The 55,917-nt window shown below is 60.6% G+C and carries 53 protein-coding genes and 1 pseudogene (2 of these 54 cut by a window edge); 29 read left to right on the top strand and 25 right to left on the bottom strand.

Going from position 1 to position 55,917, the window contains the following annotated elements; all coding sequences use genetic code 11:
* Together KJF94_RS25665 and rep are read right to left on the bottom strand one after the other, a co-directional pair.
* Nucleotides 1–260, bottom strand: partial view of a xanthine phosphoribosyltransferase gene (locus tag KJF94_RS25665; RefSeq protein ID WP_109626693.1) — the 5' end (the start) only. It extends 313 nt beyond the left edge of the window; only the first 260 of its 573 coding nucleotides appear in the window; its start codon is at nucleotides 258–260; the stop codon falls past the left edge of the window.
* A 69-nt stretch (nucleotides 261–329) separates the two neighbouring features.
* Nucleotides 330–2,339: a DNA helicase Rep gene (gene rep / locus KJF94_RS25660; RefSeq protein ID WP_017341457.1), complete on the bottom strand. Its 2,010-nt coding sequence runs from the start codon at nucleotides 2,337–2,339 to the stop codon at nucleotides 330–332.
* 265 nt (nucleotides 2,340–2,604) lie between these two features.
* On the opposite strand from rep, the gene KJF94_RS25655 reads away from it, so the two are divergent.
* Nucleotides 2,605–4,278 (top strand): putative bifunctional diguanylate cyclase/phosphodiesterase, encoded by a 1,674-nt coding sequence (locus KJF94_RS25655; RefSeq protein WP_214379782.1) that lies wholly within the window; start codon nucleotides 2,605–2,607, stop codon nucleotides 4,276–4,278.
* A 126-nt stretch (nucleotides 4,279–4,404) separates the two neighbouring features.
* Here KJF94_RS25655 and KJF94_RS25650 read toward each other — a convergent pair whose 3' ends face one another.
* Nucleotides 4,405–5,802, bottom strand: a complete 1,398-nt coding sequence (locus tag KJF94_RS25650; protein WP_214379780.1) for a NorM family multidrug efflux MATE transporter — start codon at nucleotides 5,800–5,802, stop codon at nucleotides 4,405–4,407.
* Between the two features lie 158 nt (nucleotides 5,803–5,960).
* On the opposite strand from KJF94_RS25650, the gene KJF94_RS25645 reads away from it, so the two are divergent.
* The 3 genes from KJF94_RS25645 to KJF94_RS25635 all read left to right on the top strand — a co-directional run bounded on the left by KJF94_RS25645 (nucleotide 5,961) and on the right by KJF94_RS25635 (nucleotide 10,509).
* Entirely contained in the window at nucleotides 5,961–6,881 is a 921-nt protein-coding gene (locus KJF94_RS25645; protein WP_214379778.1) for a LysR substrate-binding domain-containing protein, read from the top strand.
* A gap of 181 nt (nucleotides 6,882–7,062) precedes the next feature.
* Entirely contained in the window at nucleotides 7,063–9,039 is a 1,977-nt protein-coding gene (locus tag KJF94_RS25640) for a methyl-accepting chemotaxis protein (RefSeq protein ID WP_214379776.1), read from the top strand.
* 255 nt (nucleotides 9,040–9,294) lie between these two features.
* Nucleotides 9,295–10,509: an aldose 1-epimerase family protein gene (locus KJF94_RS25635; RefSeq protein ID WP_214379775.1), complete on the top strand. Its 1,215-nt coding sequence runs from the start codon at nucleotides 9,295–9,297 to the stop codon at nucleotides 10,507–10,509.
* A gap of 6 nt (nucleotides 10,510–10,515) precedes the next feature.
* Here KJF94_RS25635 and KJF94_RS25630 read toward each other — a convergent pair whose 3' ends face one another.
* Together KJF94_RS25630 and KJF94_RS25625 are read right to left on the bottom strand one after the other, a co-directional pair.
* Entirely contained in the window at nucleotides 10,516–12,009 is a 1,494-nt protein-coding gene (locus tag KJF94_RS25630) for a YifB family Mg chelatase-like AAA ATPase (protein WP_214379773.1), read from the bottom strand.
* A 262-nt stretch (nucleotides 12,010–12,271) separates the two neighbouring features.
* Entirely contained in the window at nucleotides 12,272–12,532 is a 261-nt protein-coding gene (locus tag KJF94_RS25625) for an accessory factor UbiK family protein (protein WP_008030504.1), read from the bottom strand.
* A gap of 418 nt (nucleotides 12,533–12,950) precedes the next feature.
* Here KJF94_RS25625 and glnK point away from each other — a divergent pair, with 418 nt between their 5' ends.
* From glnK to sutA, 4 genes are all read left to right on the top strand, one after another.
* A complete protein-coding gene (gene glnK / locus KJF94_RS25620) occupies nucleotides 12,951–13,289 on the top strand; it encodes a P-II family nitrogen regulator (protein WP_002555808.1) in 339 nt (112 codons plus the stop codon).
* 35 nt (nucleotides 13,290–13,324) lie between these two features.
* Nucleotides 13,325–14,662 (top strand): ammonium transporter, encoded by a 1,338-nt coding sequence (locus tag KJF94_RS25615; RefSeq protein WP_214379771.1) that lies wholly within the window; start codon nucleotides 13,325–13,327, stop codon nucleotides 14,660–14,662.
* 213 nt (nucleotides 14,663–14,875) lie between these two features.
* On the top strand, nucleotides 14,876–15,301 hold the full coding sequence (locus KJF94_RS25610) for a secondary thiamine-phosphate synthase enzyme YjbQ (RefSeq protein WP_214379769.1): 426 nt from the start codon (nucleotides 14,876–14,878) through the stop codon (nucleotides 15,299–15,301).
* 101 nt (nucleotides 15,302–15,402) lie between these two features.
* On the top strand, nucleotides 15,403–15,726 hold the full coding sequence (gene sutA, locus KJF94_RS25605) for a transcriptional regulator SutA (RefSeq protein WP_214379767.1): 324 nt from the start codon (nucleotides 15,403–15,405) through the stop codon (nucleotides 15,724–15,726).
* Between the two features lie 105 nt (nucleotides 15,727–15,831).
* Here the strand turns inward: sutA and KJF94_RS25600 are convergent, their stop codons facing one another.
* Genes KJF94_RS25600 through lptM form a run of 6 tightly spaced genes read right to left on the bottom strand, consistent with a single transcriptional unit; the run spans nucleotide 15,832 to nucleotide 20,445 of the window.
* Nucleotides 15,832–16,542, bottom strand: coding sequence for an HAD family hydrolase (locus KJF94_RS25600; RefSeq protein ID WP_214379765.1), 711 nt, complete (start codon nucleotides 16,540–16,542; stop codon nucleotides 15,832–15,834).
* Complete coding sequence (xerC, locus tag KJF94_RS25595; RefSeq protein ID WP_007942372.1) at nucleotides 16,539–17,438, bottom strand: tyrosine recombinase XerC; 900 nt, start codon at nucleotides 17,436–17,438, stop codon at nucleotides 16,539–16,541. The genes KJF94_RS25600 and xerC overlap by 4 nt, the downstream gene beginning before the upstream one ends.
* Before the next feature lie 2 nt (nucleotides 17,439–17,440).
* Nucleotides 17,441–18,166, bottom strand: coding sequence for a DUF484 family protein (locus KJF94_RS25590; protein WP_214379763.1), 726 nt, complete (start codon nucleotides 18,164–18,166; stop codon nucleotides 17,441–17,443).
* Nucleotides 18,167–18,179: 13 nt separating this feature from the next.
* Nucleotides 18,180–19,010 carry a diaminopimelate epimerase gene (dapF, locus tag KJF94_RS25585; RefSeq protein ID WP_017341442.1) on the bottom strand — a complete coding sequence of 277 codons (831 nt, stop codon included), beginning with the start codon at nucleotides 19,008–19,010 and terminating at the stop codon, nucleotides 18,180–18,182.
* Between the two features lie 4 nt (nucleotides 19,011–19,014).
* On the bottom strand, nucleotides 19,015–20,262 hold the full coding sequence (lysA, locus tag KJF94_RS25580; RefSeq protein ID WP_214379761.1) for a diaminopimelate decarboxylase: 1,248 nt from the start codon (nucleotides 20,260–20,262) through the stop codon (nucleotides 19,015–19,017).
* A gap of 9 nt (nucleotides 20,263–20,271) precedes the next feature.
* Nucleotides 20,272–20,445 carry an LPS translocon maturation chaperone LptM gene (lptM, locus tag KJF94_RS25575; RefSeq protein ID WP_214379759.1) on the bottom strand — a complete coding sequence of 58 codons (174 nt, stop codon included), beginning with the start codon at nucleotides 20,443–20,445 and terminating at the stop codon, nucleotides 20,272–20,274.
* Between the two features lie 369 nt (nucleotides 20,446–20,814).
* Here lptM and cyaY point away from each other — a divergent pair, with 369 nt between their 5' ends.
* The 3 genes from cyaY (at nucleotide 20,815) to rnk (ending at nucleotide 22,049) form a co-directional block, all read left to right on the top strand.
* Complete coding sequence (cyaY, locus tag KJF94_RS25570; RefSeq protein WP_017341439.1) at nucleotides 20,815–21,147, top strand: iron donor protein CyaY; 333 nt, start codon at nucleotides 20,815–20,817, stop codon at nucleotides 21,145–21,147.
* 4 nt (nucleotides 21,148–21,151) lie between these two features.
* The gene (locus tag KJF94_RS25565; RefSeq protein WP_010465092.1) at nucleotides 21,152–21,370 is read left to right on the top strand and encodes a DUF1289 domain-containing protein; all 219 of its coding nucleotides are present in this window, start codon (nucleotides 21,152–21,154) and stop codon (nucleotides 21,368–21,370) included.
* Between the two features lie 268 nt (nucleotides 21,371–21,638).
* Nucleotides 21,639–22,049 carry a nucleoside diphosphate kinase regulator gene (gene rnk / locus KJF94_RS25560; protein WP_214379757.1) on the top strand — a complete coding sequence of 137 codons (411 nt, stop codon included), beginning with the start codon at nucleotides 21,639–21,641 and terminating at the stop codon, nucleotides 22,047–22,049.
* A gap of 7 nt (nucleotides 22,050–22,056) precedes the next feature.
* Here rnk and KJF94_RS25555 read toward each other — a convergent pair whose 3' ends face one another.
* The 3 genes from KJF94_RS25555 to KJF94_RS25545 form a co-directional block, all read right to left on the bottom strand.
* Complete coding sequence (locus KJF94_RS25555; protein WP_214379756.1) at nucleotides 22,057–24,903, bottom strand: class I adenylate cyclase; 2,847 nt, start codon at nucleotides 24,901–24,903, stop codon at nucleotides 22,057–22,059.
* A gap of 195 nt (nucleotides 24,904–25,098) precedes the next feature.
* A complete protein-coding gene (locus KJF94_RS25550) occupies nucleotides 25,099–25,344 on the bottom strand; it encodes a TIGR02647 family protein (protein WP_210641984.1) in 246 nt (81 codons plus the stop codon).
* A gap of 343 nt (nucleotides 25,345–25,687) precedes the next feature.
* A complete protein-coding gene (locus KJF94_RS25545; protein WP_017341434.1) occupies nucleotides 25,688–25,984 on the bottom strand; it encodes a hypothetical protein in 297 nt (98 codons plus the stop codon).
* 125 nt (nucleotides 25,985–26,109) lie between these two features.
* Between KJF94_RS25545 and KJF94_RS25540 the strand changes: the two genes are divergently transcribed.
* A complete protein-coding gene (locus KJF94_RS25540; protein ID WP_214379754.1) occupies nucleotides 26,110–26,769 on the top strand; it encodes a glutathione S-transferase family protein in 660 nt (219 codons plus the stop codon).
* A 111-nt stretch (nucleotides 26,770–26,880) separates the two neighbouring features.
* Here KJF94_RS25540 and argH read toward each other — a convergent pair whose 3' ends face one another.
* A complete protein-coding gene (gene argH / locus KJF94_RS25535) occupies nucleotides 26,881–28,275 on the bottom strand; it encodes an argininosuccinate lyase (RefSeq protein WP_017341432.1) in 1,395 nt (464 codons plus the stop codon).
* A 242-nt stretch (nucleotides 28,276–28,517) separates the two neighbouring features.
* Between argH and KJF94_RS30700 the strand changes: the two are divergent.
* The 8 genes and pseudogenes from KJF94_RS30700 to KJF94_RS25500 all read left to right on the top strand — a co-directional run.
* Nucleotides 28,518–28,727, top strand: a pseudogene (locus KJF94_RS30700) (sensor histidine kinase); the annotation flags it as partial.
* A complete protein-coding gene (locus tag KJF94_RS25530) occupies nucleotides 28,724–29,470 on the top strand; it encodes a LytR/AlgR family response regulator transcription factor (protein WP_214379752.1) in 747 nt (248 codons plus the stop codon). The pseudogene KJF94_RS30700 and the gene KJF94_RS25530, both read left to right, overlap by 4 nt.
* Before the next feature lie 138 nt (nucleotides 29,471–29,608).
* Nucleotides 29,609–30,550, top strand: coding sequence for a hydroxymethylbilane synthase (gene hemC, locus KJF94_RS25525; protein ID WP_214379750.1), 942 nt, complete (start codon nucleotides 29,609–29,611; stop codon nucleotides 30,548–30,550).
* The gene (locus KJF94_RS25520) at nucleotides 30,547–31,314 is read left to right on the top strand and encodes a uroporphyrinogen-III synthase (protein WP_214379748.1); all 768 of its coding nucleotides are present in this window, start codon (nucleotides 30,547–30,549) and stop codon (nucleotides 31,312–31,314) included. Before hemC ends, KJF94_RS25520 begins: the two co-directional genes overlap by 4 nt.
* A gap of 16 nt (nucleotides 31,315–31,330) precedes the next feature.
* Nucleotides 31,331–32,485, top strand: a complete 1,155-nt coding sequence (locus KJF94_RS25515; protein WP_214379746.1) for a uroporphyrinogen-III C-methyltransferase — start codon at nucleotides 31,331–31,333, stop codon at nucleotides 32,483–32,485.
* Nucleotides 32,482–33,720 carry a heme biosynthesis protein HemY gene (locus KJF94_RS25510; RefSeq protein ID WP_214379744.1) on the top strand — a complete coding sequence of 413 codons (1,239 nt, stop codon included), beginning with the start codon at nucleotides 32,482–32,484 and terminating at the stop codon, nucleotides 33,718–33,720. Before KJF94_RS25515 ends, KJF94_RS25510 begins: the two co-directional genes overlap by 4 nt.
* 298 nt (nucleotides 33,721–34,018) lie before the next feature.
* A complete protein-coding gene (locus KJF94_RS25505; RefSeq protein ID WP_214379742.1) occupies nucleotides 34,019–34,570 on the top strand; it encodes a disulfide bond formation protein B in 552 nt (183 codons plus the stop codon).
* A gap of 178 nt (nucleotides 34,571–34,748) precedes the next feature.
* Entirely contained in the window at nucleotides 34,749–35,207 is a 459-nt protein-coding gene (locus tag KJF94_RS25500) for an Rsd/AlgQ family anti-sigma factor (protein ID WP_007899333.1), read from the top strand.
* A gap of 65 nt (nucleotides 35,208–35,272) precedes the next feature.
* Here KJF94_RS25500 and KJF94_RS25495 read toward each other — a convergent pair whose 3' ends face one another.
* Entirely contained in the window at nucleotides 35,273–35,938 is a 666-nt protein-coding gene (locus tag KJF94_RS25495) for an FKBP-type peptidyl-prolyl cis-trans isomerase (protein ID WP_214379740.1), read from the bottom strand.
* Nucleotides 35,939–36,130: 192 nt separating this feature from the next.
* On the opposite strand from KJF94_RS25495, the gene KJF94_RS25490 reads away from it, so the two are divergent.
* Nucleotides 36,131–37,261, top strand: a complete 1,131-nt coding sequence (locus tag KJF94_RS25490; protein WP_214379738.1) for an AlgP family protein — start codon at nucleotides 36,131–36,133, stop codon at nucleotides 37,259–37,261.
* Here the strand turns inward: KJF94_RS25490 and KJF94_RS25485 are convergent.
* Nucleotides 37,258–37,722, bottom strand: coding sequence for a TIGR02444 family protein (locus tag KJF94_RS25485; RefSeq protein ID WP_214379736.1), 465 nt, complete (start codon nucleotides 37,720–37,722; stop codon nucleotides 37,258–37,260). The genes KJF94_RS25490 and KJF94_RS25485 overlap by 4 nt on opposite strands.
* Nucleotides 37,723–37,772: 50 nt before the next feature.
* Between KJF94_RS25485 and KJF94_RS25480 the strand changes: the two genes are divergently transcribed.
* From KJF94_RS25480 to rhtB, 3 genes are all read left to right on the top strand, one after another.
* On the top strand, nucleotides 37,773–39,683 hold the full coding sequence (locus tag KJF94_RS25480) for an ATP-binding cassette domain-containing protein (RefSeq protein ID WP_214379734.1): 1,911 nt from the start codon (nucleotides 37,773–37,775) through the stop codon (nucleotides 39,681–39,683).
* Complete coding sequence (locus KJF94_RS25475) at nucleotides 39,683–40,264, top strand: mechanosensitive ion channel family protein (protein WP_214379732.1); 582 nt, start codon at nucleotides 39,683–39,685, stop codon at nucleotides 40,262–40,264. Before KJF94_RS25480 ends, KJF94_RS25475 begins: the two co-directional genes overlap by 1 nt.
* A gap of 95 nt (nucleotides 40,265–40,359) precedes the next feature.
* Nucleotides 40,360–40,992, top strand: a complete 633-nt coding sequence (rhtB, locus tag KJF94_RS25470; RefSeq protein ID WP_214379730.1) for a homoserine/homoserine lactone efflux protein — start codon at nucleotides 40,360–40,362, stop codon at nucleotides 40,990–40,992.
* Nucleotides 40,993–41,163: 171 nt separating this feature from the next.
* Here the strand turns inward: rhtB and KJF94_RS25465 are convergent, their stop codons facing one another.
* Genes KJF94_RS25465 through KJF94_RS25450 form a run of 4 tightly spaced genes read right to left on the bottom strand, consistent with a single transcriptional unit; the run spans nucleotide 41,164 to nucleotide 44,316 of the window.
* Nucleotides 41,164–41,907 (bottom strand): penicillin-binding protein activator LpoB, encoded by a 744-nt coding sequence (locus KJF94_RS25465; protein ID WP_214379728.1) that lies wholly within the window; start codon nucleotides 41,905–41,907, stop codon nucleotides 41,164–41,166.
* A 3-nt stretch (nucleotides 41,908–41,910) separates the two neighbouring features.
* The gene (gene lpoB / locus KJF94_RS25460) at nucleotides 41,911–42,498 is read right to left on the bottom strand and encodes a penicillin-binding protein activator LpoB (protein WP_214379726.1); all 588 of its coding nucleotides are present in this window, start codon (nucleotides 42,496–42,498) and stop codon (nucleotides 41,911–41,913) included.
* A 33-nt stretch (nucleotides 42,499–42,531) separates the two neighbouring features.
* Nucleotides 42,532–42,903: a YcfL family putative periplasmic lipoprotein gene (locus tag KJF94_RS25455; protein ID WP_214379724.1), complete on the bottom strand. Its 372-nt coding sequence runs from the start codon at nucleotides 42,901–42,903 to the stop codon at nucleotides 42,532–42,534.
* A gap of 15 nt (nucleotides 42,904–42,918) precedes the next feature.
* Entirely contained in the window at nucleotides 42,919–44,316 is a 1,398-nt protein-coding gene (locus tag KJF94_RS25450) for a COG3014 family protein (protein ID WP_214379722.1), read from the bottom strand.
* A 313-nt stretch (nucleotides 44,317–44,629) separates the two neighbouring features.
* On the opposite strand from KJF94_RS25450, the gene KJF94_RS25445 reads away from it, so the two are divergent.
* Complete coding sequence (locus KJF94_RS25445; protein ID WP_214379720.1) at nucleotides 44,630–46,528, top strand: cytochrome c/FTR1 family iron permease; 1,899 nt, start codon at nucleotides 44,630–44,632, stop codon at nucleotides 46,526–46,528.
* A 127-nt stretch (nucleotides 46,529–46,655) separates the two neighbouring features.
* Nucleotides 46,656–47,111, top strand: a complete 456-nt coding sequence (locus KJF94_RS25440; RefSeq protein ID WP_192227491.1) for a YaiI/YqxD family protein — start codon at nucleotides 46,656–46,658, stop codon at nucleotides 47,109–47,111.
* Nucleotides 47,112–47,292: 181 nt separating this feature from the next.
* Here KJF94_RS25440 and elbB read toward each other — a convergent pair whose 3' ends face one another.
* Nucleotides 47,293–47,961: an isoprenoid biosynthesis glyoxalase ElbB gene (elbB, locus tag KJF94_RS25435; RefSeq protein ID WP_214379718.1), complete on the bottom strand. Its 669-nt coding sequence runs from the start codon at nucleotides 47,959–47,961 to the stop codon at nucleotides 47,293–47,295.
* Between the two features lie 115 nt (nucleotides 47,962–48,076).
* Here elbB and KJF94_RS25430 point away from each other — a divergent pair, with 115 nt between their 5' ends.
* On the top strand, nucleotides 48,077–49,312 hold the full coding sequence (locus KJF94_RS25430) for a sterol desaturase family protein (RefSeq protein ID WP_214379716.1): 1,236 nt from the start codon (nucleotides 48,077–48,079) through the stop codon (nucleotides 49,310–49,312).
* Here KJF94_RS25430 and KJF94_RS25425 read toward each other — a convergent pair.
* Entirely contained in the window at nucleotides 49,293–49,925 is a 633-nt protein-coding gene (locus KJF94_RS25425; protein ID WP_214379714.1) for a DedA family protein, read from the bottom strand. The two genes, KJF94_RS25430 and KJF94_RS25425, sit on opposite strands and share 20 nt — an antisense overlap.
* A gap of 208 nt (nucleotides 49,926–50,133) precedes the next feature.
* On the opposite strand from KJF94_RS25425, the gene hemB reads away from it, so the two are divergent.
* Together hemB and ppk1 are read left to right on the top strand one after the other, a co-directional pair.
* A complete protein-coding gene (gene hemB, locus KJF94_RS25420; RefSeq protein ID WP_214379712.1) occupies nucleotides 50,134–51,147 on the top strand; it encodes a porphobilinogen synthase in 1,014 nt (337 codons plus the stop codon).
* Between the two features lie 18 nt (nucleotides 51,148–51,165).
* On the top strand, nucleotides 51,166–53,388 hold the full coding sequence (gene ppk1, locus KJF94_RS25415; RefSeq protein ID WP_214379710.1) for a polyphosphate kinase 1: 2,223 nt from the start codon (nucleotides 51,166–51,168) through the stop codon (nucleotides 53,386–53,388).
* Nucleotides 53,389–53,551: 163 nt separating this feature from the next.
* Here the strand turns inward: ppk1 and ppx are convergent, their stop codons facing one another.
* Together ppx and KJF94_RS25405 are read right to left on the bottom strand one after the other, a co-directional pair.
* Nucleotides 53,552–55,054, bottom strand: coding sequence for an exopolyphosphatase (gene ppx, locus KJF94_RS25410; RefSeq protein WP_214379708.1), 1,503 nt, complete (start codon nucleotides 55,052–55,054; stop codon nucleotides 53,552–53,554).
* Nucleotides 55,055–55,287: 233 nt separating this feature from the next.
* A protein-coding gene (locus KJF94_RS25405; RefSeq protein ID WP_214379706.1) for an amino acid ABC transporter ATP-binding protein crosses the window boundary here: on the bottom strand, nucleotides 55,288–55,917 show its 3' portion. It continues 108 nt past the right edge of the window; 630 of the gene's 738 nt are visible here — the last part of the coding sequence; the start codon falls outside the window, past its right edge; its stop codon occupies nucleotides 55,288–55,290.

Below are 55,917 nucleotides of genomic sequence, written 5' to 3'. Positions count from 1 at the left end.
AGGGTCAGGGACTGGTGCTTGCGGGCGAAAATCACCGGCACGCCCAGATTCAGGCCCGTCATGATCGCCGGAGCGATGCCCGAGGCTTCGATGGTGACGATCTTGGTGATGCCCGAGTCCTTGAACAGCGCAGCGAACTCGTCGCCGATCAGCTTCATCAGCGCCGGGTCGATCTGGTGGTTCAAAAAGGCGTCGACCTTCAGGACCTGATCGGAAAGCACGATGCCTTGTTCGCGAATTTTCTGGTGCAGTGCTTCCATGAAGCGTTCCTCTACTGGCGCCGTGTGCGCCTAGCTTGTCAAAAGTGTTCGGTTAAAAAGTGCTCAATTCTAGCGCTTTAACATCGCCCGTATATCCGCCAATGCGGTATTGCCGCGAACGGCTTTGACTTCAACGGGTGTGTCGTCGGTGCCTTCCCACGCCAGGTCGTCCGGCGGCAGCTCATCGAGGAAGCGGCTCGGCGCGCAGTCGATGATCTCGCCATATTGCTTACGCTTGGCCGCGAAGGTGAAGGCCAGTGTCTGACGCGCGCGGGTAATCCCGACGTAGGCCAGGCGGCGTTCTTCTTCGATGGTGTCGGCTTCGATGCTGGAGCGGTGCGGGAGGATTTCCTCTTCCATGCCCATGATGAACACGTAAGGAAATTCCAGACCCTTGGAGGCGTGCAAGGTCATCATCTGCACGCCTTCGGCGCCATCTTCCTCTTCCTGCTGACGTTCCAGCATGTCGCGCAGGACGAGTTTGCCGATGGCATCCTCGACGGTCATCTCTCCTTCTTCGTCTTTCTCCAGGGTGTTCTTCAATGCTTCGATCAGGAACCAGACGTTACCCATGCGGTAGTCGGCGGCCTTGTCGCTGGAGCTGTTGGTACGCAGCCAGTTCTCGTAGTCGATGTCCATGACCATGCTGCGCAGCGCCGAGATCGGGTCTTCGCCGGCGCACTGCTCGCGGACCTTGTCCATGAAACGCTTGAAGCGCGACAGGCGATCGGTGAAACGCGTGTCCAGATGTTCGCCCAGGCCGATCTCGTCGGTAGCGGCGTACATCGAGATTTTGCGTTCGGTGGCGTAGTTGCCGAGCTTTTCCAGCGTGGTCGAACCGATCTCCCGGCGTGGGACGTTGATCACTCGCAGGAAGGCGTTGTCGTCATCCGGGTTCACGATCAGGCGGAAGTAGGCCATCAGGTCTTTGACTTCCTGACGTCCGAAGAAGCTGTTGCCGCCGGACAGGCGATACGGAATCTGGTGGTGTTGCAGCTTCAGCTCGATCAGCTTGGCCTGGTAGTTACCGCGATACAGGATCGCGAAATCGCTGTACGGCCGGTCCGTGCGCAAGTGCAGCGTCAGCAGTTCCACGGCCACGCGTTCGGCTTCAGCGTCTTCGTTGCGGCAGCGGATCACGCGGATCTCGTCGCCGTGGCCCATCTCACTCCACAGCTGCTTTTCGAATTCGTGCGGGTTGTTTGAGATCAGCACGTTGGCGCAACGCAGGATGCGGCTGGTGGAGCGGTAGTTCTGCTCCAGCATGACGACTTTCAGGGACGGGTAATCGTCCTTGAGCAGCATCAGGTTTTCCGGGCGGGCGCCGCGCCAGGCGTAAATCGATTGGTCGTCGTCGCCCACCACGGTGAACTGGTTGCGCGTGCCGATCAGCAACTTCACCAGCAAATACTGGCTGGCGTTGGTGTCCTGGTATTCGTCCACCAGCAGGTAGCGGACTTTGTTCTGCCACTTTTCGAGGATGTCGGCGTGTTCCTGGAACAGTTTCACCGGCAGCAGGATCAGGTCGTCGAAGTCCACCGCGTTGAACGCCTTGAGCGTGCGCTGGTAGTGGGTGTAGACGATGGCGGCGGTCTGTTCCTTGGGATTGCGTGCGTTTTCCAGGGCTTCGGCCGGCAGGATCAGGTCGTTTTTCCACGAGCCGATCATGTTCTTGATCTCGTCGACGCCGTCGTCGCCCGCGTATTCCTTCTGCATGATGTCGGTCATCAGGGCTTTGACGTCGGTCTCGTCGAAAATCGAGAAGCCCGGTTTGTAGCCCAGCCGCACGTGCTCCTTGCGGATGATATTCAGGCCCAGGTTGTGGAAGGTGCACACGGTCAGGCCACGGCCTTCGCCGCCCTTGAGCAGGGTGCCGACCCGTTCCTTCATCTCGCGCGCCGCCTTGTTGGTAAAGGTCATGGCGACGATGTACTGGGCGCGGATGCCACAGTTCTGGATCAAGTGCGCAATCTTGCGCGTGATCACGCTGGTCTTGCCGGAGCCTGCGCCGGCGAGCACCAAAAGAGGGCCGCCGACGTAGCTCACGGCTTCTTGCTGCCGGGGATTGAGTCGGGACATACGTAGATTCAGGATTCAGTCACGAAATGGGCCGGCATTTTAACAGGCTCAGCGAATTGTGCTGCTCTCTCCGACTTGTGACGCAACACGCTATCTATATTTGCCGGTTTTGTTACTTTCACGCAGGATGCGCGGTGAGTTTGCGTCTAATGTTCGTAATTCCGGATACAAAAGCCTCGTTTGATAACTGATGTCATTTGGTCATTGGTTATCGGCACGGCATAATGCCCGCCGCCTACATCATTGCAGAGTCTAGGGAGCTAGCTTGTCTACGCCTGTCGAACCCTTGCGTTTGCTGCTACTGGCCGAAGAGCCAGCGTGGGCAGCGTTGTTGCGCGAGTGTCTGGCTCCGATGGGGAGCTCGGCCGTGCTCATCAGCGCTCCAAGCTGGGAGTCGGTCAGCACTCTGTTCGATGACAACCGCAGCGCGGTGTTGTTGACGATCCCGGCCCTTCAGCCGGCGCCGGGCCGTTGCAGTTTGCCGACGGTGTTGCTGCTCGAACACGAGCCGCTGTTGCCGCCCGATGGCGTGAGCGACTGGTTGGTGCGCGATCATCTCGATCCCGGCATGTTGCGCCGTTGCCTGCGTCATGTGCGTGAGCGCGGCGTGCTGGAGAACACCCTGCAGCGCCTGGCCGAGCAAGATCCGCTGACCGGCATCGCCAACCGTCAGGGCTTCCAGACTTTGCTGGCCGCGCGGCTGGCGGAAAACGATGGCCGGGGCCTGGCCCTCGGTCACCTCGACCTCGACAACTTCCGTCACGCCAACGACGCCCTCGGCCATCAGGCTGGCGATCGGTTGATTCTGCAAGTGGTCGCACGCCTGAAAAGCCAGCTCGAGGCGGGCGATCAACTGGCGCGGCTGGGCAGCGATGAGTTCGCGCTGCTGATCGACACCCGCCGCGCACCACAACGCGCCGAGTGGATGGCCGAAAGAATCACCGAGGCACTGGCCGAACCCTATTGGGTCGACGGCGAAAGCCTGTTGATCGGTTCCAGTCTGGGCATCGCCCATGCCCGCGCCCAGGCCGGCGCCGATCCGTTGATGTGGCACGCGCACATCGCCATGCAGCAGGCCAAGAGCACTCAAGGCTGCACCTTTCACATCTTCAACGAACGCATCAACCGCAATGCCCGCAGCATGGCAGACCTCGAAAGCGAACTGCGCCGGGCGTTGCGTCGCGATGAGCTGGAATTGCATTACCAGCCACGCCTGAATCTCGAAGACGGCCAGATTGTCGGCCTCGAAGCCCTGGTGCGCTGGCGGCACGCCGAACGTGGCTTGCTGCCGCCGAGCGAGTTTGTGCCACTGGCCGAGCAAAGCGGTTTGATCGTGCCGCTCGGTTACTGGGTGATTTCCCGCGCGTTGCGCGACATGCAGGCACTGCGTGAACGCGGTTTGCCGGCGCTGCACATGGCGATCAACCTGTCATTCCGGCAGTTTCAGGACAGCCAGTTGCTCTCGACCCTGAGCCGGCTGATTGCCGAGCGTGGCGTCGAGGCGCAATGGTTGGAGTTCGAGCTGACCGAAACCGCCGTCATGCGCCGCAGCGATCTGGTGAAGCAGACCATGGATGCCCTCGGGCGCCTGGGTGTGCGGTTCTCGCTCGACGACTTTGGCACCGGTTTCTCTTCGTTCGTGCACCTCAACAGCCTGCCGATTGCCTTGCTGAAGGTCGACAAGAGTTTTGTCGGCGGGATGGAAGGGCGCGAAGAGAATCGCAAACTGGTCCACGCGATGATCAATCTGGCGCACAACCTCAACCTTGAAGTGGTCGCCGAGGGCGTGGAAACGCCGGAGCAGCTGGATCTGTTGCGCGGGTTTGGCTGTGATCAGGTGCAAGGGTATCTGATCAGCAAGCCGTTGCCGTTGGTGGAGCTGATTGAGTATTTGAGCTTTGGCAGCAATCAGCAGCCGGCATTGGAAGTCGTGGTTTAAACACGGCGCTTTTGTGGCGAGGGAGCTTGCTCCCGCTCGGCTGCGAAGCAGTCGCAAAGCGTTTGGGGCCGCTTCGCGACCCAGCGGGAGCAAGCTCCCTCGCCACAAACGCACCCACAAGGGTTCTCAGTCTGGCTGAGCGATTTGGAAACTTGCCCCTGACGACGGCTCCCGCCGAATCATCCGCTTCATCTTCCACTCAAACGCCAGTGTCAGGCTCACCGCCGCGCACGCCAGTCCCAGCGCCAACCCCCACCAGACGCCCGTCGGTCCCCAGTTCAAATGGAAGGCCATCCACCATGCGGCAGGCGCGCCAATCAGCCAATAGCAACCCAGCCCGACCAGGAACGTGGTCTTGGCGTCCTTCAGCCCGCGAATGCAGCCCATGGCGATGGTTTGCGTACCGTCGAACAGCTCGAACCACGCCGCCACCGCCAGCAGGCTCACAGCCAGTTCGATGACGGGGCGGAAGGCCGGGTCGTTGTGGTCCAGGAACAGGCCGATCAACTGATTAGGTAGCAGCCAGAAGACCATCGCGAAGCCGAGCATTGCTGCCGCGCCGAACGCGATCCCGACCCGTCCGGCCAGTCGCGCGTCCAGCAACTGCCCGGCGCCGTAATGCTGGCCGATGCGCATGGTGATCGCATAGGAAAGCCCCGCCGGAATCATGAACGCCACCGAGACGATCTGCAGCGCAATCTGGTGCGCACCCAGTTGCGTACTGCCCATGGTGCCCATGCACAACGCGGCGAAGGCAAACAGCCCGACTTCCACCGCATAGGTGCCGCCAATCGGCAGGCCGAGGCGCCACAACTCTTTCAGATACTGCCGGTTAGGCCGCGACAAACCCTGGCGCAACGGATACGCGTCGTACGCCGGATGCCGCCGAATGTGCAGCGCCAACGCCACGGCCATCAGGTTGGCCACAATCGCCGTGACCAGACCGATGCCCACCAGACCCATTTTCGGCAGGCCGAACATCCCGGTGATCAACGCATAGTTGAGTACGAAGTTGGCCACCGTACCGCCAAGGCTGATGACCATCACCGGCGTCGCCCGGCCGATGGCGCTGGTGAAACCGCGCAGGGCCATGAAGCTCAGGTAACCGGGCAGGGCGAACGGCAGGATCAGCAGGAACTGTCCGGCCGCCTGGACGTTGGTTTCGGTCTGGCCAAACAACAGCAAGACCGGTTTGAGATTCCACAGCAGCAAGCCGGCGACCAAAGCCATCAACCACGCCAGCCACAAACCCGCCTGGGTCAGCCGCGCCGCGCCAACGATATCGCCCGCGCCCTGACGGATCGCCACCAGGGTGCCGACCGCCGCGATGACGCCGATGCAGAAGATCGACACAAACGAATAGGTCGCGGCGCCCAGACCGCCGCCCGCCAGTGCTTCGGGGCTCAGGCGCGCCATCATCAAGGTGTCGGTGAGGACCATCAGCATGTGCGCCAACTGCGAGGCAATCAACGGCCCCGCCAGCCGCAGGATGGCCCAGAGTTCAATACGCGCTGGATGCTGCATGGTCATCACGCTCGATGGTCAAAGAGAACAGGAAAGCGTCGATTCTCGGCGCTCTGCGGGGTTTGCACAAAGGGATAAAAAGGATGGGTGGCATGATTAAAACTCATCCTGGGGAGATTCTGATAAGTTGACGCAACTGCGCTATAGGAGCTTTTCGCATGTCTCGTCGTCTTCCTCCCTTGTATGCCCTTCGTGCATTCGAAGCGGCGGCGCGGCATAGCTCGTTTACCCGTGCGGCCGAAGAGTTGTCGATCACGCAGAGTGCGGTCAGTCGGCACATTCGTACGCTCGAAGAGCATTTCGCCTGTCGGCTGTTTCACCGCAGCGGGCGCAATCTGCAACTGACCGAGTCGGCGCGGCTTATCCTGCCCGGCATCCGCGAAGGCTTCACGGCACTCGAGCGCGCCTGCAATACCTTGCGCGCAGAAGATGACATCCTGCGCATGAAAGCCCCGTCCACCCTGACCATGCGCTGGTTGTTGGCGCGGCTCAGCCGTTTCCGCCACCTGCAACCGGGCAACGAGGTGCAACTGACCAGCGCCTGGATGGACGTCGATTCGGTGGACTTCAACCATGAGCCGTTCGACTGCGCCGTGATCCTCAGTAATGGGCATTTTCCACCGGACTGGGAGGCGAGTTTCCTGTTCCCCGAAGAGCTGATTCCGGTGGGCGCGCCGAATCTTCTGAAGGATCAACCGTGGGATGTCGCACGCCTGGCCAATGCCGAACTGCTGCACCCCACGCCGGACCGGCGTGACTGGCGCAACTGGCTGGAGCGCATGGGGCTGACCGATCAAGTGTCGCTCAAGGGCGGACAGGTGTTCGATACGCTTGAACTGGGGATGATTGCTGCCGCTCGGGGTTATGGCGTGTCGATGGGCGATCTGTTGATGGTGGCCGAGGATGTGGCGCAGGGGCGTCTGAGTTTGCCGTGGCCGACTGCCGTCGCCAGCGGTGAGCATTATTACCTCGTCTGGCCGAAAACACGCCCGGGAGGTGATCGTTTGCGCCGTCTCAGCGATTTTCTCCAAGGCGAAGCCCTTGCAATGAAGCTGCCGGATGTCGAGCACTTGAGCTGAATCGTTAGAGCCGTCGAGATAGAGGCGTTGAGCCATATCCCGGCTGATTACTCAAGTATTCAGGTTTGCCGCCGAAAATCTGCAGATGGAACCTTCGTGCAGGTTCGACGCAATTCCCATTATTAGAAAATTTGCTGAGCAGCCGATCAATGAAGATCCGGTCACTTGGCCAGGAGCTGTCATGTCTCAACCTCGTGCCCGGATTGCCTCACAGCTTGGACTTGCGCTCGCCGTTATTCTGGCGATTGTCATCAGCGGCAGCACCGTGTTCGCCTTGCGTTCGCTGGACACGGCCAACCTTGCTACCCGCGAAGAGCACCTGGCCAGCGAAGCCCGCTTGCTGTCCGACCAGTTGAGTACATTTCACGGCACGTTGCGTGAAAGCACCCAGCGCCTGGCCGGCCTGTTCGAGAAGCGCTTCAGCGCGGGTCTGAGCGTGCACCCGGACGAACCGGTGGCCGTGGCGGGCACGCAGACCCCGGGCCTGCACCTGGGCAGTGAAGTGCTGAACAACAACTTCAAGGAAGTGGACGAGTTCAAGCAAATGACCGCGGGCGTTGCGACGGTGTTCGTGCGCAGCGGTGATGAGTTCATTCGAGTCAGTACGAACGTCACTAAACAGGACGGCAGCCGCGCCATCGGCACATTGCTCGATCACGCGAACCCGGCTTACGCGCGCCTGTTGGCGGGGCAAAATTACGTGGGCCGAGCCTTGCTGTTCGAACGCTTCTACATGTCGCAGTACACCCCCGTGCGCGACAGCAGCGGTAAGGTCATTGCCGTGTTGTACGTAGGATTCGATTACACCGACGCTCAGAACGCGCAATTTGCCAACCTCGCACGCTTCCGCATCGGGCAGACCGGTTCTTTGGCCTTGCTCGATGAGCAGAACAAATGGCTGGTGCCAATTGCGGGTGTGCAAGCACCGGATCAAGCGGTCAAGACGATCAACAGCCTGGCCAAGACGCCGGGTAAAGGTGAGTTCTGGAGCGACAAGTCCGAAGACTTCTACAGCATTGCCGTGCCATTTGAAGGCGGGCCGTGGTCGGTCGTGGCGAGCATGCCGAAAAGCGAAATCCGTGCTGTCACCTGGGCTGTCGGCATTCAATTGGCCATTGGCAGCCTGCTGGCGATGTTGATCGCCGTGGGCTCCGCTGTCTGGTTGCTGCGCAGTAAGCTCGCACCGCTGGGTGACCTCGTTCGGCAGGCCGAAGCGTTGGGCGCCGGTGATCTGAGCGTGCGCCTGAGCGTATCGAGCAGCGACGAAATCGGTCAGCTGGCCCGCGCCTTCAACCAGATGAGCCAGGCGCTGTCGACGATGGTCGAGCACATCCGCAAGGCCTCGCAGGAGGTCAACAGCCGTGCCCAGGCCTTGTCCGGATTGTCCGGCGGTGCTTATGAAGGCATGGAGCAGCAGTCGGGCGAAATCACCAGCATGGCCGGTGCCGTGGAAGAGTTCAGCGCCACCTCGTTGAACATTGCCGACAACATGGGCAGCACTCAACGTCTGGCTCAGGAAAACGCACAACAAACCCAGATCGGTCGTACATCGATGGACGAAGCATCCTCGTCCCTGGAGCAAATTGCCGGTGCACTGAACAGCACCGCCACGGTGATCAACACCTTGGGTCAACGCTCTCAGGAAATCGGCGGGATTGTCGGGGTGATCACTTCGATTGCCGAGCAAACCAACTTGCTGGCGCTCAACGCGGCCATCGAAGCGGCGCGTGCCGGTGAGCAGGGGCGTGGCTTCGCGGTGGTGGCTGACGAGGTGCGCAACCTGGCATCGCGTACTCGCCAGGCCACCGACGAGATTTCCGGGATGATTCAAAGCATTCAGCAGGAAACCGGCAACGCCATCAGCACTATGGAACAAGGCAATGTGCTGATGCAGGAAGGCCTGTCGCGTAACGCCAACGTCGCTTCGGCGCTGGCGCGGATCGATGAGCAAAGTCGTTCGGCTGGCCAGCAATTCGCGGCGATCACCACGGCGACTCAGGAGCAGAGCAGCACGGCGACCTTGCTTAGCAGCAATCTGCAAAGCATTGCGCTGGCGAACAGTGAGCAGCGGGAAGTGGTGTCGAACCTGGCAATCACCGCTAAAGAGCTGGAGAGTCTGGCGGCGGACTTGCGCCAAGAGGTTGACCGCTTCCGTTGAGGCGTCTCTGAAGTAGTCATCGCGAGCAGGCTCGCTCCCACAGTTGATCTTAGGTGTTCACAAATGCTGTGTTCACCTCCGACCTGATGTGGGAGCGAGCCTGTTCGCGAATGGATCGACCCCATTTTCGATTTGCCGCACATTCGCGGATCAATTATCCCCAAATTGTCTTCTTGGCTTTGTCTCATTTTTTAGCTTGATGAATCGTTTCAGCAAGTCTATAAAAATGGCACAACTCCAATAAAGGCTCCCGCCATGACTCCGCTCAAACTCATCGTCGCCCTCAGCGCGTTCTCCGCCGCCTCCCATGCGATGGCCTGGGACTACGTCTTGCTCGACACCGACAAGGCTGCCCAGAACTGGCAAATCACCAGCCAGCAGCTCGGGGTGAAAACCGACAAACCCTTTTCCGTAACCCTGCGAACTCTGCACGGCGGTCGGCAGGAGGGCGTCAGCATTGTCGACATCGATAACGGCACGATGAAACTCTCAGTGGTGCCGACTCGCGGGATGAACGTCCTGCAGGCCTCGGTCGGTAATGTGCGCATGGGCTGGGATTCGCCGGTCAAGGAAGTGGTCAATCCATCCTTCATCGAACTCAACGGTCGTGGTGGATTGGGCTGGCTGGAGGGCTTCAACGAACTGGTCACCCGCTGCGGTTACGAGTGGGTCGGTCACCCCGGCATGGACAACGGCGAATTGCTGACCCTGCATGGTCGCGCTGCCAACATCCCGGCCAGCAAAGTCACCCTGCACATCGATGAAAAACCGCCGTATGCCATCAGCCTGCGTGGCGAGTTGAAAGAGCAGGCGTTCAAGAAAGTCGACTTCTCTGTCGCGACCGAACTGGTCACCGAACCAGGCAGTGTGAGCTTCAGCCTCAACGACACCTTGACCAACAACGGCGACTACCCGAAGGAATACCAGGCGCTGTACCACAGTAACTTCAGCACCCCGTTTCTCGAGCAGGGCGCCCGCTTCGCCGCGCCGGTGAAACAGGTGTCGCCGTTCAACGACAAAGCGAAAGCGGAACTGCCGGACTGGCAGACCTACCGCGCGCCAACCAAGGATTACGACGAGACGGTGTACAACGTCGTGCCGTATGCCGACGCCAAGGGCGATACGCTGACAGTACTGCATGACAAGGCGGGCAACCTGGGCGTTTCGGTCGGCTTCAACACTCAAACGCTGCCCGTGTTTTCCCTGTGGAAAAACACCGATACCCAAGGCCAGGGCTATGTCACCGGGCTGGAGCCAGGGACAAGTTTTTCCTACAACCGTCGATATCAGCGCCCACTCGGTTTAGTACCGACGATTGCGCCGAAAGAACACAGGCAATTCCAGATCAACTACAGCTTGCTGGCAGACAAGAGCGCTGTGGATAACGCATTGAAGCGTGTAACCGAAATTCAGGGTGGCCGGGAGACTGAGGTGAGGCAAACACCGTTGGTAGATCTGACCAAGGAATGATGCCGGTCAGTGGGTGCTCGGTCGATACTGCAACGCCTCGGCCAGATGTTCGCGAGTAATGCCCTCGACCTGCTCGAGGTCCGCCAGGGTCCGCGCGACCTTGAGCAGTCGATGGGCCGATCTCAGCGACAAGGTCAGCCGTTCACAGGCGGTTTCCAGCCAGGTTTCATCGGGTGTGGATAACTTGCAATGCTTGCGCAGGCCCGGCAGATCAAGGAAAGCATTGGCGCAACCCTGGCGTTTGTGTTGCCGCTCCCTTGCGTCGGCAACCAGAACGGCAGCGGTCATGGTGTCGTCACCGGGTTTGATTGCGGGATTCAAAGCCGTGGCCTCACGGGCGACCGTCAAGTGCAGATCGATCCGATCCAGCAGTGGCCCGGAGAGTTTGTTGCGGTAGCGTTGAACCATGTCAGGCGTGCAGGAACAGCGACCACTGGGTTCGCCGAGATATCCACAGGGGCACGGATTCATCGCGGCCACCAATTGAAAGCGTGCCGGAAACCGCACGCGATCCTTTGCCCGGGAAATCACGATATGCCCGGACTCCAGCGGTTCTCTTAAAACCTCGAGCACCTTGCGATCAAACTCCGGCAGTTCGTCGAGAAACAGTACGCCATGGTGGGCGAGGGTGATCTCGCCGGGTTGCGGTTTCGAACCACCGCCCACCAGCGCCGGCCCGGAGGCCGAGTGATGGGGCTGGCGAAACGGTCGTTGCGGCCAGTGACTCAAAGGGACGCAACTGGTGACTGATTGAATGGCCGCGACCTCCAGCGCCTCGTTTTCTGCCAATGGCGGTAACAGCCCTGGCAACCGACTCGCCAACAGTGTTTTTCCGGTCCCTGGCGGGCCGCTGAACAGCAAGTTATGAGCCCCGGCCGCTGCAATCAGCAAAGCGCGCTTGGCCGAGAGTTGGCCCTGCACTTCATTCAGGTCGGGATAGGGTTTGCTGGCGTAAAGCAGACCATTGGAAGCGTAGGGCTCAACCGGCGTGTGGCCATTGAAATGCGCCACTGCTTCCAGCAAGTGATCCACGGCGATGACTTTCAGCCCCGATGCCAGGCATGCCTCCTCCGCATTCGCTCGCGGCACCATCAGCGAGCGTCCGGCTTTGCGGGCGGCCAGCGCTGCCGGCAACACACCCCTCACGGCACGCACCGCGCCCGACAGCGCCAACTCTCCCAGGCATTCCACATCATCCAGCGTCAACGTCGGTACCTGCACGCTGGCGGAGAGAATCCCCAAGGCTATCGCCAAGTCAAACCGCCCACCATCCTTCGGCAAATCGGCCGGGGCCAGATTCAACGTGATCCGCCGCGCCGGAAATTGCAGCCCCGAATTGATGATCGCACTGCGCACCCGGTCCTTGCTTTCCTTCACCGCTGCTTCGGGTAAACCAACCATTGTCAGCGAGGGCAAACCGTTGGCCAGATGGACTTCGACGGTGACGGCGGGCGCATCCACGCCAATTTGGGCGCGGCTGTGGACGATGGAGAGGGACATGGTCATTCCTTGAGCTGAAGAGCACCGCTTCCTGCGGTTTTTTGAAGGGTAGTTCGAAGGTGGTGATTTAGCGTGGGGGCGGAGGCGCCAAACTTTGGCTGGATGTTGCGAGCTTCAGCGAGACCTAATGCCCACTAGTAGGAGCGAGCTTGCTCGCGATGGTCGTTAACGAAGCCCCGTGTTTACTGGATCACCGCGGCGCTCTGGCGTTCATCGCGAGCAGGCTCGCTCCCACAGGGGGGCTGTATTTCAAATCACAGGGTTATTCGGTTGGCGGATTCAGCTTCGCTTCCAGTTCCGCCACCTTCGCCTCAAGACTCTCCAGCCGCGCACGGGTGCGTGCGAGCACAACCATCTGGCTATCAAACTCTTCCCGGCTCACCAGGTCCAGTTTGCTGAAGCCGCTCTGCAACAACGCCTTGAACTGGCTTTCGATTTCGCTTTTCGGCAGTGGGGTGTCGCCGCTGAAGAGGCGGGAGGCGGTGCCGGTCAGGGCGTCGAGGAAGTCTTTGGGCGCGAGCATGGGAAATGTCCTTAAAACAATGGCGGGCAGTGTATCACGCAGTGTCTATAGTCAATCCCGACCGCAGGGATGCACGCTTTTCGCGCATGCGGACGGACGGCATCGCACTGTTGTTGTGCGTTACGCATCGGGCAATCGAGCGCAGCAACCCGCCGTTGCAGGCAAGCGCTTGATATCAAGGGCTTTTGGCGAGATGGCAAGCTTTCTGCTTAGTCGGTAGTGACCCATGCACTGATGCAGTCGATGTGACGAATGCAGTGCGCCAAGCGGAACGGGGGAAGTGTTTCGTACGGAGCGGTTAGCTGGCGTCGGACGGGCAGGTAAGGCCGACGATGCGTTACAAAGCCAGGCACTGCGCTTAGACTTGAGTCGGGTTTGTTTTCCTGGGGCAAGTCCACCAATTCGGGAGAGAGTTTTCATGAAGCTAGTCACTGCCATCATCAAGCCGTTCAAGTTGGACGACGTGCGCGAGTCGTTGTCCGAGATCGGCGTGCAGGGCATTACCGTTACTGAAGTCAAAGGCTTCGGTCGGCAGAAGGGTCACACCGAGCTGTATCGCGGCGCGGAATACGTGGTCGATTTCCTGCCCAAGGTGAAGATCGATGTCGCCATTGACGACAAGGATCTGGACCGGGTTATCGAGGCGATAACCAAGGCGGCCAACACCGGCAAGATTGGTGACGGCAAGATCTTCGTGGTCAATCTGGAACAGGCGATTCGCATCCGTACCGGCGAAACCGATACCGACGCAATCTAAGCCGCCACAAACCCAACGCCCCAGGAGAAAACAATATGACTCTGCGTAAATTCGCAGGGCTAGGAGCCCTGTTGTCCCTCGTAATGCCCAGCCTGGCCATGGCGGCAGACGAAGTGGCGGCCCCAGTCCTCAATTCCGGCGATACCGCCTGGATGATGACCTCGACAGCCCTCGTGCTGTTCATGACCATTCCCGGCCTCGCGCTGTTCTACGGCGGCATGGTTCGGTCGAAAAACATTCTTTCCGTGATGATGCAGTGCTTCGCCATTACCGGTCTGATCAGCATTCTGTGGGTCATTTATGGCTACAGCATCGCGTTCGACACCACCGGCATGGAACAAGGCGTCGTCAACTTCAATTCGTTCTTCGGCGGCATGGGCAAGGCTTTCCTCGCCGGTGTCACGCCAGCCAGCCTCACCGGGCCGGCGGCGCTGTTCCCTGAGGCGGTGTTCATCACCTTCCAGATGACCTTCGCCATCATCACCCCTGCGCTGATCGTCGGTGCTTTCGCCGAGCGGATGAAATTCTCCGCCATGCTGATCTTCATGGGCATCTGGTTCACTCTGGTGTATGCACCGATCGCGCACATGGTCTGGTCCGGCAACGGCGGCCTGTTGTGGGACTGGGGCGTGCTGGACTTCGCCGGCGGCACCGTGGTGCACATCAACGCCGGTGTGGCAGGCCTGATTGCCTGCCTGGTGCTGGGCAAGCGCAAAGGCTTCCCGACCACCCCGATGGCACCGCACAACCTCGGTTACACCCTGATGGGCGCGGCGATGCTGTGGGTCGGCTGGTTCGGTTTCAACGCCGGTTCCGCTGCAGCAGCCAACGGCACTGCCGGCATGGCAATGCTCGTGACTCAGATCGCAACCGCCGCCGCCGCACTCGGCTGGATGTTCGCCGAGTGGGTCACCCACGGCAAACCAAGTGCACTGGGTATTGCTTCGGGTGTGGTCGCCGGTCTGGTTGCAATCACCCCGGCCGCCGGCACCGTGGGCCCGATGGGCGCTCTGGTGATCGGTCTGGCAGCGGGCGTAGTGTGCTTCTTCTGCGCGACCACGCTGAAACGCAAACTCGGCTATGACGATTCCCTGGACGCCTTCGGTGTGCACGGCATCGGCGGTATCCTCGGCGCGATCCTGACCGGTGTGTTCGCCGCTCCGTCGCTGGGTGGCTTCGGCACCGTCACCGACATCGCCGCACAAGTCTGGATTCAGTGCAAAGGCGTGGGCTTCACGGTGATCTACACCGCGATCGTCACCTACATCATTCTCAAGGTGCTGGACGCCGTCATGGGTCTGCGTATCACCGAAGAAGAAGAGGCCGTCGGCATCGATCTGGCACTCCACAACGAACGCGGCTACAACTTGTAAACACGCGCATAAAAATTTGCCCGGCTTGCCGGGCATTTTTTTGTCTGGAATTTGTCAGTGAAGGAACTGCTGAAAGGTTTTTTCGTACACGTTTAGTGGCGTTTACGACGGGCGTTTTTCTGCGGCCAATGGCTTACATGATTGAAGGAATATTAGGGCCTTTGTTTTTTCCCAGAGCGCGCTAGAATGCGCCCCGAACGTGCGGAGAACTGTATGTGGCAACAGACTCTGATTACCCTGCGGGCGAGGCCCCGGGGCTTTCATCTGGTAACGGACGAGTTACTCGCCGGCCTGCCTGAACTCAAGGCGTGTCGGGTCGGTCTGTTGCATTTGTGGCTGCAGCATACCTCGGCGTCGTTGACCATCAACGAGAACGCCGATCCGGCGGTACGTCGCGACTTCGAACGATTTTTCAATCGTCTGATCCCACAAGGAGCAGACGGCTATGAGCATAACGACGAAGGCCTGGACGACCTCCCGGCGCATTTCAAGGCCAGCGTGCTTGGCTGTCAGCTCAGTTTGCCGATCTCGGCAGGCCGACTGGCGTTGGGGACTTGGCAAGGCGTTTATCTGGGCGAGCACCGTGATCATGGCGGTGCCCGTAAAGTCCTCGCCACCGTGCATGGTGAAGGGGCATGAACCACTGGTCACCCGTGGTTATTGAATTTTTCCGGCGGCTGTCGACAGACGGTGAAGCTGGGCTATAACTAATCTGCTTTTCGCAAGTCATGAGGTAGAACATGAGCGACGATGATCTGGAAAACGACGACCTCGAAGTAGGCGACGACGACGAAACCGAAGAAGGCCTGGAAGCAGCGACGGACGACGTCGTTGAAGACGACGGCGGTGAAGCGCCCGTTCCGACTGCCAAAGGCAAGGCCAAGGCTGCGGTATCGGTCGATGAGCTGCCGAGCGTCGAAGCAAAAAACAAAGAGCGCGATGCGCTCGCGCGGGCCATGGAAGAGTTCCTGGCCAAGGGCGGCAAGGTGCAGGAAGTGGAGGCCAATGTGGTCGCCGATCCTCCCAAGAAGCCTGACAACAAGTACGGCAGCCGGCCTATCTAAGCGTCTGCCCTTGCTTGCTGAAAAAGCCCGCCGTCGCTGCGGGCTTTTTTATGGGTGGAACAAAAGGATCAGGCTTGGCGCAACCCTTGTAGGAGCCGCGTGTTATCAAGAGGGTTGATGGGCATTCCACCGCGCCAGCAACGCCGGCAACTCGGTCAGGCTGCGAATCTCGGCATCCGGCGCCTTCTGCGCTTCCCACAATTTGCCTTGCGGGTTAAACCAGATCGCCCGCAACCCCGCCTGCTGCGCCCCGGCAATGTCATCACCCGGGTGATCGCCAATATGCACCGCCGTCTCGGCCGTTGCCCCACCACGCTGCAACGCTTCATGAAACAGTCGCGCATCCGGTTTGGCGATGCCGATGTCCTCGGCGCACAACGCAAACTTGAAGTAATCCGCCAGCCCTAACCGACGCACATCGGCGTTGCCGTTGGTGACCACGCCCAGCGCGTAGTGTTTGGCCAGAACCTCCAGCGTTGGCTCCACGTCGGGGAATACTTCGAGCTGATGCCGCGCATGCAGAAACACTTCAAAACTCTGATCAGCCAGGTCGGACGCCTGGCCATGGTCATAGCCGGCCTCTTCCAACGCATGGAACAGCACTCGCCGACGCAATGCGCTGATGCGATGTTTGAGGCCCGGTTCGCTGCTCAGAATGCGCTCGCGAATCGTCCACAAATGCTCCACCGGCACCGCGCCCAGATTCGGTGCATGTTCGGTCAGCCATTCACGCAGTATGGCTTCGGCGCTGAAGATCACCGGGGCGGTGTCCCACAGGGTGTCGTCGAGGTCGAAGGTGATCAATTGGATGGTCATGAATCATCGCCCTTAATGCGTTTGGCCCGTGGATGGGCGCTGTCGTAGACCGTCGCCAGGTGCTGGAAGTCCAGGTGGGTGTAGATCTGGGTGGTCTTGATGTCCGAGTGGCCGAGCAGTTCTTGCACCGCGCGCAGGTCTTGCGAGGACTCCAGCAAGTGGCTGGCAAAGGAGTGCCGCAACATGTGCGGATGCAGGTTTTGCCCCAGTTCGCGTTCGCCAGCAGCCTTGACCCGCACCTGAATCGCCCGAGGGCCGAGGCGCCGTCCTTGCTGGCTGACAAACACTGCGTCATCTGCCGGGTTGGTCATGGCCCGCAATGGCAACCACAACTCCAGCGCTTCGCGGGCCTTTTTGCCCACCGGCAACAACCGGGTCTTGCTGCCTTTGCCGAGCACCTGGACCATGCCGTCGGCCAGGTCCAGTTGATCGAGATTGAGCCCTGTCAGCTCCGACAGGCGCAAGCCTGAGGAGTAGAACAGCTCAAGAATCGCCTGATCCCGACGTGCCAGAAAATCATCCTCCACCGCACCCTCAAGCAGCTGCAACGCGCGGTCAGTGTCGAGAGTTTTCGGCAGCCGTCGTTCGCCTTTCGGCGGCGCCAGACCGTTGGCCGGGTCGTGATCGCAGAGACCTTCGCGATTCAAATAATGATAGAGCCCGCGCACGGCCGAGAGCAGCCGCGCAAGACTGCGGGACGATTGACCCTGGGAATGCAAACGAGCGATCAGACTGCGCAAGCGCTGGATGTCCAGCGCGGCCCAGCTGTCGATGTTCTGTTTGACGCACCAGCCCAGCACCTTGTCGAGGTCGCGGCGGTAGGCGTACAGCGTGTGGGGCGACACCTGTCGCTCACTGCGCAGGTGTTCGCAGTAAGCGTCCAGTTGCCGTTCCACGATCAGCGTACCGAGCGCAGCGAGCTGTTGACCCGTGGCAGCACGCGGCCCATGACTTCGGCGATGTAACTCAGGAACAGCGTGCCCACCGAGCTTTTGTAGTGCTGCGGATCACGGCTGGCGATAGCCAGTATGCCGTGGATGCCTTGATGGCTGATGGCAACGACGGCGGTCGAGCCGATCTGCTTGCGCTGCTCTTCGCCGAACAGGAAGTCCAGTTCATGCTCGCGCAGGCTGCCGCTGACACTTTTTTCTTCCGAGAGCAAACCACCAATGGCTGTTTGCGCATCGGCGTGGGTCACCCAGCGGCCGACCGGCATCGGGTTGTCACCCAGCAGGATCAGGCTGACAAAAGGCACCTGAAAGTCCTGGCGCAGGCTGTCTTCGACGCTGATCACCACGTCTTCCAGGCTGGTGGCGTCCATCAAGGCGAGAATCAGGCGGCGGGTCTTGTCGAAGAGGCGGTCGTTGTCGCGGGCCACGTCCATCAAGTGCGAGAGGCGATGACGCAATTCGATGTTGCGGTCGCGCAGGATGGTCATCTGGCGCTCGACCAGCGAGATGGTGTCGCCACGTTGGTGCGGAATGCGCATGGCCGGGAGCAATTCTTCGTGCTCGACGAAGAAGTCCGGATGAGCCTCCAGGTACGCGGCAATCGCCGCCGCCTCAAGGCTTTCGGAAGGGGATTCGTCGGGCTGTCGGGCGGGAACCTGGGGCTTGTCGGTCATGGGTTTGACTCACTCAAAGACGTACTTGTCCTTCGTAAACACGGACTGCCGGGCCGGTCATCAAGACCGGTTGGCCTGGGCCTGCCCATTCAATGGACAGACGCCCGCCGGGCAGGTCGATCAATAGCGGCGAATCCATCCACCCCTGGCTGATCGCGGCCACTGCAGCAGCACAGGCGCCGGTGCCGCAGGCCTGGGTTTCCCCGGCGCCACGTTCCCAGACGCGCAGCTGCGCGCGGTTCCGGTCGATGACCTGGAGAAAGCCGACATTGACCCGTGCAGGGAAGCGCGGGTGATGTTCGATTTTCGGCCCCAGTTCATGCACCGGTGCGTTGTTGATATCCGTGACGCGCAACACCGCATGCGGGTTGCCCATCGACACGGCGGCCAGTTCAACCGCTGCGCCGTCGACGTCGAGCGAGTAGCTCAGTGCCTGACTGTCGGCAACGAACGGGATGTCGGCCGGCACCAGGCGCGGTGCGCCCATGTCGACGCTGATCTGGCCGTCGCTGCGGATATCCAGCTCGATAATGCCACTTTTGGTTTCGACGCGAATCTGCCGTTTTGCGGTCAGGCGCTTGTCGAGCACAAAACGGGCGAAACAGCGCGCACCGTTGCCGCACTGTTCCACTTCGGAGCCGTCGGAGTTGAAGATCCGATAACGGAAGTCCACATCCGGGTTGCTCGGCGCTTCGACGATCAACAACTGGTCGAAACCGATGCCGGTGTGCCGGTCGCCCCATTGCTTGGCGTGCTTGGGCAGGATGTGCGCGTGCTGGCTGACCAGGTCGAGGACCATGAAGTCATTGCCCAGGCCGTGCATCTTGGTAAAACGCAGCAGCATGGTTTTACTCCGGCAGCAGGCTTTCGCCAGCAAACAACTCGGCTACCGTCTCACGGCGACGCACTTCAACTGCCTGATCACCGTCCACCAACACTTCGGCGGCACGGCCGCGGGTGTTGTAGTTGGAACTCATGACAAACCCATAAGCACCGGCCGAATGCACGGCCAGAAGGTCGCCTTCTTCCAGGGCCAATTCACGATCCTTGGCCAGGAAATCGCCGGTCTCGCAGATCGGCCCGACGATGTCGTAGGCACGAGCGGCGGTCGCGCGAGGGCGCACGGCGGTGACGTCCATCCAGGCCTGGTACAGCGCCGGACGAATCAGGTCGTTCATGGCCGCGTCGACGATGGCGAAGTCTTTGTGTTCGGTGTGCTTGAGGTACTCGACCTGGGTCAGCAGCACGCCAGCGTTGGCGACGATGAAGCGGCCCGGCTCGAACACCAGCGCCAGGTCACGACCGTCGAGACGCTCGCGCACAGCCTTGATGTAGTCGGCGGCCAGCGGCGGCTCTTCATCGCGATAACGTACGCCCAGGCCACCACCGAGATCGATGTGGCGCAGGTAGATGCCGCAATCGCCGAGGCGGTCGACCAGGCCCAGCAGGCGGTCGAGGGCGTCGATGAACGGCGGCAGGGTGGTCAGTTGCGATCCGATGTGGCAATCGACGCCGACCACTTCCAGGTTTGGCAGTTGCGCGGCGCGGACGTACACGTCTTCGGCGTCGGCAATGGCGATGCCGAACTTGTTCTCTTTGAGACCGGTGGAAATGTACGGGTGCGTGCCGGCATCGACGTCCGGGTTCACGCGCAGCGAGATCGGTGCGCGAACGCCCAGCTCGGCGGCGATCACTTGCAGGCGCTCCAGCTCGTCGGTGGATTCGACGTTGAAGCAATGAACGCCGACTTCCAGAGCACGGCGCATGTCATCACGGGTCTTGCCGACGCCGGAGAACACGATCTTGTCGGGGCTGCCGCCGGCGGCCAGAACGCGTTCCAGCTCGCCACGGGAGACGATGTCAAAACCGGCGCCCAGACGCGCCAGGACATTCAGAACACCCAGGTTGGAGTTGGCCTTGACCGCGAAGCAGACCAGGTGCGGCATGCCGGCCAACGCATCGGCGTACGCCAGGTACTGGGCTTCGATGTGGGCGCGGGAGTAGACGTAGGTCGGTGTGCCAAAGCGTTCGGCGATGGCGGACAGGGCAACACCTTCCGCGAACAGCTCACCGTCACGGTAGTTAAAAGCGTCCATGGCGTTCCCTTATTGGTAGACGTCGTGCTTGTGTGCTTTCGACGGCTGCTTTTGCGAGGACTGCGCTTGCTCGGCTGGGTCCTGGTTTTCGTCGGGCAGGTACAGCGGGCCTTTTTGACCGCAGGCCGACACAAGACAGGCAACCGCGAGGAGCGCGGCAAGGGAAGAGATCAGGCGCTTCATGGCGAAATCCTTGAAAATGCGTTAATTGCGCCGGAGTATACCGGCCACCCGGCAGCTTGCCTATGCGACCGGGCTCCCGTCCGGCGGGGCTTGGCCAGTTAGGTGCAATCCCTGTGGGAGCGAGCCTGTGGTGAGGGGATTTATCCCCGTTCGGCTGCGCAGCAGTCGCAAGCACTCCCGTTTAACCTTGAACTGCTGGGGCTTCGCAACCCAACGGGGAGAAATCCCCTCACCACAAAGGCTCGCTCCCACAGGGATCGCGTTTGATGTACCTATATCGGCGCTTGGTCGTTATCCTTTGCAATCACCGGGGCTCGGCCGTATCTTGCGGCGCTTGAGCGTGAACAGACACTTTTTGAGGTTGCCGCAATGAGTTTGACCGAAGCCCGTTTCCACGATCTGGTCGATGCCACCCAGCAATCGCTGGAGGATATTTTCGATGAGAGCGACCTGGATATCGACCTGGAGAGCTCGGCCGGTGTGCTCACCGTCAAGTTCGAAAACGGCAGCCAGTTGATCTTCAGTCGCCAGGAACCCCTGCGTCAGCTGTGGCTGGCGGCGGTGTCCGGCGGTTTCCACTTCGACTACGACGAAGAGAGTGAGCGCTGGATGTGCGACAAGAGCGAAGAGCAGCTCGGCGAGATGCTTGAGCGCATCGTCAAGCAGCAAGCCGGCGCTGAATTCGATTTCGAAGGTCTGTGAGATCGTGACCCAGCCTGCACCCGTTCGTCCGCCCAAACCGCTTTACAGCAATGTCAGCCCGGCGGTGCCTTCGCCGTGCAGCGGCGTATGCCGGCTGGATGAACAGAAGGTTTGCCTGGGGTGTTTTCGCCACGTCGAAGACATCCGCGAATGGCGCTCGGCGGATGATGATCGTCGTCGGGTGATTTGCGCCCAGGCTGTTCAGCGCAAAGCCTTGGCATAAGGGCTTTTGTGGCGAGGGAGCTTGCTCCCGCTCGGTTGCGAAGCAGCCGCAGGATTTTAGGGCCGCTTCGCGCCCCAGCGGGAGCAAGCTCCCTCGCCACAAAGTTGCTCGGCGCGCCTTAAAAGAGCGTTCAGCGGCCCGACTTGTATATTTATTGAGCTGTGATAGTGTCCGGGTACGCCTCAACCCATCGAGGCTCGTGAAAACCCCGCCTTTTTCTGGCGGGGTTTTGCTTTTTCTGTGCAGAAGAAAGGAGTCTGCCTCTATCATGACCGCACCTTCCATCACTCTTACTCGTCTGGACGTTCAGCGTCTGGAACGCCTGATCGACAGCCTGGACGACACGCTGCCGGGCGTTATCGCGCTGCAAACCGAACTGGATCGCGCCGATACGCTGGTCGGTCACGATGAAGTGCCCGCCGATGTCGTGACCATGAATTCCCGTGTGCATTGCCGTGAAGAAAGCAGCGGCAAGGACTATCACCTGACGTTGGTGTACCCCAAGGATGCCAACGCTGACCAAGGCAAAATCTCCATTCTGGCGCCTGTCGGCAGCGCACTGCTGGGCCTGAAGGTTGGTCAGCACATCGACTGGCCAGCACCCGGCGGCAAGACCCTGAAACTGACCCTGCTGGCCGTTGAAGTGCAGCCCGCCCATGGCGGCGACTTCCCGGAATAACCTTCCCTCAGACCAGCTCGAGCGCGTCGTTCAATGCGCGCTCCAGATCGGCCTTATAGCGCAAATACAAATTGCTTGAACTCTGCCCATCACCGAGCAGGCCCGAGAGGTCCAGGTCGGTGATGTAGCAGCGATAGCGTTCGGTCTCGCGGCGCTGTTCGACGATTTCCCGGGCGACCACGCTGAACAGTTGCTCGCCATGTTCCAGCTCTGAAAATTCCCGCTGATTGCAATACAACGTGACCTGCACTTCGCCCGGTGCGGCTTTGCCGACGATCGCCTGCACGTCGTAGAACGGTTTGTTGACCGGGGTTTGCGGCGCGGTTCGGGTTTCGACCCGGCGGGCTCGTCCGGGACCGGACGGCAACAGCTGGTAATACAGCGTGTCCAGGCTCAATGGCTGGGCGGCGTCCATCGGCAGCGAGGCATCGCGCCGGTACTGGATCGATTGCAGGAAGCGTTGCAACGGCACCAGCAGGCTTTGTTCGTCGTGATAGGGCAAACGCTGCTGCCACAACGCATTGAATTCATCCATCACGTACAGATCGGCCTGGTCGTCGTGAATCCGGTAGAACACCTGAATACAGTCCGGCTGGCCCATGGGCAGAATCAGCGCCAGGTCCTGATCTTCCAGCGCCATCGGGTCCAGGTGCAGCGGGCTATAGCTCGCCAGCTCTTCGCCGAGGTAATCGAACAGCGCCGGCAGGGTGGCGAGGGCGACGTGATTGACCTGCCCCGGCACCAGTTCCAGCACGTGGTAATGCTGCTGGACCTGAATCAGGTAGCGGTGATTGAGTCTGCTCAGCAGCAGGTTCTGCGCGGTGTCGATCACTTCTTCGACCCGCTGCGCGATGAACTGCGCGCGGTTGTGGCAAAAGCAACGTACGCGCAATTTGGGCTGTCGCGACCCGTTCGGCAGGTTGTTGAGGTAATCGCGCAGGCAGTCGAGCAGGGCGTGAGGGCCGTCAAAGCGATTGACCAGCACCTCGTTCCAGCTGTTGAGCGTGACCTGATCGAGGGTCAGCACCAGGTTTTCCCGGACCCCGGCGTAACTCAGGGAGTCGGTGCGCTCGGTGGTCATCAGAATGTTCAGGTCGCGGTGATGCTTGAGCGGATCGACGCCGACGTTCACCAGAATCAGTACCTCGCTCGGCACGTTGGCGCGCAACAAGGGTTCTTCGGCGACGGTGGGCAAGGGCAGGGCGATGCTCTGTTGCAGGCTGCCAAGCAGGTTGAACAGTTCGAACTCGCTAAGGTCACTCTCGCCGGGATGCAAGGCCAGGCGGGTGCTGCTGTCGATGACGCCGTTGCGATGGCACCAGGTCAGCAGTTCCAGCAATTGGCGGCTGCGCTTGATCGGCGCGAAGTGCTCCCACTCGTGGGCGGTCAGGCTGCCGTTATACAAGCCCCACTGGGTTTGCCCCGATTCTTTCTTGTTGGGCGCGTGCACCAGGGTCAGTGTGTCTTCGGCCAGGTCCGGGGCGATGCCGGGGTTGATGAACTCGACCTTGTCCGCCTTGCGCTCGAACGCCGCATATAGACGTCGCCCCAACACGTTGAGATCGCGCTTGTTGATCAGGCTGACGGTCTGTTCGCTGCGGGCGAATTCGGTCAGAAAGCGGTAGCTGTAATTCAGCTCGTTGACCAACGCCCGGCGCTCAGTGCTGACCTGGCGGACTTTCCACTGACTGCGGCTGTCGAGCAGCGCCAGTTGACGATGATTCCAGTGCCATTCGTGGGCCAGGCGCTCAAGCAGCGAGCGCTGCCAGCTCTGAGTGCGACTGCTGCTGCCGGTGAGTTTGCGGTTGACCTTCAGGTACAGCGCACGGCGCACCAGCTCCAGACGCTCCGGTTCGCCGCGCGCGGTGAGGTATTCCTCGATACGCCGGTAGACCACGACGTACGGATCCAACTCGTCGAGGTCGAGCCGATTGGCGAACACGGCTTGCTTGAAACGCAGGCTCAGGCACTGAACCCTGGGGTGTTCGCTGGCGTAGACCTCGATCAGCAACAGCTTGAGCACCGACTTGTAGGGTGACTCGATGCCCTTGAACAGTTGCCAAAGTCCGGCACCAATGAATTCGCCGGGCGGGATGTACGCCAGATGCCCCAGATCAAGGGTTTCGTCTGCGCGGATAAAGCGTTTGGACAGTAACGCGTGGGTGTAGCGGTCGTAGGCGGCCTCTTCGTATACCGGCACCAGCCACCAGATCGGCGTGCGTCCGGCCAGCCAGATTGCGGTGCGGTAGAACTCGTCCAGCAGCAGATAATGCTGGGTGGTGCCGCAGTCTTCCGAGCTCAGTTGATTGTCCCGCTCGCCGAGCACGAAGCGCGCCGGGTCGATCAGGAAGAAATGCGCCTCGGCGCCCTGGCTCGCGGCCCAGGTTTCAAGCAACTGGCACTTTTTACGCAGCTCGTTGAGTTCGCTTTCGCTCAAGTCCGGCGAGTGACAGACCCAGACGTCCATGTCGCTCTGATCGGCCTGAGCGAGGGTGCCGAGGCTGCCCATCAGGAACAGACCGTGAATCGGTCGCGGCGGATTGCTGCCGTGGCGCGGCTTATAGGAAAACGATCGGGTCAGGCGTTGGGCTTCGGCGAGGGCGTTGGCGTCTGGCTCGAAGTTCGATAGCCCGGCGGGCGTGCTGCCCGAAACGTAACCCGGCAACAACGGATGATTGACGTGGAAAAACAGCGGCAGCAGGGTCAACACCCCTTGCTGGCGGGTCGACAACCCTTCCATGGCGCGGGCCATGCGGCCCTCGTTGAGTTTTAAAAAGCGTGCGCGCAGCTGGCTGAGAACCTTGCGGTCGATCCCCTCGTCCAGATCAGGGCGGATTTCATGGGTGCGGGTCATGTCAGCTCAAACCGGCTCGCAGGGCTCGGACGTCGGAGGTCTCAGAATGAAGGGCAGTTTAGCGCCTCGGTCGCGGGACGTTTAAGCGGATTTTGTTTTTTTGACGTCAGATTTTTATCGCTGGGCGACGGCGTGCAACGAAGTGTGCCCGCGGAAATCCCGTAGCCGGGGTTTCCGTGGGCGATGCGGTGATGCTCAGGCGGTTTCCTGGACGCTCAGAATGGTCAGGACGGTTTGTATATTTTGCGCGGCGTCACGACCCAGGCTGGTCAGATAACCGCCATCGGGCTGGTCGATCAGTTCTTTTTCGTACAGGCGTTGAGCGGCAGCAATGGCTTTCGGGGCAGCGGTCTGATGAATTTTCAAACCTTCCTGGGAACTGTCCAGGTTGAAGAGTGCGAGGATTTCCAGTTCGGCAACCAACTCAGGGGTAAGCGACATAAGGACTCCAGACTTTCTAGGAATTGGACGGCAGCGCCCCTAAGGTGATCCCACTCGTGCGGCATGTCCAGTGCTCGCGACAGGGTTTTTCACCTCGGGAAGCATTCCCCGGCGGGTGGTGCGGCAGCGGGGTGCGTACCAGTGTAGTCAGGGTCTGGGGGAAGGCGGGATTGATGGGTGACATTTTGTGTGGGGAGTGCGACTGACTGATGAGGGGGCTTTTCTGTGGCGAGGGGGCTTGCTCCCGCTGGGGCGCGCAGCGGCCCCAAAAACTTTGCGACTGCTTGGCAGCCGAGCGGGAGCAAGCTCCCTCGCCACAAAGGCCCCATCCGGCAATGACGGGCTATTTCTTTTCAGGCGGCAACTCTGGAAGAGCACGCAATGCCGCTTCGTACCATTCGGTGTTGAACGCGCGGTCTTCTTCCAGGATCGCGTCGATTTCCACCGCCAAAACGTGAGCCATCAGGTTGAGGATTTCTTCGCGTTCGTAACCCACCAGGGTCAACTTGTTGAAGGTCGCCTTGGCGGCAGGCGGATTGTCGCTTTCGATCTGGTTTTCGATGGCTTCGACCAAGGTGTTTTCGGCGAACTCTTCTTCGTCGATATCGTCCTGGTTGTTGTCGGGGGTTGGCTCGCTCATGGCAGGCTCCTCAAGGAAAGGCAGCCAGTTTACCTGCATTCAGCGCCATGATGCTGCTGGCGAGAAACGCCTTGGCGTTCTATAAAGCAGGCACTGCCAACCCCGCACGGCCTGGAGGCTTTGTGATGCTCAAGCTTTATGGATTTTCCGTCAGCAACTACTACAACATGGTGAAACTGGCGTTGCTGGAGAAAGGACTGCCATTCGAAGAAGTGCCTTTTTACGCCGGCCAGAGTCCTGAAGCGCTGGCCATCAGCCCGCGCGGCAAGGTGCCGGTGCTGGGTGTCGAGCAAGGTTTCGTCAACGAAACCGCGGTGATTCTCGAATACATCGAGCAGAGCCAGAAAGGCACGCCGCTGTTGCCGAGCGACCCCTTCGAGCGGGCGCAGGTCCTGGCGCTGGCCAAGGAAATCGAGCTGTACATCGAACTGCCGGGGCGCGCCTGTTACGGCGAAGCATTTTTCGGCATGCCATTGCCGGACGCGATCAAGGACAAGACCAAGGCCGAGTTGCTGCTGGGGTTTGCCTCGCTTGGACGGCACGGCAAGTTTGCCCCTTATGTCGCGGGCGACAGCCTGAGTATTGCGGATCTGTATTTCCTGTACAGCGTGCCGCTGGCTTGTGCGGTGGGGCAGAAACTGTTTGGTATCGACCTGCTGGCAGACATGCCGGCGGCCAAGGCGCTGCTGGAACGTCTGGAACGGAATCCGAACGTGCAGCGGATTGCGGCGGACAAGGAAGCGGCGATGCCAGCGTTCATGGCGATGGTCGCGTCCAAGAAGTAGGTTTTGTGGCGCATTCAAGATCGCATTCGCGGGCAAGCCTCGCTCCTACAGATCAGCACACTCATCAGGAGGGTGCATGACCTGTAGGAGCGAGGCTTGCCCGCGAAGCTTTTAGCGGCTGGCGAGCAACGCCTGACCGCGAGCCACAGCTTTCTTGACCTGTGCCGGCGCAGTCCCGCCGATATGGTCACGGGCATTCACCGAACCTTCCAGCGTCAGCACGGCAAACACGTCCTGATCGATCTGGTCGCTGAACTTGCGCAGCTCTTCCAGGCTCATTTCCGCCAGGTCCTTGCCACTTTCCACGCCGTACTTCACGGCATGGCCAACGATTTCGTGGCAGTCACGGAATGGCAGGCCACGGCGCACCAGATAGTCCGCCAGGTCGGTGGCGGTGGAGAAACCGCGCAGGGCTGCTTCGCGCATCATCGCGTGCTTGGGTTTGATCGCCGGGATCATGTCGGCAAAGGCGCGCAACGAATCGCGCAGTGTGTCGGCGGCGTCGAACAGCGGCTCTTTGTCTTCCTGGTTGTCCTTGTTGTAAGCCAGTGGCTGGCCTTTCATCAGGGTCAGCAGGCCCATCAGCGCGCCGAAGACGCGGCCGGTCTTGCCACGCACCAGTTCCGGCACATCCGGGTTTTTCTTTTGCGGCATGATCGAGCTGCCGGTGCAGAAACGGTCCGGCAGATCGATGAACTGGAACTGCGCGCTGGTCCACAGCACCAGCTCTTCGGAGAAGCGCGACAAGTGCATCATCGCGATGCTCGCGGCCGAGCAGAACTCGATAGCGAAGTCACGATCGGACACGTTGTCCAGCGAGTTGCCGCCCACGGCGTCGAAGCCCAGCAGTTGCGCGGTGTACTCGCGGTCGATCGGGTAAGTGGTGCCCGCCAGCGCAGCGCTGCCCAAAGGCATGCGGTTGGTGCGCTTGCGGCAGTCGACCAGACGCTCGTAGTCGCGGCTGAGCATTTCGAACCAGGCCAGCATGTGGTGCCCGAAGGTCACCGGCTGCGCGGTTTGCAGGTGGGTGAAGCCCGGCATGATGCTGCCGGCTTCGCGCTCGGCCTGTTCCAGCAAGCCTTTTTGCAGGCGGGTGATTTCCGCCAGGATCAGGTCGATCTCGTCACGCAGCCACAGACGGATGTCGGTGGCGACCTGGTCGTTACGGCTGCGGCCAGTGTGCAGCTTCTTACCGGTGACGCCGATGCGGTCGGTCAGACGCGCCTCGATGTTCATGTGCACGTCTTCGAGGTCGATGCGCCAGTCGAACTGGCCGGCCTCGATTTCACCCTGGATGGTCTTCAGGCCATCGGTGATGCTGTCGCGCTCGGCATCGGTCAGCACGCCGACCTTGGCCAGCATGGTGGCGTGGGCGATCGAGCCCATGATGTCGTGGCGATACAGGCGCTGGTCGAAGGTGACGGAGGCGGTGAAGCGGGCGACGAAGGCGTCGACGGGTTCACTGAAGCGGCCGCCCCAGGACTGATTGGTCTTGTCAGTGCTCATGAATTCGCTCGTATCGGCTGAAGAAAGATGACGTTGAAAGCTGTCGCGGATAATAACAGGGTTGCCAATCCTGTCGCTGACACCGGTCGACACGTTTTTTTTCTCGTGCCCCGGCCTATGCTCGAAGCCAGCCAGGCCTGAATTGCGCAACGATATTTTTCAATTGAGTAATAACGTCCCGGCAACCGTCTACAGTTGGACAGTAGGATCAGCGCAATTCTCGGCGCTGCAGCGGACTATAAGAAGAGGGGGTGTTCATATTGTGTATCAGCAAACCCTACGGCGATGCCTCGCCAACCGCCAATTGCCCGGCGAATAAAAATTTAGCGGTCGGACGGGCGGCACTTTTTGGCCCTCGCGCTAGTCTTAGCGTGGATCGCGGTGACGGACGTCACTCCACTTGTCTACGCTATCCTTGTGCGAGACTCACGCAGGAATCCAGCGCAATATGAATGTCCTGATCGTTGATGACGAACCCCTTGCCCGCGAGCGCCTGAGCCGAATGGTCGGCGAACTCGAGGGATACAGCGTCCTGGAGCCCAGCGCCACGAACGGCGAAGAAGCGTTGGCACTGATCGACAGCCACAAGCCGGATATCGTGTTGCTTGATATCTGCATGCCTGGCCTCGATGGCCTGCAAGTGGCTGCCCGATTGTGCGAACGCGAAACCCCGCCTGCCGTGGTGTTTTGCACAGGGTCCGATGAATTTGCCGTGGAAGCCTTACAGGCCAGCGCCGTAGGCTATCTGGTGAAACCTGTGCGTACAGAACAATTGCATGAAGCGTTGAAAAAAGCCGAGCGCCCCAATCGCGTCCAGCTTGCGGCTTTGACCCGTCCTGCCGCCGAAACCGGCAGCGGCCCGCGCAGCCATATCAGCGCGCGTACTCGCAAGGGTATTGAGCTGATCCCGTTGGGTCAGGTGGTCTATTTTATTGCTGACCATAAATACGTGACCTTGCGCCATGAAGGCGGCGAAGTGCTGCTGGATGAACCGCTCAAGGCCCTTGAAGATGAATTCGGCGACCGATTCGTGCGCATCCACCGCAACGCCCTGGTTGCCCGCGAACGCATCGAGCGCTTGCAGCGCACACCTCTGGGACACTTTCAGCTGTTCCTCAAAGGCCTGAATGGCGATGCCCTGATTGTCAGCCGGCGTCATGTGGCCGGTGTGCGCAAAATGATGCAACAGCTTTAATTCGCCATCCGCAGGCGAATTTCTCACCCGATTGCCGGACATCCGGGGCCAGGGAGGCCAGGCAATACCTGATACAAGTCAAAGTGGATTTGACTGAGCTGTTATTATCCGCCGTATCTATTCAGTACGGATTGATCCATGTCCTCTCGCGAAATCCGCATCGCCACCCGCAAAAGTGCTCTCGCCCTGTGGCAAGCCGAATACGTCAAAGCCCGTCTTGAAGCGGCCCATCCGGGTCTGCTCGTGACGCTGGTACCCATGGTCAGTCGCGGCGACAAGCTGCTGGACTCGCCGCTGTCGAAAATCGGCGGCAAGGGCCTGTTCGTCAAGGAACTGGAAACCGCGCTGCTGGAGAACGAAGCCGACATCGCCGTGCATTCGATGAAAGACGTGCCGATGGATTTCCCCGCAGGCCTTGGCCTGTTCTGCATCTGCGAGCGAGAAGACCCGCGTGATGCATTCGTCTCCAATACCTACGCCAGCCTGGACGAACTGCCGCAAGGCAGCATCGTCGGCACCTCCAGCCTGCGCCGTCAGGCCCAGTTGTTGACCCGCCGCCCGGACCTGGAAATCCGCTTCCTGCGCGGCAATGTCAACACGCGCCTGGCCAAGCTTGATGCCGGTGAATACGACGCCATCATTCTCGCGGCTGCCGGCCTGATTCGCCTGGGCTTCGAAGATCGCATCACCTCGGCCATCAGCGTCGACGACAGTCTGCCGGCCGGTGGCCAGGGTGCCGTCGGTATCGAATGCCGCACCGTCGACACTGAAATCCATACCTTGCTGGCACCTCTGCACCATCAGGACACCGCCACCCGTGTCACTGCCGAACGTGCGCTCAACAAACATTTGAATGGCGGCTGCCAAGTGCCGATCGCCTGTTACGCCGTGCTGGAAGGCGAGCAGATCTGGTTGCGCGGTCTGGTGGGCGATCCGAGCGGAGGCCTGCTGCTCAGCGCCGAGGCCCGTGCGCCACGCAGCGATGCCGAAGCGCTGGGCGTGCAAGTGGCCGAAGACCTGCTGAATCAGGGCGCCAATGACATTCTGAAAGCGGTCTACGGCGAGGCAGGTCACGAGTGACGGGCTGGCGCCTGCTGCTGACACGTCCCGCGGATGAGTCGGCGGCGCTGAGCGAAGTTTTGGCCGAAGCGGGGATTTTCAGCAGCAGTTTGCCGCTTTTGGAAATTGAAGCGATTCCCGCCTCTGACACAATGCGCGAGGTGATTCAGCATCTGGATCGGTACTGCGCGGTAATCGTGGTCAGCAAGCCGGCCGCCAGAATCGCGGTGGATCTGGTCGGTCAGTATTGGCCGCAGCCACCGCACCTGAAGTGGTTCAGCGTGGGCGCCGCGACTGCGCAGATTCTCGATGATCACGGGTTGAACGTAAGTTTCCCGGCCGAGGGTGATGACAGCGAAGCCTTGCTGGAACTTGCGTCGTTGCGCGAGGCTGTCGCACGACCCGATCCACGGGTGTTGATCATTCGCGGAGAAGGCGGGCGCGAGTTGCTCGCTGAGCGTTTGCGCGAGCTTGGTGCTAGTGTCGACTATCTGGAGGTGTACCGCCGCGACCTGCCGCAGTACCCGCCAGCAACACTGCCAGAGCGGATCAAGGCGGAACGCTTGAACGGGCTGGTGGTCAGCAGTGGACAGGGTTTTGAGCACCTGCATCAATTGGCCGGCGCTGCCTGGCCGCAATTGGCGCGGTTGCCGTTGTTTGTTCCAAGCCCCAGGGTCGCCGAGCTGGCACGTGCCGCCGGGGCCCAAACAGTTGTGGATTGTCGTGGCGCCAGTGCCGCGGCTTTGCTGACGGCGTTGCGGGAGCATCCCGAACCCGTTCTCTAATGCAAAGGATGGATACGTGAACGAAACAGCCTTGCCTAAAGATGACGTGAAGCCAGTGCTTGATGCGCCGGTTGAAACTCCGGTTGAAACTGCGCCACCTGCTGTCGAGCAGCGCCGAGGCAACGGGCTGGCGATAGTCGCGTTGCTGTTGGGCGCCGCCGGTGTAGCGGTGGGCGGTTGGGGCGTCTGGCAGGTGCGTCACCTGCAAGCCAATACGCAGCAGCAGTTGAGCCAGGTGCAGGCGTTGAACGATCAGGCGCAAAGTCTGAAGCTGAACGAACAGCGCTTGAGTGCGCGGCTTGAGCAAATGCCTGCAGCCGAAGAACTGGACGCTCGCAGCCGTCTGGTGATTCAACTGCAAGGCGATCAGCAGCGTTTGAATCAACGTCTGGAAACTGTCCTCGGCGCAAGCCGCAAGGACTGGCGTCTGGCCGAGGCCGAGCACTTGTTGCGTCTGGCCAGCCTGCGGCTTTCGGCGTTGCAGGACATCAGCAGCGCTCAGGCCCTGGTGCAGGGCGCCGACGAAATTCTTCGTGAGCAGAACGACCCGGGCTCCTTTGCCGCACGCGAACAAGTGGCGAAAACCCTGGTCGCCTTGCGTAGCACGGAACAGCCGGATCGCACCGGCCTTTTCCTGCGACTGGGTGCGCTGCGCGATCAGGTGATCAACCTCACCGAGCTGGCACCCGAGTACAAGGACCGTGGCGAATCCCTGCTGGGCCTGACCGCCGATGGTGACGGCGCCAGTCGTTGGGCGCAGTGGTGGGATCAGATCTCGCGTTACATCCGCATCGATTTCAACGCCGATAAAAATGTGCGTCCACTGCTGGCAGGGCAGAGCCTGAGCCAGGTGCGTCTGGCCCTGAGCCTGGCGCTGGAGCAGGCGCAGTGGGCGGCACTCAATGGTCAGGCCGCGGTTTACACCCAGGCGCTGGCCGAGGCGCGGGACGTGCTCAAAGGCAACTTCAACCCGGACAACCCGCAGAGCAAAGTGATGCTCGAGCAGGTTGGCGAACTGAGCAAGCAGCCGGTCACTGTCGTCACGCCGGATCTGACCGGCACGCTGAGCGCGGTTCAGGGTTATCTCGAGCGACGTAATGTCAACGCCGAGGACTCGATCAAACCCATGGCCAAACCTGCCACGGACACTGCGCAGGAGGCGACGCCATGAAGCGTCTCTATGTGATCGTGTTTCTGGTCATCGCCGCTGCCGCCGCTTTAGGGTTGGCGATTGCCGAGCATTCCGGCTACGTGCTGATCGCTTACAGGAGCTTCCGTTTCGAGTCGAGCCTGTGGGCGACCCTGGCCCTGGTGGCGGTGTTGTGGCTGGTGTTCTGGGGCATCAAGGCGTTGGTCGAATTGGTCACGACCTCCAGTGGAGTGGTCAATCCCTGGTCGCGGCGCAATCGCAGTCGTCGGGTGCAAGTGGCGATCGAACACGGTCAGCTGGACCTGGCCGAAGGTCGCTGGGCCAGTGCACAGCGTCATTTGCATCGCGCCGCCGAAGCCGAGCGCCAGCCATTGCTTTACTACCTCGGCGCTGCTCGCGCCGCGAACGAGCAAGGCCTCTACGAGGAAAGCGACAACTTGCTGGAGCGTGCGCTGGAGCGCCAGCCCCAGGCCGAGTTGGCGATTGCCTTGAGCCACGCCCAACTGCAGACCGATCGCGGTGACACCGACGGCGCCCTGGTGACCTTGCAGGCCATGCATGAGCGTCACCCTCATAACGTCCAGACCTTGCGCCAGTTGCAGCGTTTGCATCAGCAGCGAGGTGACTGGTCGGCCGTTATCCACCTGCTGCCGGAGCTGCGCAAGGACAAGGTCCTGCCACCGGCCGAGCTGGCCGAACTGGAGCGCCGGGCCTGGGGGGAAAACCTGTCCCTGGCAGCGCGCCAAGAAGAAGACGGAACCGTCGGATTGCAATCGCTCAACCGCGCCTGGCAGCAACTCACCTCGGCGCAGCGCCAGGAACCGCAACTGGTGTTGGCGTATGCCGAGCAGCTTCGGCAAATCGGCGCCCAGGTCGAGGCCGAAGAGGTGCTGCGAACGGCGCTCAAGCGCAACTACGACAGCCATCTGGCGCGCCTTTACGGACTGGTTCGCGGCAGTGATCCGGCCCGTCAGCTGCAGACCGCCGAGGGCTGGCTGAAGAACCATCCGGCCGACCCGAGCCTGTTGCTGACCCTGGGTCGCCTGTGTTTGCAAAACAGTCTGTGGGGCAAGGCCCGGGACTATCTGGAAAGCAGCCTGCGCGTGCAGCGTAACCCGGAAGCCTGCGCGGAGCTGGCACGATTGCTGGCGCAACTGGGCGACACCGAGCGCAGTAACCAGCTGTTCCAGGAAGGTCTTGGTTTACTGGACGAACGCTTGTTGGCGGCGCCGTTGCCGGTGCCTGCAACCGTCTAAAAGTTAACGGCTGGTGAAACCTGTGGCGAGGGAGCTTGCTCCCGCCGGGTTGCGAAGCAACCCCTTGATTTACGATTGCTGCGCAATCGAACGGGAGCAAGCTCCCTCGCCACAAAGACGTTAATTCTTACAGTCCTGGTCTGTTGGTGACAAATTCCTACAGAGGACTACATCCGATCCTCTCGACCCTGTCGGGAATTCCCTACACTTCTGTTGAAGTGTCCCTGCTGACCTGTCTTGTAAGGCTGGCGCGCTTTCCTCTACCGTAACCACTTGTCTCTACTGGTACGGAAAAGCCATGTCGTTGGCCTGCTCACGCTCCTTGTTTTTCATGGTTTTCGTTGCCGGCGCCCTGGCCTTGGGCGTTTCCTATTACCTGGAATATGCGGTCGGCCTCCAGCCGTGCGGCATGTGCCTGCTGCAGCGGATGTGTCTGGCGTTGCTCACGGGTGTCTGCCTGATGGCTTCGGTGCATGGGCCCGGCCGTTTTGGTTCTTCCCTGTACTGGCTGCTGGGTTTGCTGTGCAGTCTGGCGGGAACCGTGACAGCGTGGCGCCAGGTGTTGTTGCAAGGTGATCCGCTGCAACAGCTATCCCCTTGTTCGCCCGATCTGGCCGACCTGTTCGCGAGCAACCCCTGGGTTAACGTTGTGCAGCAGATGTTCAACGGCACGGCGGACTGTGCACGGATTTCATGGACGCTGTTCGATCTGAGCCTGCCGGAATGGAGCCTGTTGTTCTTTGTCGCGATGACAATTCTCAGTGTTCAGCAGCTGCTGCGCGTTGTCTGGATCGCCTGTCGGCGACCGCTCAGCGGCGAGTCGTCGCACCCCGCGCTGGCGGGCGATTAAACACTTGTATGAACTTTATCTCCTGCGTACCTTGAAGCCACAGTCGCGCGGGCATAATCTGGCCCGCACGTGTCATTGGAATTATGTTGCTCGAATGACGCTCTGCCTGGCCGATTCTTGACCTTCAAGTGTGCGACAGGTGTAGGGCAGCATGACCCACAAGGGAAGAGAGATCACCATGCTCGAAAGTTGTCAGAATGCTCAGGAACGCTGGGGTGGAGTGCATCTGCTGATCGATCGCTGGTTGCAGGAGCGTCACGAACTGGTTCGGGCCTATGATGCTCTCGGCGCCAAGCCTGAGGCTCTGGGCGAGAACCGCAAGCCATTGCAGGAATTCTGCGGCGTGCTGGTCGATTACGTGTCTGCCGGGCACTTCGAGATCTACGAACAGCTGACGGGCGAAGCCAAGGCGTTTGGCGACACTCGCGGCCTCGAGTTGGCCGAGACGATCTACCCGCGTATCGACGTCATCACCGAGAAGCTGCTTGCGTTCAATGACCTGTGCGATGCAGGCAAGTGCGTGGCAGAGAAATTCAAGGAACTGGGTGGCCTGTTGCACGAACGCTTCGAACTGGAAGACTGCCTGATCGAAGTGCTGCACACCGCTCACAAGGAAGAGGATTCGGTTCAAGCCTGAACCCCTTCCGGCAACACCCTCAAAAAAACGGTGCGCTTATGCGCGCCGTTTTTCGTTTGCGCTGTTCAGCCGGTGGCCCCGCGCAATTCGACTTCGAATACCAGTGGCGTGAACGGCTCGATCAAGTCGCCGGCACCATCGGCGCCATAGGCCTGCGCCGATGGAATCACCAGCCGCCACTTCGCACCGACCGGCATGTTTTGCAGGGCGCTGCGCCATCCGCTGATCACACTGTCGAGACTGAACCACTGCGGCTGGCTGTTCTGATCGAACACGGTGCCGTCGGGAAGGCGACCGATGTACAGGACCTGGACCTTGCCATTAGGACCGGCTTTCGCACCGGTGCCAGGCACCAGCTCTGTGAGCAATACACCGTCGGCCAGTTCACGAACACCGGGCTTGGCTTTTTCCCCCGCGAGAAAACGTTTCTCTTTTTCGAGGGCGACTTCGCTCTGCGGTGCGCTCTGTTGCAAGGCAACCTGCGCTTCATGCTCGGCCAGAATCTGTTCGATCTGTTCATCTTTAAGGGCCAGGGGCTTGCCTCGATAGGCTTGCTGCAAACCTTCGACCAGTGCCTGAAGTTGCAGATCGGGAACCTCCTGACGCAGGCGCTCACCGAGGCTTGCGCCCAGGCTGTACGCGAGATCGTGAGCTTCATTTTCCGTGGTTTTTTCGGCGGCCTGGGCCAGGGAAAAAAACACGCACAGCGATAAAAAAAGGTAGCGCGACATCGGCACTCTCCGACCTGAGATGCGGCAGATTATGCCAGTCTGAATGCGTGCGACAGTGAACTTGTTTTACGCAAGCCCGGAAGATTTTCGATCCGTTGCAACGCGGCGCTTTCGATACTGTCAACATGCCCTAGCGGCGGTAGCAGCAGAGGTCTAGTATGAGCCGCACCCACGTCAGCCAGGAGGTAAACCATGTCGGCCACCAAGAAGCCTGTAAATACCCCGTTGCACTTACTCCAACAACTCTCGGGCAGCCTGCTCGAGCATTTGGAAACCGCTTGTTCACAAGCCTTGGCTGATGCTGAAAAACTGCTCGCCAAACTGGAAAAACAGCGCGGAAAAGCGCAGGAGAAATTGCACAAATCCCGCACCAAATTGCAGGACGCTGCGGCGGCCGGCAAGGCCAAGGCACAAGCCAAGGCGAAGGACGGAGTGAAGCAACTCGAAGACGTGCTCGATGCCCTCAAGGATCGTCAGTCCGACACCCGTGCCTACATTCTGCAACTCAAGCGCGATGCTCAAGAAAGCCTGAAACTGGCCCAGGGCGTCGGTCGTGTACAAGAGGCTGTCGGCAAGGCGTTGTCCCTGCGTTCGGCCAAGCCTGCTGCGGCCCCTGCCAGGAAAGCCGCTGCTAAACCGGCTGCTGCAAAAGCACCGGCCAAGCCAGCTGCCAAGGCTCCGGTGAAAGCCGCCGCCAAGCCAGCAGCAAAACCAGCAGCGAAAAAAACCGTCGCTGCCAGCGCTGCGAAACCGGCTACTAAAACGACGGCTGCCAAGCCTGCCGCCGCCAAGCCAGCCACTGCAAAAACGGCTGCTGCAAAACCAGCCGTGGCGAAAACTGTCGCTGCCAAACCAGCTGCCAAACCAGCTGCAAAAACGGCCGCTAAACCTGCAGCCAAACCAGCTGCCAAAACCGCTGCGGCGAAACCAGCTGCCAAGCCGGCTGCCAAACCTGTTGCGGCTAAAACTGCTGCAAAACCAGCGGTAAAAGCTGCTGCAAAACCAGCCGCTAAACCGGCAGTAAAACCTGCTGCGGCGAAACCTGCCGCTGCTGCCAAGCCGGCCACCGCCAGCGCTGCAAAACCTGTCGCAGCCAAACCTGCTGCCAAGCCGGTCGCGGCCAAGCCTGTTGCAAAACCGGCGGCCAAGCCAGCGGTGAAAAAACCTGTTGCCGCCAAGCCGGCCGCCGCGCCAGTTGCCAAGCCAGCCAACCCGGCTCCGGCAGCAACGTCTGCTTTAGCAGCAGCCACCTCGACAGCCACGCCAGCGCCAACGCCGGCCGCCGCATCGATCGCAGCAACCACCCCAACCAGCGCTTCCTAAGTGCCGGTTACCGCGACGCGCAGCGGATGCAGCGCGTCGCGGTCCAGGTGGGCGGCGCCCGCCGCCACACCCTCCAGCCAGGCCGATAAATCGGTCGCCTCATCCTGCGGCCAACTCTGCGCCGATCGCTCCAGTCGCAACAGCAGATGCCGCTCGGCTTCCAGCTCCAGCGCTTTCACTTGTTCGCGTAACGCATTCAGTTCGGCATCTTCAGTCGCGACGACTTTCCATTGCATGCGCAAGGCGCGTAGCGGTCGAACGACATCCGCGTCCCAAGGTTCGGCCACGTTGTGAAGCTGCTGCAATCGTTGCTCGTTGCAGGCGACTCCTCGCTGCCCGAGCCACAGCCCACACAACACCAGGCACACATTCACCCCCGCCGACTGCAAGGTCAGGCACGCGGCTTCAACGCCGGGACGGGCGTAAGTGCCAAGGGAAAAGCTCCACAGGTCAGAGGACATAGTGCTACTCGCGCCAGTTGCGAGCGAAGCTGGTAGACTCCGCCGCCATTATGATTCGACTTCAGAACCTGACTTTACAGCGTGGCCCGCAACGTCTGCTAGAAGACGCCGAGCTGACCCTGCACGCCGGCCACAAAGCCGGCCTCATCGGTGCCAACGGCGCCGGCAAATCGAGCCTGTTCGCCTTGATTCGGGGCGAGCTGCACCCGGACTCGGGTGACTGCTTCCTGCCGGCCGACTGGCGCATCGCCCACATGCGCCAGGAGATCGAGACGCTCGAACGCCTGGCGGTCGACTACGTGCTCGATGGCGACCTGCGTCTGCGCGAGGTGCAACGTGACCTCGCCGCAGCCGAAGCGGCCCATGACGGTGCCGCTCAGGCCCGCCTGCACTCGGAACTCGACAGCGCTGACGGTTACACCGCCGATGCCCGCGCCCGCAAGCTGCTGGCCGGCCTCGGGTTCACCAACGAACAGATGGATCGCCAGGTAGGAGATTTCTCTGGTGGCTGGCGGATGCGTCTGAACCTGGCGCAGGCATTGATGTGCCCCTCGGACCTGTTGCTGCTCGACGAACCGACCAACCACTTGGACCTCGACGCCATCATCTGGCTCGAAGAGTGGCTCAAAAGCTACCCCGGCACCTTGTTGCTGATTTCCCACGACCGGGATTTCCTCGATGCCGTGGTCGATCATGTGGCCCATGTCGATCAGCGCAAGATCACGCTGTATCGCGGTGGCTACAGCGCATTCGAACGCGCCCGTGCCGAACGTCTGGCCCAGCAACAGCAGGCCTACGAGAAGCAGCAGGCGCAACGTGCGCACATGGAAAGCTACATCGCCCGCTTCAAGGCCCAGGCCACCAAGGCCCGTCAGGCCCAGAGCCGGATCAAGGCGCTGGAGCGGATGGAAGAGTTGTCTGCCGCTCACGTCGATTCGCCGTTCGACTTCGTCTTCCGCGAGTCGACGAAGATTTCCAGCCCGTTGATCGACCTGTCCGACGCCCGTCTGGGCTACGGCGACAAAGCCGTGCTGGAGAAGGTCAAACTGCAACTGACGCCCGGCGCGCGCATCGGTTTGCTGGGCCCCAACGGCGCCGGTAAATCGACCCTGATCAAAAACCTCGCCGGTGAACTTTCGCCGCTGTCCGGTCGGCTGACCCGTGGCGAGAACACCGTCGTCGGTTACTTCGCCCAGCATCAGCTCGATTCCCTGGACTCGAAGGCCAGCCCGTTGCTGCACTTGCAGCGCCTGGCGCCGACCGAGCGCGAGCAGACCCTGCGCGACTTCCTCGGCGGTTTCGACTTCCGCGGCGCGCGCATCGATGAGCCTGTGCTGAATTTCTCCGGCGGTGAGAAGGCTCGCCTGGCCCTGGCGTTGATCGCCTGGGAACGACCGAACCTGCTGCTGCTCGACGAACCGACCAACCACCTCGACCTGGAAATGCGCCTCGCGCTGACCATGGCCCTGCAGGAATTCAGTGGTGCGGTGCTGGTGGTCTCCCACGATCGTCATTTGCTCAAGAGCACCACCGACAATTTCTATCTGGTGGCGGACGGCAAGGTCGAGGAGTTTGACGGCGACCTGGAAGACTACGCCCGTTGGCTGGTCGAGTATCGTCAGCGCAATGCCCCGGTCAGCAACACGCCGGTCAATCCGGACAAGACGGACAAGAAGGCCCAGCGTCAGGCCGCCGCCGCGTTGCGTCAGCAACTGGCGCCGCACAAGCGCGAGGCTGACAAGCTCGAAGCCGAGCTGGGCAAGCTGCACGAGAAACTGGCGAAGATCGACACCAGCCTCGGCGACAGCGACATCTACGAACCGGCGCGCAAGAACGATTTGCGCGATCTGCTGGCCGAACAGGCCAGGCTGAAGGTGCGTGAGGCCGAGCTGGAAGAAGCCTGGATGGAAGCCCTGGAACTGCTCGAAAGCATGCAGGCGGAGCTGGAGGCGCTGTCCTGATGGAGGCGTTCAAGCTGCCGCTGCCGGCCATGTGGGTCGAGCCGATCTGGCTGGTCGTGCAAATCCTGCTGATTCTGCTGGCCGGTTATATCGCTCAGCGCGTCGTCGCTAAATGCCTGACTCGATTGGGCGAGCGCTATCCGTTTCCGCCGCAGTTCTTGATGCCGCTGCGCGGAGGATTGCGCTGGCTGATCATGGGCAGTGCGCTGATTTTCGTGCTGGAACGCCTGGGCGTGTCGGCGACGGTGCTCTGGACTGCGTTGTCAGGTTTTGTTGCAGTGGCTGCGGTGGCGTTTTTCGCCATGTGGAGCGTGCTCTCCAATCTGCTCTGCGCGATCCTGATCTTTACCGTCGGGCCATTCCGTATCGGCGATGTGGTCGAACTGGTAGACACCACTGACAAGCCCGGCGTCAAAGGTCGGGTAGTGGCGATCAATCTGCTCTACACCACGCTGATCGAAGCCGAAGAACTCGGCACCGGCAGCGCCATGGTGCAAGTGCCCAACAGCCTGTTCTTTCAGCGCTCGGTTCGACGCTGGCGCGGCAGCGATGTATTTCCTTCGAGCGGTTTCGAAAAGTAGTCGCGATACGACCAGATCCTACAAAAAATCGGTGGTCATGGATCTAAAGCCGCATTAGCTTAGACATCTGTCACGATTCTGAGTCGAGGTGTGCAATGGAGCTCGAAACATGGCTGGCGTTTTTTGCCGCCTGCTGGTTGATTAGTTTTACTCCCGGTGCGGGTGCTATTGCATCGATGTCCAGCGGTCTGCAATACGGCTTCTGGCGCGGGTACTGGAACGCGCTGGGCCTGCAATTGGGCCTGGCGTTGCAGATCGCGATTGTCGGCGCCGGTGTTGGCGCGATTCTCGCGGCTTCCGCCACGGCGTTCTATGCAATCAAATGGTTCGGTGTTGCTTATCTGGTTTACCTCGGCATCAAGCAATGGCGCGCACTCCCCAGCGACATGAGCGATGATTCGGCCGTTCGCCCGATCGGTAAGCCATTGGTCCTGGTGTTTCGGGGTTTCCTGGTCAACATGAGCAACCCCAAGGCATTGGTATTCATGCTGGCGGTGTTGCCGCAGTTCATCGATCCGCATGCGCCGCTGCTGACTCAGTACCTGATCATCGGCGTGACCATGGTCTGCGTCGATCTGGTCGTCATGGCCGGTTACACCGGGTTGGCGTCGAAGGTGCTGCGTTTGTTGCGTACGCCCAAGCAGCAAAAACGCATGAACCGCACCTTCGCTGGATTGTTCATCGGTGCGGCGGCGTTCATGGCGACGCTGCGCAAAGCGGCGGTGTAAACCGACCAGCCACAAAAAAGGCGACCCTCGGGGTCGCCTTTTTTGTTTGTTGCATCCTCATTGTGGCGAGCGAGCTTGCTCGCGCTGGGCTGCGAAGCGGCCCCAAAAATTTGCGAGCGCTACGCACTCGAGCGGGAGCAAGCTCCCTCGCCACAGAGGGACAACCGGGATTCAGCGCAAAATCACCGGCGCCGTATCCCGTGGCAGGTTGTTGCGCAACGGGGCTTGCCCCGGCTGCTCATTACCGCCGCCGCCAAGCTGTTGGCTCAACTGCGCGGCCACGTCTTCACCCAGCGCCTTGGACACGTCACGAACCACCCGTGGCCGGTTCAGCGAAACCTTGATGTCCCGGCCATTCACCAGTTTGGTGTCCTGACCTTCGCCCATCGCCGTGAACGCCGAGGTGATTTCATAAGTCCGGGTGTTGATCAGGCTGAAGTCCGCCACCAGGGTCAGGCCCAACACGGCCGAATGGCTGTCGGTGTTGGCCAGTTCGGTCACGTCGCGCGTGAAATCAATGTCCGACACGGTGCCGAACAGCACATAGTCGGCACCCTTGAAGTTGCCGGCCTTGATCCGCTTGATCACGTCATAGATGTCGCCCTTGGACGCGGCGGTGTACGGCGTGCCTTGCACCAGCTGAAACATGCCGGTGCGCAGTATCTCGCCCTTGATGTCGCCGGTGAATTTGCGCAGTTCAGCTTGTTCGATGTAGCTGGTGGTGGCTTCGAATTCGTTGTAGCTCGAAGAACCGCTGGCGCTGTAGTAACCCTCGCGATAATTGTTCTTGGCGGAAACGATGTGGATGTATTGCTCCACTCGCTCCTGATACGCCAGGTCCGTCACCGCGACTTTCGGGGCCGCCTGCGCGCTGAACGCGCAAGCCAGGGCCATCATGCCAATCCATGCGCGCATTGATTAACGCTCCGTAGTCTTGCGGATCTCTTTCTCGTCCATCCACTCGGCCAGACCGCTTTCAACGTCGATCAATTGCAGGCTGAATTTGTAGAAGACGTCCTTGTAGTCGCTGCTGCGCTTGACGATCGAGCTGATCGAACCTTCAAGACGGTATTTGGCGGCGATCATGTTACCGGTCTTGGCCACAGTGGCTTTCTTGTACAGGCCGCTCTGGTTTTGCAGCTTGAGCTGGTCGACCTGGCTCTGCATCGCGGTGTTGTCGCTGGCGAAGCGGGCGGTGCCGGACTTCATCAGCTGAGTCTTGATGCTGGTGGTGATTTCGCGGGTGTCGATGTATTCGCTGGTCTTGTTCTTCACGTCGTAGACCTGAACCACCGGACGGCCCTGCAGAATGCCGGACTGTGCCAGGGAGCGGGTCATGGACTCGGCAATCATCTGCAGGTCGGTGGAGCCGAACTCGTTGGTCACGGTTTCCACGGCCTTGGTGTCGCCGTAGCTGATGTTTTTGCTGCCCAGAACAGGCGAAGTATTGGCGCAACCGCTGGCCAGCAGGGCGATAACGGCGATGAACGAAAAACGTGCAAACATGGGAATGCTCTCTAAAACTGAACGAATAGGGTGTTAAGGCGTTTTGATTTCGAGGCGGAAATCCACGGCTTTGGCGGTCGGCGCGATGGCTTGAATGAAACTGGTCTGCTCGCCGTACATCATCTGGCTTTTCCAGGTTTCTTCTTCGGCAATCGGGAAGCCTTCAGGGCCGAGCCAGGCAAAGCGGTAGTAGAAGGTCTTGTTGTTGAAGCTGGTGTTGCTCAGCTGCGCATTGACCGTCATGAAGCCGTTTTCCCGGGCGACGCGCATGGCGCCCACCACAATGTTCTTCAGCTTGCCCATGGCCACGACTTTGCTGGCGGCGCTGCCTGGCTCCGGTGGAGGCGGTGTGGCGCAACCGGCCAGCAAGGCCAGGGCGACGACAGCGATGAGTTTGAAACGCATGTAAAGACTCCGTTCTTAAGGTTGTTTGAGGCTGGCCACGGCCGTCGGGTTGCTGCTCGGGACGACGTGAGCCGCCAGGCCGCTGGCGAACACCTGGCTGCCCACGGCACGCAGGCTGATGACCTGATAGCGTTGATCGACAGTGATCTTGACCACCGAACCACCGACCGCACTTGGCAGCGTGACCTGATGCTCGCCTTTCTTCAGGCGCAGGCGCACCACTTGGGTGTTGTCCGGCAGGGTGCGCCACGTACGGGTATCGGCACCTTCGAGCACGGCTGAAGTGATACCGACCGCCAGGCCTGCAAGCGGGTTGGTATCGTTGATCTGCTTCTGCGCCACGCCACGGGTCACCGCACGTACGGTGGTGCGCAGGATGATGCCCGGCATGTCGTCACGCAGCGCGCGGCGGGACATGGCGGTGATGCTGTTGAGTTGCGTCAGGTTGACCTGCTGACCGTCCACGCCGATCTGGGCGAGCGTGGCGGTGGAGGTATCAGGCTTGATGACCGGGAACGACAGCGGGGTGATCACCACATTGCCGCTGATCGGCAGAGGCAGGGGGATGCGGATCGAATCCCGGGCCGGTGCCAGGCCGCTTTGCACGACGATCAGAATGTCGCTGTCTTCGTCCTTGGCACTTTTCTTGTCCAGGTCCTTCAGCGCCTGTTCCAGCAGCGGGGTGTTCGGGCGCAGTTCGGCCGCTTTGCGATAACCCGGTGCAGCCAGGTCTTTTTCACCCAGGGCTTCGTAGACGAAACCGGCCAGGTAATGGCTGAACGCACTCTGGTAGCTGTTTTTCAGGCCGACCACTTCCGGCGCATCGAGGCTGGCGACCGGGTAACCCTGCAGGTCTTTGTATTCGGTCTTGACGCCTTCTTTCTCGGCTTCCTCTTCGCTCTTGAGGTATTCCTTGTCGCGCAGGTCGGCGATCACCGCTTCACGTTCGTGGGTTTTCTTGATCGCGGTGCGCGCGCCGTCGAAGTCGTTCACGGCCAGCAGGTTCAGGGCCATTTGCGTGGTCAGCATGACTTTTTCGTAGTCGTAGCCTTCGTAGCGACGGACCTTGTCGTTCACCAGGAAGCTGCCGAACTGAGCGAGGTACTTGCCGGTATCCAGCTTGACCGCGTCCTCCCATTTGCCGACCACCGCATCGGCGCTGCTCCAGGCGTTCTGGCTGCCGGACAGGTCGCCCTTGGCGCGCAGCAGTTCACCCTTCTCGAAGTAATACAGCAGGTCCTTGTCTTCGCCGGTGTTGTTCTTTTCCAGCAGGGTCAGCGCAGCGTCGACATTGCCGGAAGCCAGCTGCTGGTTGGTTTGGGCGAGTTCCGAGTCGTAGTTGCGGAATGCCGAACAGCCGGAGAGCAGAGTGACAGCGCTGAGCGCGATCAAGGTTAGGGCGCGGGAGGCCATAGTACTTCTTCCCTGAATGTATGCAGCCGCGCTTGCTGGTCGGGCTGTTGAGACCTATCGGCGCAGACGGGCGTCCTGCCAATTCCTCATGAACAGAGGAGCTTGAGTGCCATGTCGATCAATTGGAGGCGGAGCATTATAAACAGGGATGGTGGCTACGTAATGGCTTTTTAATCGCGTTTTTACAGAAAGTGCCATCATTGAGTGAGCGCGTAAATCGAGGCGTCACGCCGCGTTTCACATAACAAAGCTTGAGCGAAACTCATTCGAAGTGAACAATGTGTTACTTCGTATTTCCAATTGAGATTCATTCATGACTGCCCCGTCCCGTTTCCTGGCCTGGCTGGTATTGCCGCTGTTTGCCTTGTGCAGTTCCAACCTGCTGGCCGACACCGTGGAAGGCGCGCCGCAAGCGCTGCATCTGCTCGATTACATCGGTGCCGATTACCCGGAATCGGTCGAGGCGGGCAAAGTCGTCAATGAGTCCGAATACCGCCAGCAGCTGGATTCCATCAAGGTGCTCCAAGGCTTGATCGCCGCCATGCCGGACAAGCCGGAAAAGGCAGGACTGGCGCAGGGCGTCAGCACGCTGCGCAGCGCCATCGCTGCACATCAGGACGGCGCGGACGTCGCCCGTCAGGCTCGGCAATTGGGCGCGAAGCTGGCAGTGGCTTATGAAGTCAGTCAGGCCCCGATCATTACGCCGGACCCGACCCGGGGTGCGCCGCTGTACGCTCAGCATTGTTCGGTCTGCCATGGCGATGCGGGTGCCGGGGATGGTCCCGCGGGTGTCGGCCTGACACCGCCGCCTTCCAATCTGCGTGATACAAAGCGCCTGGATCACCTCAGTCTCTACGCGATCTACAGCACGTTGGGCCTCGGTGTGGAAGGCACCGACATGCCGGCCTTCGCCGATCAACTGGACGACCGTCAGCGTTGGGACCTGGCGACCTACATCGCCAGTTTCAGCGCCGATCCGGCCGCGGCAAAATCCGAGAAAACCTACAACATCGCTGACCTCGCCCGTCAGACCCCGGCCGAAGTGCTGGCCGCCGAAGGCCCGCAAGCGGCAGCGACCTACCGCGCCCAGCGTTCGCAACCGCCGCAGGTCAAGCGTGGCCCGGCGCAACTGCTCGACTACACCGCTGCAACCCTGGACAAGAGCCTCGCGGCCTATCGCGCCGGCGATCACGATCAGGCTTATGACTTGTCGGTAGCGGCTTACCTGGAAGGTTTCGAACTGGTCGAAAGCTCCCTGGACAACGTCGACGCCAACGTGCGCAAAGACACTGAAAAATCCTTGATGGCTTACCGTCAGTCGTTGCAGGACGGTTTGCCGGTGGCCCAGGTCCAGCAGCTTCTGGATGCAGCCAAAGCCAGGTTGAAGGAGTCTGCCGGCCTGCTTGGCAGTGACGGCCTGAGCTGGTCGCTGAGCTACATTTCCGGTCTGCTGATTCTGCTGCGCGAAGGTCTGGAAGCGATCCTGGTGTTGGCGGCGATCCTCGCGTTCCTGCGCAACACCGGCCAGCAATCGGCAGTGCGCAGCGTCAACGTCGGTTGGGGCCTGGCGCTGGTGGCCGGTCTGGCGACCTGGGCGCTGGCGGCCTACGTGATCGATGTCAGCGGTTCGCAACGTGAATTGCTGGAAGGCGCGACGGCGTTGTTCGCCGCGGTCATGGTGCTCTGGCTCGGCGTGTGGATGCACGACCGTCGCCACGCAGCGGCCTGGCAGGATTACATCAAGAGCAGCCTGGTGGGCGGCGGTGGGCGTTTCGGCTTTGCGACGCTGGCATTCTTCTCGGTGTATCGCGAGCTGTTTGAAGTGATTCTGTTCTACGAGACCTTGTGGTTGCAGGCCGGGCCAGCGGGGCATAACGCGGTATTGGCTGGCGGTGCCACGGCGCTGGTGCTGCTGGTGGGGCTGGCGTGGGTGATCCTGCGGGGCTCGGCGAAACTGCCGCTGTCGCTGTTCTTCAGCATCAATGCCGGGTTGTTGTGCGCACTGTCGGTGGTGTTTGCCGGTCACGGCGTGAAGGCGTTGCAGGAAGCCGGGATTTTCGGCACGCGCCCGATACCGTTCTTTGAGTTCGACTGGCTGGGCATCCATGCTGATGCGTATTCGCTGAGTGCTCAGACGGTGGCGATCATTGCGATTATTGTGTTGTATGGGCGTAGCTGGATGGCGGAGAAGCGGCGGGTTTCGGTTTCTTAAAAGCATTCGCTGCGCTCATATTCGCGGGCAAGCCTCGCTCCTACAGGATTCTCGTGTTATTTGGGGCCGCGTATAACCTGTAGGAGCGAGGCTTGCCCGCGAAGCTTTTCAAAGGGAGGAAAACACAATGCGTGTGTGGATCGATGCCGACGCCTGCCCTCGGGCGGCCAAGGATCTGGTGGTGAAGTTCGCCCTCAAGCGCCAGTTCGAAGTGGTGCTGGTGGCGGGGCAGCCGCAGATCAAGCCGGGGTTGGCGCTGGTGAAGCTGATCGTGGTGCCCAGTGGCCCGGATGCAGCGGACGACTATCTGGTGGAGCACGCGGTGCCCGGTGAGCTGGTGATCTGCAGCGACGTGCCACTGGCCGACCGGCTGGTGAAGAAGGGCGTTGCAGCGCTGGACCCGCGGGGAAAGGAGTTCGACGCACAGAACATGGGCGATCGGCTGGCGGTGCGCAACCTGTTCACCGACTTGCGTGAACAGGGGCAGATGAGCGGCGGCCCGGCGCCGTTTGGCGAACGGGAGAAGCAGGCATTTGCCAATGCGCTGGACCGGATTCTTACCCGACTAACGCGCAAGTCCTGAACGGACCCTGCACCTGTGGCGAGGGAGCTTGCTCCCGCTGGGGTGCGAAGCAACCCCAAAACCATCCACTACTGTTCTTCAGAAAAACCGTGTCAGCCGATTTTACGACTGCTGCGCCCGAGCGCGGACCGGCCGACGGGAGCAAGCTCCCTCGCCACAAAAGCGCCCTAAGCCATCCGTTTCAGGCGTCGTTTTCGTGGGTCAGTTCGAGGACGCGGTCCACGAGTTTGTTGATGCCGGAGGCCGCTTCGCTGATGCTCTGCGCCAGCATGTAAGCTGGAGTGCTCACCAGTTTGCGCGCCTTGTCTTCGACGATGTCTGTTACTGCGCAGTCCGCGTGGGTCGCGCCCATCTTGTTCATCGCAGCGGCAGTGTCGGCGTCGTTGCCGATGGTGCAGGTCACGCCCGGCCCATAGATCTTCGCGGCCAGCGCCGGGGAGATACAGATCAGCCCGACCGGTTTACCCGCTTCGGCAAACGCTTCAGCCAACGCCAGGACTTCCGGTTGAACCGTGCAGCCGGCGCCTTCGATCGCGAAGTTCGACAGGTTCTTCGCCGCGCCAAAACCACCCGGCACGATCAGCGCGTCGAAATCCTCGACGTCGGCCTCACGGATATCCTTGATGTTGCCCCGGGCGATCCGCGCCGATTCCACCAGCACATTGCGTGACTCGGGCATCTCTTCGCCGGTCAGGTGGTTGATCACTTGCAACTGCGCAATGTTGGGGGCAAAGCACTGCACCTGAGCGCCACGCTGGTCCAGGCGCAGCAGGGTGATCACACTTTCGTGGATCTCGGCGCCGTCGTAGACGCCACAGCCGGAAAGGATCACTGCAATTTTTTTGCTCATGGGTTTTTCTCCAGATTCATGGCGTTAAATGTCCACTAATTTGTCACTCGTTGCCATAGGGTTAATTCGCGGCTAAACATAGGATCTGTCCTCAAGATTCCGATCAGGGCGCGTCATGGACTTCATTCTGTATGCGGTGCCGTTCTTCTTTGTGCTGATTGCCGTCGAACTGCTGGCCGACCGTTGGCGCGGGGTGAGCAATTATCGGATGGCCGACGCGATCAACAGCATCAGCACCGGCGTGCTGTCCACCACCACGGGCCTGTTGACCAAGGGTGTGGGGCTGGTGACGTACGCATTTGCCCTCAAGCACCTGGCGCTGTTCGAGCTCTCGGCCGACAGCGTCTGGGTCTGGGTGTTTGCCTCCGTCCTCTATGACTTCTGCTACTACTGGCTGCATCGCATGGGCCATGAACGCAACATCCTCTGGGCGGCGCATTCGGTGCATCACCAGAGCGAGGACTACAACCTCTCCACGGCGTTGCGCCAGACCAGTACCGGGTTTCTGCTGAGCTGGATTTTCTACCTGCCGATGGCCGTCCTCGGCGTGCCGCTGCTGGTGTTCATCAGCGTCGCGGCGCTTAACCTGCTGTATCAATTCTGGGTGCATACGCGACACATTCCCAAGCTTGGCTGGTTCGAGTGGTTCTTCGTCACGCCGTCCAATCATCGGGCCCACCATGCACAGAACGCTCTCTACATGGATCGCAACTACGGCGGGGTGTTCATTATTTGGGACCGTCTGTTTGGCTCGTTCCAGGAAGAGGACGACAACGAACCGGTGGTTTTCGGCGTGACCACGCCACTCGCGAGCTGGAATCCGTTGTGGGCAAACGTGCAGTTTTACGCGCAGCTCTGGGATGACGCGCGACGGGCTGAAAGCGTGTGGGACAAGCTGCGGATCTGGTTCATGCGCACCGGTTGGCGGCCGGCGGACGTGGCGCAAAAGTACCCGATGAACAAACCGGACCTGAGCCAGTTCCGCAAATTCGAAGTGCCGCTGGACGGGCGTCAGCAGATTTACGTCCTGTTGCAGTTCTGCGTCTACATCGCGCTGGGCAGCTACTTGATGAACTTCGAGCCGCATCTGCCGACCGCCGCGTTGGTGCTCGGCTGGAGTGCAGTGGCATTGGGACTGTTTACGCTGGGCGTGGCCCTGGAGAATCGCCCTTGGGCGTTGAAGCTGGAGCTGCTGCGCCTGGCATCGAATGTGCCTCTGGTGTGGCTCGCACCGGTGGTCGGGCTGTGGCCGGCCAGCGCGGTGGGCTGGGTCGGCCTGCTGAGTTACAGCCTGCTCAGCGGAATCGGTCTCTACTGCTGCAGAAACCGCTTCACTCGGTTGGCGTCTTGATCTCGGCGGCCTTGGCCTGTTCGGCTTTCAAGGCCTGCTCGTCGGCGTAGACCTGCTTCGCCAGACGGGCATTCTTGAAGCGCCGGCGCAGCCACAGTACGACGCCCAGTATCAGCAGGGCGCCAAGCACCCATAGCTCGTACTTCTTGACGCTGCCCAACAGGCCTTCGAGCACCGCGCCGAAGTGATAGGCCGCGGCGGCCAGGGCGGTCGCCCAGATCGCTGCACCAATCCCGTTGAGCAACAGGTAACGGCCTGGCGGATAGCCTGACAGGCCGATCGCCACCGGCATCACCGTGCGCAAACCGTAGACAAAACGGAAGCTCAGCACCCAGATGTCCGGGTGCCTGCGGATGTGTTCCAGTGCCCGGTCGCCCATCATCTGCCAGCGTGGTTTGCGCGCCAGCAACTTGCGGCCGTGCTTGCGCCCCAGGAAGTACCACAGCTGATCGCCGGCATAGCTGCCGAAAAAAGCCACGACCACCACCAGGTTGATGTCCATGTATCCACGGAACGCGAGGAAGCCCGCGAGCACCAGAATGGTTTCGCCTTCGAAGAACGTGCCGAGAAAAAGGGCAAAGTAGCCGAAGTCATGCAGAAATTGTTGGAGCATTGTCTGGGTGCTGGCGAAATGAACGCGCAGCCTAACCCTTCGTGCACATTCATGAAAGTGTCCAAATGTGTCTCGACGTGAACATTTCCTACAAGGACAATGGAATGCGGCTACCTGTCACAGGGGTGCACATAACTGTAATACGTTGGTCATAATGGCCGCTTATAACTGTCACGCTCGCCCGTTTGCGCGGGCTCAGGAGTCTGCCGTGAGCTTTACCCCTGCCAACCGTTTGTTTCCTGCAACCCGCCTGCGTCGTAATCGCCGTGATGATTTCTCGCGTCGACTGGTTCGTGAAAACGTCCTGACTGTCGATGACCTGATCCTGCCGGTGTTCGTGCTGGACGGTGAAAACCGTCGTGAAGCGGTGGCCTCGATGCCCGGCGTTGAACGCCTGACCATCGACCTGTTGCTGGAAGAAGCAGCCAAGTGGGTCGAACTGGGCATTCCGGCCGTGGCGCTGTTCCCGGTCACGCCACCCGAACTCAAGTCGCTGGACGCCGCCGAAGCCTGGAACCCCGAAGGCATTGCCCAGCGCGCCACCCGCGCCCTGCGTGCGCAGTTCCCTGAACTGGGCGTGATCACCGACGTTGCACTGGACCCGTTCACCACCCACGGTCAGGACGGTATCCTCGACGAAGAAGGCTATGTACAGAACGACATCACCGTCGATGCACTGGTCAAGCAGGCCCTGTCCCACGCCGAAGCCGGCGCTCAGGTGGTGGCCCCGTCGGACATGATGGACGGTCGCATCCAGGCGATCCGCGAAGCCCTTGAACTGGCCGATCACGTCAACGTGCGGATCATGGCCTATTCGGCGAAGTACGCCAGCGCGTATTACGGCCCGTTCCGCGATGCGGTGGGTTCGGCGCTGAACCTGGGCAAGGCCAACAAGGCCTCCTATCAGATGGACCCGGCCAACAGCAACGAAGCCCTGCACGAAGTGGCGGCGGACTTGTCAGAAGGCGCGGACATGGTCATGGTCAAGCCAGGCATGCCGTACCTGGATATCCTTTACCGGGTCAAGGAAGAATTCAAAGTGCCGACCTTTGTCTATCAGGTCAGCGGTGAATACGCCATGCACATGGCGGCGATCCAGAATGGCTGGTTGAGCGAAGGGGTTATCCTCGAATCCCTGACCGCTTTTAAACGTGCAGGCGCTGATGGCATCCTGACTTACTTTGCCGTTCGTGCTGCTCAACTGTTACGAGAGCAAAAATAGCCCTCCCAGGAACATTCGATGAATACCGAAGGACTCACTGAAGTTGCAGTACAAGAGGCTCAACCTGTGGTGGAGCAGATCGCCGAAACCCAGCCGGAGCTGGAGCCTGCTCCACCCGCGGTGGTGGTCGAAACCGCGCCGGCGGCGCCAGCGATTGTCGTTCCAGGCCTGGATGACAGCAGCCTGTACATTCATCGCGAGCTCTCGCAACTGCAGTTCAATATCCGCGTGCTGGAGCAGGCGCTGGACGAGTCCTACCCGTTGCTGGAGCGGCTGAAGTTCCTGCTGATTTTCTCCAGCAACCTGGATGAGTTCTTCGAAATTCGTGTGGCCGGCCTCAAGAAGCAGATCACCTTCGCCCGTGAACAGGCCGGCGCCGATGGTCTGCAACCGCACCAGGCCCTGGCCCGGATCAGCGAACTGGTGCACGGTTACGTAGACCGCCAGTACGCGATCCTCAACGACATTCTGTTGCCGGAACTGGAGAAACATCAGGTCCGCTTCATCCGTCGCCGTTACTGGACCACCAAGCTCAAGACCTGGGTTCGCCGTTATTTCCGCGACGAGATCGCGCCGATCATCACCCCGATCGGCCTCGACCCGACGCACCCGTTCCCGTTGCTGGTGAACAAGAGCCTGAACTTTATCGTCGAGCTCGAAGGCATCGACGCCTTCGGTCGCGATTCCGGTCTGGCGATCATCCCGGCTCCGCGTCTGTTGCCGCGAGTCATCAAAGTGCCGGAAGAAGTCGGCGGCCCTGGCGACAACTATGTATTCCTGTCGTCGATGATCCACGCGCACGCCGATGACTTGTTCCAGGGCATGAAGGTCAAGGGCTGCTACCAGTTCCGCCTGACCCGAAACGCCGACCTTGCCGTCGACACCGAAGACGTCGAAGACCTGGCCCGCGCCCTGCGCGGCGAACTGTTCTCCCGTCGCTACGGTGACGCGGTGCGTCTGGAAGTGGCCGACACCTGCCCGAAACAACTGTCCGATTACTTGCTCAAGCAGTTCAACCTGCACGAGACCGAGCTGTACCAGGTCAACGGTCCGGTCAACCTGACCCGCCTGTTCAGCATCACCGGCCTCGACAGTCAGCGCGAGCTGCAATACCTGCCGTTCACGCCGCAGATCCCGAAACTGCTGCAGAACAGCGAGAACATTTTCAGCGTGATCAGCAAGCAGGACATTCTGCTGCTGCACCCGTTCGAGTCGTTTACGCCTGTCGTCGATTTGCTGCGCCAGGCGGCGAAAGATCCGCACGTATTGGCGGTCCGTCAGACGCTGTACCGCTCCGGCGCCAACTCGGAAATCGTTGATGCGCTGGTTGATGCGGCGCGAAACGGCAAGGAAGTCACCGCGGTGATCGAATTGCGCGCGCGGTTCGACGAAGAGTCCAACCTGCAACTGGCCAGCCGCCTGCAAGCGGCCGGTGCGGTGGTGATTTACGGTGTGGTCGGCTTCAAGACCCACGCCAAGATGATGCTGATTCTGCGTCGCGAGGCCGGCGAGATCGTGCGTTACGCGCATTTGGGTACGGGTAACTATCACGCCGCCAATGCCCGCCTGTACACCGACTACAGCTTGCTGACCTCGGACGACGCCTTGTGCGAAGACGTCGGCAAACTGTTCAGCCAGCTGATCGGCATGGGTAAAACATTGCGCATGAAGAAGCTGCTGCACGCGCCGTTCACGCTGAAGAAGGGCATGCTCGACATGATTGCCCGCGAGACTCAGTTCGCCCTTGAGGGCAAACCGGCGCACATCATCGCCAAGTTCAACTCGCTGACCGATCCGAAGATCATCCGCGCGTTGTACAAGGCCAGCCAGTCGGGCGTGCGCATCGATCTGGTGGTGCGTGGCATGTGCTGCCTGCGTCCGGGCATCGCCGGGGTTTCGCACAACATCCACGTGCGCTCGATCATCGGTCGCTTCCTGGAACACACGCGGGTCTTCTACTTCCTCAATGGCGGTGACGAGCAGATGTTCCTGTCCAGTGCCGACTGGATGGAGCGCAACCTCGACAAGCGCGTCGAAACTTGCTTCCCGGTGGAAGGCAAGAAGCTGATCATGCGGGTCAAGAAAGAGCTGGAGCTCTACCTGACCGACAACACCCATAGCTGGAGTCTGCAGGCGGACGGTCGTTACATCCGCAACACGCCGACCGGCAACCAGAACCCGCGCAGTGCGCAGGCCACGTTGCTGGAGCGGTTGGGCAGTCCGATTCTGGCTGTGCGTTAACCCACACGCTGCATAAAAAATGGCGATCCCTGCGGATCGCCATTTTTGTTTCCACCGCAAATTCTGTAGGAGCACAGCTTGCTGGCGAAGGCGTCAGTGAGATCGCCTTCGCCGGCAAGCCGTGCTCCTACAGAACCGTGTACGGCGAGCGTTTATCGGTGGATTATCGGACGTTCAGAATGAACCCCACCCGAGTCAGCCATTCCGCCTCCAGGGCGAAGTCGGCCTGAGTCAGCTGGTTTTCGTCCAGCCAGTTTTCCGGGAACAACACATCCAGGCTGTCGCCATTGGCATGCAGCACCACTTGTGGCATTTCCTGAGTGCCGCGGATGTGATGGAACAGGATCGCAAAGCGCAGCAGCACGCACAGGCGAATCAGCTTGATGCCTTCATCGCCAAAATCGGCAAACCTGTCCTTGGGAATATTGCGGCGGTGACCACGCACCAATAGCGCGAGCATCAGTTGATCTTCGCGGGAGAACCCGGCCAGGTCCGAATGCTCGATCAGGTACGAGCCGTGTTTGTGATACTGATAGTGAGCGATGTCCAGGCCCACTTCATGGACCTTGGCGGCCCAGCCCAGCAACTCGCGCCAGACGCCGTCATCCAGCTCCCAATCCTCGGCCACCTGATCGAAGGCATGCAGCGCCTTGCGCTCGACCCGTGCCGCTTGTTCCAGATCGACGTGATAACGCTCCATCAGCGAGCTGAGCGTGCGTTCACGGACGTCTTCATGATGATGACGGCCCAGCAGGTCATAGAGCACGCCTTCGCGCAGGGCGCCTTCACAGTGATCCATGCGCTGGAGTTCGAGGGCATCGAAGATCGCTTCGAGAATCGCCAGGCCGGCCGGGAAAATCGCCCGGCGGTCAGGCTTGATGCCCTCGAAGTCGATTTTCTCGACGTCGCCGAGTTTGATCAGCTTGCGCTTGAGCCACGCCAGGCCTTGGGCGTTGACCTCGCCCGTGCCATGACCACCGGCCTTCAGCGCCAGGCCGATGGCACGGATGGTGCCCGAAGAGCCGATGGCTTCATCCCAGGTCAGGCGGTGCAGGGCGTGTTCGATGCTCATGATTTCCAGCCGCGCCGCCGTGTAGGCCTGGGCGTAGCGGGCCGGGGTGATCTTGCCGTCCTTGAAATAGCGCTGGGTGTAGCTGACGCAGCCCATTTGCAGGCTTTCACGCAGCAGCGGTTCAAAGCGCTGGCCGATGATGAATTCGGTACTGCCGCCGCCGATGTCGGCCACCAGGCGCTTGCCCGGCGTGTCGGCGAGGGTGTGGGACACGCCCAGATAGATCAGGCGCGCCTCTTCACGGCCGGAGATGACTTCCACCGGGTGGCCGAGAATTTCTTCGGCGCGGTGGATGAATTCGTTGCGGTTACGGGCTTCACGCAGGGCGTTGGTGCCGACGATCCGCACGGCGCCCGGGGGCATACCGTTGATCAGTTGGGCAAAGCGCTTGAGGCAATCGAGCCCGCGCTGCATGGATTCTTCGCTGAGCTTGCGCTCTTCGTCGATGCCGGCGGCCAGCTGAACCTTCTCCCCGAGACGCTCGAGAATACGGATTTCGCCGTTCTGGGCCTTGGCCACGACCATGTGAAAGCTGTTGGAGCCCAGGTCGATTGCGGCGATCAGGGACAGATTCTTGGCTTGGGATTGCGGCATGGTCAGGGGGTCTCGGTCGATAACCCAGACATCGTGCCACGATCAAACGCTGACGCCAACGCGCAGTGTTCAAAGCCTTGATCCTGAGCAGCCCTGTGGCGAGGGAGCTTGCTCCCGCTGGGCTGCGCAGCGGCCCCAAAACCAGACAGCGCGGTGCTTCAGGAAAAACCGGTTGGCAGGTTCTACGACTGCTGCGCAGCCGAACGGGAGCAAGCTCCCTCGCCACAAAGGTTTCAGACGGCCGCCTCAACCGTCCCGATGAAATTCGCCAACTCCGCCGTCTGCGGATTCGCGAACAGAATCTTCGGATCCCCCACCTCATGCACCTTCCCCATATGCATGAACACCAACTTATCCCCAACCTCCCGGGCAAAACGCATTTCATGGGTGACCATGATCAGCGTCATGCCTTCTTTGGCCAGTTGCCGAACCACGCTCAGCACCTCATTGACCAATTCCGGGTCCAGCGCCGAGGTGATCTCGTCACACAGCAACACCTTCGGCGACATCGCCAGCGCCCGGGCAATCGCCACCCGTTGCTGCTGCCCGCCGGACAGCCGATCCGGGAAGGCATCAAACTTCTCCCCGAGCCCGACCCGTTCCAGCATCTCCCGTGCCAACTCCGCCGCTCTGGCCTTGGGCACTTTTTGCACTACCTGGGGTGCGAGCATCACGTTCTCGCCCACGGTCAGGTGCGGGAACAGGTTGAACTGCTGGAACACCATCCCGACCTTCTGCCGCAGGCTGCGCAAATCGGCGCGGGCGGCGTCGAGGTATTCGCCGTCGACCTCGATCACGCCGTCGTTGATCGACTCCAGACCGTTCAGCGTGCGCAGCAACGTCGATTTGCCCGAGCCGCTGCG

It is taken from the genome of Pseudomonas hormoni, from assembly GCF_018502625.1.
GTDB classification, from domain to species: domain Bacteria; phylum Pseudomonadota; class Gammaproteobacteria; order Pseudomonadales; family Pseudomonadaceae; genus Aquipseudomonas; species Aquipseudomonas hormoni.
Note: the sequence above shows the minus strand (reverse complement) of the source record. Positions and strands in the feature narration are given on the sequence as shown.

Bases quoted from the DNA above. Each gene is read 5' to 3' on its own strand.
- KJF94_RS25510 (WP_214379744.1), top strand. From the start codon at position 32,482: ATGAAGCGTCTCTATGTGATCGTGTTTCTGGTCATCGCCGCTGCCGCC.
- glnK (WP_002555808.1), top strand. From the start codon at position 12,951: ATGAAGCTAGTCACTGCCATCATCAAGCCGTTCAAGTTGGACGACGTG.
- KJF94_RS25450 (WP_214379722.1), bottom strand. From the start codon at position 44,316: ATGGCCTCCCGCGCCCTAACCTTGATCGCGCTCAGCGCTGTCACTCTG.
- dapF (WP_017341442.1), bottom strand. From the start codon at position 19,010: ATGCTGCTGCGTTTTACCAAGATGCACGGCCTGGGCAATGACTTCATG.
- lpoB (WP_214379726.1), bottom strand. From the start codon at position 42,498: ATGTTTGCACGTTTTTCGTTCATCGCCGTTATCGCCCTGCTGGCCAGC.
- KJF94_RS25500 (WP_007899333.1), top strand. From the start codon at position 34,749: ATGCTCGAAAGTTGTCAGAATGCTCAGGAACGCTGGGGTGGAGTGCAT.
- KJF94_RS25635 (WP_214379775.1), top strand. From the start codon at position 9,295: ATGACTCCGCTCAAACTCATCGTCGCCCTCAGCGCGTTCTCCGCCGCC.
- rnk (WP_214379757.1), top strand. From the start codon at position 21,639: ATGACCGCACCTTCCATCACTCTTACTCGTCTGGACGTTCAGCGTCTG.
- KJF94_RS25625 (WP_008030504.1), bottom strand. From the start codon at position 12,532: ATGCTCGCGCCCAAAGACTTCCTCGACGCCCTGACCGGCACCGCCTCC.
- KJF94_RS25640 (WP_214379776.1), top strand. From the start codon at position 7,063: ATGTCTCAACCTCGTGCCCGGATTGCCTCACAGCTTGGACTTGCGCTC.
- sutA (WP_214379767.1), top strand. From the start codon at position 15,403: ATGAGCGACGATGATCTGGAAAACGACGACCTCGAAGTAGGCGACGAC.
- KJF94_RS25480 (WP_214379734.1), top strand. From the start codon at position 37,773: ATGATTCGACTTCAGAACCTGACTTTACAGCGTGGCCCGCAACGTCTG.
- hemC (WP_214379750.1), top strand. From the start codon at position 29,609: ATGTCCTCTCGCGAAATCCGCATCGCCACCCGCAAAAGTGCTCTCGCC.
- KJF94_RS25545 (WP_017341434.1), bottom strand. From the start codon at position 25,984: ATGAGCGAGCCAACCCCCGACAACAACCAGGACGATATCGACGAAGAA.
- KJF94_RS25505 (WP_214379742.1), top strand. From the start codon at position 34,019: ATGTCGTTGGCCTGCTCACGCTCCTTGTTTTTCATGGTTTTCGTTGCC.
- KJF94_RS25475 (WP_214379732.1), top strand. From the start codon at position 39,683: ATGGAGGCGTTCAAGCTGCCGCTGCCGGCCATGTGGGTCGAGCCGATC.
- KJF94_RS25590 (WP_214379763.1), bottom strand. From the start codon at position 18,166: ATGACCGACAAGCCCCAGGTTCCCGCCCGACAGCCCGACGAATCCCCT.
- cyaY (WP_017341439.1), top strand. From the start codon at position 20,815: ATGAGTTTGACCGAAGCCCGTTTCCACGATCTGGTCGATGCCACCCAG.
- argH (WP_017341432.1), bottom strand. From the start codon at position 28,275: ATGAGCACTGACAAGACCAATCAGTCCTGGGGCGGCCGCTTCAGTGAA.
- rhtB (WP_214379730.1), top strand. From the start codon at position 40,360: ATGGAGCTCGAAACATGGCTGGCGTTTTTTGCCGCCTGCTGGTTGATT.
- KJF94_RS25455 (WP_214379724.1), bottom strand. From the start codon at position 42,903: ATGCGTTTCAAACTCATCGCTGTCGTCGCCCTGGCCTTGCTGGCCGGT.
- KJF94_RS25610 (WP_214379769.1), top strand. From the start codon at position 14,876: ATGTGGCAACAGACTCTGATTACCCTGCGGGCGAGGCCCCGGGGCTTT.
- ppk1 (WP_214379710.1), top strand. From the start codon at position 51,166: ATGAATACCGAAGGACTCACTGAAGTTGCAGTACAAGAGGCTCAACCT.
- KJF94_RS25465 (WP_214379728.1), bottom strand. From the start codon at position 41,907: ATGCGCGCATGGATTGGCATGATGGCCCTGGCTTGCGCGTTCAGCGCG.
- ppx (WP_214379708.1), bottom strand. From the start codon at position 55,054: ATGCCGCAATCCCAAGCCAAGAATCTGTCCCTGATCGCCGCAATCGAC.
- KJF94_RS25555 (WP_214379756.1), bottom strand. From the start codon at position 24,903: ATGACCCGCACCCATGAAATCCGCCCTGATCTGGACGAGGGGATCGAC.
- KJF94_RS25650 (WP_214379780.1), bottom strand. From the start codon at position 5,802: ATGCAGCATCCAGCGCGTATTGAACTCTGGGCCATCCTGCGGCTGGCG.
- KJF94_RS25550 (WP_210641984.1), bottom strand. From the start codon at position 25,344: ATGTCGCTTACCCCTGAGTTGGTTGCCGAACTGGAAATCCTCGCACTC.
- elbB (WP_214379718.1), bottom strand. From the start codon at position 47,961: ATGAGCAAAAAAATTGCAGTGATCCTTTCCGGCTGTGGCGTCTACGAC.
- KJF94_RS25645 (WP_214379778.1), top strand. From the start codon at position 5,961: ATGTCTCGTCGTCTTCCTCCCTTGTATGCCCTTCGTGCATTCGAAGCG.
- rep (WP_017341457.1), bottom strand. From the start codon at position 2,339: ATGTCCCGACTCAATCCCCGGCAGCAAGAAGCCGTGAGCTACGTCGGC.
- KJF94_RS25600 (WP_214379765.1), bottom strand. From the start codon at position 16,542: ATGACCATCCAATTGATCACCTTCGACCTCGACGACACCCTGTGGGAC.
- KJF94_RS25490 (WP_214379738.1), top strand. From the start codon at position 36,131: ATGTCGGCCACCAAGAAGCCTGTAAATACCCCGTTGCACTTACTCCAA.
- KJF94_RS25445 (WP_214379720.1), top strand. From the start codon at position 44,630: ATGACTGCCCCGTCCCGTTTCCTGGCCTGGCTGGTATTGCCGCTGTTT.
- KJF94_RS25430 (WP_214379716.1), top strand. From the start codon at position 48,077: ATGGACTTCATTCTGTATGCGGTGCCGTTCTTCTTTGTGCTGATTGCC.
- lysA (WP_214379761.1), bottom strand. From the start codon at position 20,262: ATGGACGCTTTTAACTACCGTGACGGTGAGCTGTTCGCGGAAGGTGTT.
- KJF94_RS25485 (WP_214379736.1), bottom strand. From the start codon at position 37,722: ATGTCCTCTGACCTGTGGAGCTTTTCCCTTGGCACTTACGCCCGTCCC.
- KJF94_RS25540 (WP_214379754.1), top strand. From the start codon at position 26,110: ATGCTCAAGCTTTATGGATTTTCCGTCAGCAACTACTACAACATGGTG.
- KJF94_RS25440 (WP_192227491.1), top strand. From the start codon at position 46,656: ATGCGTGTGTGGATCGATGCCGACGCCTGCCCTCGGGCGGCCAAGGAT.
- KJF94_RS25530 (WP_214379752.1), top strand. From the start codon at position 28,724: ATGAATGTCCTGATCGTTGATGACGAACCCCTTGCCCGCGAGCGCCTG.
- KJF94_RS25615 (WP_214379771.1), top strand. From the start codon at position 13,325: ATGACTCTGCGTAAATTCGCAGGGCTAGGAGCCCTGTTGTCCCTCGTA.
- KJF94_RS25630 (WP_214379773.1), bottom strand. From the start codon at position 12,009: ATGTCCCTCTCCATCGTCCACAGCCGCGCCCAAATTGGCGTGGATGCG.
- lptM (WP_214379759.1), bottom strand. From the start codon at position 20,445: ATGAAGCGCCTGATCTCTTCCCTTGCCGCGCTCCTCGCGGTTGCCTGT.
- KJF94_RS25495 (WP_214379740.1), bottom strand. From the start codon at position 35,938: ATGTCGCGCTACCTTTTTTTATCGCTGTGCGTGTTTTTTTCCCTGGCC.
- KJF94_RS25425 (WP_214379714.1), bottom strand. From the start codon at position 49,925: ATGCTCCAACAATTTCTGCATGACTTCGGCTACTTTGCCCTTTTTCTC.